We start from the raw sequence: 57,671 nt of genomic DNA, 5'->3' as shown, positions 1-57,671 counted from the left end.
CAAAATCACCTTGAACCACAGCCAACAGCCACTCCACATATCGTGTGAAAAACGGTTTATCGAGTCCTAACTGCTCCCGCATTAATGCAATCGCTTCAGGTGTTGGTACAATTTCATTTACACGAAGTGCAACCTCTGCAGGATCACTAGGACTTAATGTAATAAGTACAAAGGCAAAAAATGAAATTCCTACCAGCATTGGCAAAATCCATAGAATGCGCTTTATCATATAATTTCGCATAAATGCACCTCGCTACATATCATCACAAATTCGGCCAAAACCCATACTTTATTTCTCAAAATACATCTTTTCAAAAGGTATTTCATATTGTGATAGATTAAATCCAACACCTTTTAGTTTAGGCATATAAACTGCCTTGGTACGAGAATACGTCAAAGGTAAATATACACATTCATGATGTATATAGGTTAGTATTTCGTTATATCTCAACTGCCGTTTATCCTTATCAGCTTCCACTAAAGTAAGTCCTATTTCATCATCAAGCCATTTTTTCTTTTCCAATCCCAATTGTGCTTGATAATCACCATGGGCTGGTATGCGCCAGGAAGATAGATACGACTGTGGATCATATGGTGTTCCCCATGATAAAGAATATTGTAAATCAAAATCCCCATTTTTTTGTCTATCCAAAAATGCCTGTTTTTCTTCGCCAATAATTTTAAGTTCAACACCAGCTGCTTTCATATCACTTTGAACATACTCACTAATGGTTCGTTCTTGCGCGTTATTAGAATTAAAATATAAGGTAACAACCATTTTTTTGCCATTTTTATAACGATACCCATCCTCATTCATACTCCAACCTGCTACATTCAATAGTTGTTTTGCCTTATCCAGATCGTAATTTCTAGCTTTTAGAGGTACATTGCAATATGGAACAGTTGGTGACAATAGTGTATCCGCAACGGTTTCTGTTCCATTTAATACACCATTTGCAATCCCTTCTTTATTGACAACATATTGAAAAGCTTCTCTCACTTGACGATCAGAAGTAATCGGCCGATGTGCATTGATTAAAATCGCCCTTGATGCAACTGGTTCACTCAACATAGCAGCATATTTTCCTTCTTTTTGTAATGCTGTAAAAGAATCTAAATCTACCATATCTCCATCTGCGCCAAATAATAAATCGATTTCACCCTTTTTTAAAGCCAATAAAATGGTTTGAGGATCTGGCATAACCTGCCATTTAATCGTTTCAAATTTTGCTTGATCTCCCCAATAATCTTTGTTTTTCGTAAAAATAGCATATTGCTTGTCTTTATGTTCCGTTAATATATAAGGTCCCGTACCAGCATAACCATTAACTCCATTTTTCGTATCACCATCTTTAAAACACTTTGGCGATATCATGCGGAATGGACGAGACAACGCCAATTCTTTTAACGTAGGATAATATGGTTTTTTCAGGACGAGTCGATATGTATATGCATCCATAACTTCTCCATGATCAATTTGATTAACCATATCCAGCCACGCATGGCGCTCTTTGTTTTTGCAAACAGCATCAATGTTCAGTTTAATTGCCTCTGCGTTCACATCTTCTCCGTCCGTGAATTTTACCCCCTGACGAATATGAAATGTATAACTAAGACCATCTGCTGATACTTCCCAGCTTTCAGCTAACCCCGGTTTTATTCCATCTTTTGTATCATATACCAATGGCTCAAACACCATAGCTTGTGCTGCCATTTCACCGCCATATAAATGTGGATTAATATCCCGAATGTCTTTGGTACTAGCATACACTAATTCATTTTTTGACAATCTATCATTTTCACTGCCACACCCACAAACGGCAAAAGTTAAGCACAATAATATAACGCAAAAAACTACACTTCTTATTTTCATAAAATTCCTCCTAAAAAATACTACTGCTGCCTGCTAAAATGGCCTTGCATCATTTTTCGGCAGCAATCATAAACATAGGTGTTGATGCATAATTTATTTTTTCGATCGTATTCCAAACTCTCTCACCAATACCCTTGTCTATGATGATCTTTTTAAAGCCAATTTTTTTAAGTTCTTGTACATCCCACTCTGGTCGTAATTTCTTACTGAGCGGTAATTTTTTTGCAATATTCTCCATGCGTCTGGTATCGGTGTTCGTATAATGATCTGGCAGATTTTTATTACGAGTCATAACACGATCATTCTCATATTCTTTTCTCTTTTCACTATTATGTACGTGCAAATACCAATTTGCATCAAAATTTAATAAACGCCCGTTCTTACCTAACACTCTGTACCATTCTTGATAAGCCTGCTCTGGCTCTTCAAGATTCCATGTCAGATTTCTGGAAACAATTAAATCAAAGCAATTATCAGCAAACAATAATTTATGTGCTTCCATTTTTTCAAAATGAATATTACAATGATATCGCTTTGCATTGGCTTGCGCTTTTTTTAGCATTGCTTCCGTATAATCCACCGCAGTGACATCATGTCCAGCGCCTGCCATAATAATTGCAAAAAAACCAGGACCAGTACCAATATCGAGCACTCTCAATTTTCGATCTTTTACAGATGGAAACTGTTCTTGTATTAATTCAAGCCAAGCTTCTTTTTTAAAAGTTTCTAATTCTTCTAAATTGCTTTCACAATACCCAGAAGATCTTTGATCCCAATAATTTTCTATTTCTTCTAAAAGTTCTTGCATAAAATACCTCTCAATCCCGTAATCTTAAATTTTTCATACGACTTATAAAAGTATTAAAAATACTACTATAATATATAGTATAGACAGTTCTTCTACTCCACAACCCACCCTAGGGGTTATTTAAAGAAGTTTTCTTTTTATACTACAACGCTTTGACAAATAAAAAAAACAGCCCAGCCAACACCATTTTAATAAGTAGATGTTAGTCGCACTGTTTTTCTATTACTATCGATCCAATTTACGCTGCATTTTTTTTATAAAATCTCGTGCCAATGCAAAATCTTGTTCATGGGGGTGCTTTGCCGCCTCCATCCAGCGTTTTCTGTTTTCTTCATTCGGTGCATGCGGATCATTTTCCGCCGTTTCCACTCGCCTAGCTAAAAGAGCTGGATTTATTTTCCCCTGGCAGGTAAATGTACCTAAAATACTACAACCTTCACCCAATAAATAAGCCGCTCTGGCCAAACTTGTCACAGCGTGTTCACTGCCAGGCAAAGCACCATGCGTCGCAAATAAAATAACTTTTTTACCCTTCAGTTTCGGCAAAAACTCCATAGTTTTTGGATCAGGACCACCACGCGTAAGCCAATAGCCAACTATAATTACATCATATGCAGCAAAATCAACTACCGCTCCATTAAGTGGCTGCAATTTTGACCCATCTGGTAAAATTTCAAACATAGCCTCACCAACTTGTTTCGTATTCCCTGTCACCGAAGAATATACCAATAACCATTTTGTCATAAAAATTCGTCCTCACCTTCACTCAAATATAAACGACGATACATATCACTTGCAAGTATAAACCAAAAGGCAAGACAATACTGTGATAAAAAGCACAAAAAGCAGCAAATATTATAATTTGCTGCTTTTTGCATTCAATCCATATTTTTATTTTACAATCAGTTTTGCATCGGTCGATTGAGTTTTAGAAGAACATTGACAGCATGATGAACATCCATCACCACTAGAGCCACAGCACTCACTTTCTCCTTTGAAAAAACTTCTATACATTTTCCATAAACCAAACCCAAAACATCCAGCGACTATTAAGCCAATCACAAATGTAGCCAGTGTACCTGTTGACATAAAACCAACCCCTTTCCATTCGAAACCAAACTTCTTGATAGTGACAATTAAGCAAACCCTAAAAGACTACCAATTTGATATACGAGCAAAGAAACAACCCACGCTGCAGCAAATGTGTAGATTGCTGCAAAGGCAACCCACTTCCACTTACCCGTTTCTTTCTTGATTGTTCCCAAAGCTGTCACACAAGGTGTATATAACTGGGAAAATACCATGAAAGATAATGCGGACAATGCCGTAAAGGATCCCCCCATCGACCCCATGAGCTGTGATGCTGTATCAACTGCATCTTGGGCATCAGACGAGATATCCGCTACACCATAGAGTATTCCCATCGTGGAAATAACAGCTTCTTTGGCCAAAATCCCTGTCACAATGGCTGCTCCTGATTCCCAGGCAGCGAAACCATGAAAAGCAAAGATTGTCGACATCGCCGCACCAATCGAGGCTAAAAAGCTTTCACTCATTTCTTCTGTTGGTCCATCGAAATTATAATTACTCAAGAACCAAATCAAAACCGACATTGCAAAGATAATTGTACCGGCTTTAACCAGATACCCTTTTCCTTTATCCCATGTTTCGAGTAAAACAGTCTTCATATCCGGCATTCTGTATGGCGGAAGTTCCAATAAAAAGGTGCTTTCTTCATCTTTAAAAGTTGTAATATTTAAAACTTTAGCCATAATAATCGCCATAACTACACCCACAAGATACATACAAAAAACAACATTTGTTGCATTGTCAGGAAAAAACATGGCGGCAAACAGAGCCATAATCGGTAATTTTGCTCCGCAAGTCAAAAATGGTGTAATCAGTATAGAAATCATACGATCTTTTTCTGAATCCAGTGCTCTGGCACCCATAATCGCCGGAACACCACAGCCAAACCCCATAATCAGCGGCATAACACCTTTACCGGTCAAACCTGCACGACGCATGATTGGATCCATAATAAAAGCAACCCGCGCCATATAACCCGTCCCATCTAAAAAGCTTAAACAAAAAAATAGGGTAAAGATAAGTGGCACAAATGTGAGGACACTGCCCACCCCGGCAACAACACCATCAACCACCAAAGATTTAAGCCAATCTGCAACGCCTAGTGACACTAAAGAATCTTCAATCCATGGTGAAATATCATCACCAATTAATCCATCAAGACCATCAGCCAAAGGTTGACCAATCCAAGTAAATGTAATTTCAAATACTGCATAAATCAAAAGTAATAAGAGCGGTAACGCTAAAAATCCATTGGCAAAAACACGATCTATTTTTTCTGAAATGCTGGCTCCCACATCCGTAGTTGTAACAGCTTGCGCCATAATTTGATCAATGAGTGCATAACGCAGAGCAATAATTTCTTCTTCTACCTGTTCTTTGTTTTTGTTATTTGCCGTAAGTTCTTGCACTTTAGCAATATGAGCTTCAATTAATGAGCTATTATGATAATTGCTCATGACTGTATCCGTAAATACACCTAATAAATTTTGAATGCTTTTTCTGCTTCTGCCTACTGTTTCAACAACCGGCATACCAAACTGCTGCTCAAGAATTTTGGTATTAATTTTAAAGCCACGTTTTTTCGCTTCATCCATCATATTTAAATCAATAATAACAGGAATACCATATTCAAGAAATTGAATCGTTAAAAATAAATTACGCGATAAATTGGATGCATCCACAACATCAACTACAACATCTGGTTTTTCTTCTAATAAATAATCTATGACGATCTTTTCTTCCGGTGATCTTGCATTAATACTATACGTTCCCGGTAAATCGATAACCGAAATAGCTCGATCATTATGTCTTACATACCCGACTTTTTTATCAACCGTAACCCCCGGCCAATTTCCTATTTTCTGTCTTGCACCTGTTAATTCATTAAAAATTGTTGATTTGCCCGTGTTAGGATTACCTGTTAACGCAACGGATAGTGTTGCCATTCGCACTCACTCCTCATGTTTTGATTTTTTATTACAAAGCACTTACTTGAATTTTTTCTGCATCAGCAAGTCGCAACGATAAATTATAAGACCGAATCGATATAGCCATCGGATCACCCAGTGGAGCAGACGGCAACACTTTAACCATAGTCCCTTTTATTAAGCCCATGCTCATCAATCGTTGTTTTAAAGAGGAGTGTTCTAAACTCTCTATTTTCACCGTCATACCCGGTGTAGCATCTTTTAATGTCATTTCCATAACCTCCATTCAAGTGATAATGATTATGATATCCTTTATCATCTAATTAATATTAAAACGAATCTATATTTTTGTCAAGTCAATTGATAAACATTTTCAATCATTTGCAAAAAAAAGCAAAGATTTACTAAAATACTTCTTTTTAAGTATTCTACCAAACCTTTGCTTTTTTATATTTTTTAAAACATATATAGTGCATTAAAGAAATTACATACATAGCCTATCAGTCTGCTTTTACTAAAGAAATCGGCACTAAAACCTTGTTTCCGTCACGATTGGTAAAAAAATCAGCTGTAACACCAAAAACCTTTTCCAACAAGTTCGCGCTTACTATTTTCTGCGGAGAACCTTGCGCAAAGACGCTTTGGTTTTTGATAACTACAAGATCATTCGCATACTGCAGTGCCTGATTCATATCATGCAGAACCATGATAATGGTAATGTTATATTTTTGAGTCAAACGATCGATAATCTGCATTACTTCAAGTTGATGGGCGATATCCAGATATGTCGTTGGTTCATCTAAAAGTAAAACTTTTGGTTTTTGTGCTAAAGCCATAGCAATCCAGGTCCGCTGCCGTTCTCCCCCCGATAATGTTGTTACGAAACGATTTTTGAAGTCCTCTATTTGAGTCTGCTGCATAGCCCATTTGACACATTGCTGATCTTCTTTGTCATTTCTGGCAAACCACCGTTGATAAGGGAATCGACCATATTGAACAAGCTCCCCCACCGTCAAATCAGCTGGTACTGACGGATCCTGTGGTAAAATCGCCAGATTGCGTGCCAAATTTTTTTTGCTAAAATCTTTAATATCCTTATTTTCAAATAAAACCTGCCCGGTAATATTGTTATTAAGTCCGGCCAATGCCTTTAAAAGTGTCGATTTACCAGAGCCGTTCGGCCCAATAATAGCAGTTGTCTTACCTGTCAAAAAAGAAAGATTGATCTTTGTTAAAATATCTTTATTCTGTATTTTTATTGTTAAATCTCGCGTTTGCATAATATCCATTAGAGTTCCCTCCGCAGTAAAAACAGAAAAAACGGAGCACCAATAAAAGCCATTATAATGCCAACCGGTAACTCAATCGGGGCAAAAACAATACGGGCAAACGTATCACTGATTGTCACAACGCTCATTCCGAGTAGAGCTGTCGCTGGCAATAAAAATCGATAATCTGTGCCAATAATGAGGCGTGCGGCGTGCGGTACAATGAGTCCTACAAAACCTAAAAGGCCAACCACTGCTACAGCGCTTGCTGCCAAAAGTGCCGCAACTGCCGTCATCACAATACGGGTCAGTTCCACATGCAGCCCTAAACCTTTTGCAAGTTCATCGCCTAATTGCAAAACATTAAGCTGCCTGGAACCTAAAAAGGCAAAAATCATACCGGCAATCGCGTAAGGCAAAATGATTTCGACATGCGGCCAGCTGCGGGCGGAAAGTCCGCCGACAAGCCACATTAAAGCACCACTTACGCGATCACTATAAAAAATCATCAAGGCAGAAATACCCGAACCTAAAAAGGCTGACACAGCCACACCAGCCAAAATGACTCGTATGGGACGAATCCCGCCTTTCCAAGCTAAAATATAGATGCAGACTGCCGCTCCCATCGCACCAACAAAAGCGGCTGGTGTAATGAGATATTCCATATGTGGATATAGTATCATGATAAGAACACCCGTAAGCCCTGCACCAGATGATATGCCAATAATATGCGGATCTGCTAAAGGATTTTTCATTACAGCTTGTAATATGGCCCCCGATAATGATAAATTCATCCCGACCAAAGATGCTACAATCGTTCTCGGCAAACGGATATTCCAGATAATCTGATCATGTATCCCCACACTTTGTCCAAATAAGGCCTGTAGAATTTCCTGCCAGGAAATAGCAACGGAGCCCAGCATGAGGCTAAGTACCACGGCACCGACAGCAAAAAGGGCAAATACCACTAAAACGAGTATTCGCCACATATTTATGCTCATGCCAAATTTTCTATTTTTTTCTTTGCCACTTTGCCTATTTTGCATCTTTAAATACCTCTGGGTAAACCAATTTAGCCATAGTCTCAACAGCATTTGGATAATCAACACCTGGGTTCAGCAAAAATAATTTTTGTGGTAAAAAGTAAAGTTGTTTGTTTTTTACCGCTCGCAATGAACTCCACGCTGGATTATTTTCAACATTAGCAGACATGCTTTTTTTGATTTCATCCATTTTCCCCATACTGGTGACAAAAATAATATCTGGATCTTGTTCAACCAGCGTTTCTAAACTATACGGTGTAGCATCCGGGTCTTTTTCCAAGGGCTGTCCCGTTGCTGCTACATTTATAAACCCTAATGATTTTGCAATACTGCCTGCAATACTACCGTCAAGTTCCACGGTGACATTTTGTGCTGTACTATGTAAAATAGCCACTTTTTTATGTTCAGATGGCATTTTCGCCTTAATGCCCTGCACAGAATCATCCATTGATTTTATTAAATCATCACCTTTTTGTACTTCTCCCGTAAGTGAAGCAAAAAGTTTAATTTTCGCTTTAACATCTTCATATGTTTTCATTTGCAGGACAATCACAGGAATATGATTGCTCTCTAAAATCGGCACAAATTTATCATTAACACCTTTAAACGCAATCACTAAATCTGGCTGCAACGCAATCACTTTTTCGATATTGACTTGATAAAAGGCACCAACCTCTTCAATCGGTTCAGCAAATGCCGGAACTCCGGTTTTAGAGCTCACGCGGCCAACGATATTAGCTTGAACAGCACCCAATGGTTCGAGAAAAGAAGCCGATAATGCTACAATACGTTCTGGTTTCTTAGCAAGCACCACTGTCCTATTTGCATCATCTTGTATCGTCAAATATTGCGCTGAAGCTTCTGGCGATGTCTTAGTTGACGTACAAGCCGCTGCCAGTAAACAAACACCCAGGCTCAATAAAACCATCAACCATTTGTATTTTGACATACTTACACCTCACGATAAATTTTTCTATTTGCGTCTTGCCAAAATCGTTGAAAGATAATTAACTTTTTTATCTTTTTCGGCTACAAGATCATTGATTCGAACTTCATCCGGCAGACCGCAGCGACTAAGCATAACAGCATTATCAATCATTTCATTTTCAACTAAAGTATCGACAATCGAAGAAAAATTCTTATATACTTTCATCAAAACTACATTATCGGTTACAGCCATAACTTGTTTAATTTTTTCTGGATCAGCTGTCGCGGGAATTACACTTAATATATCATTTCCCTCAACTAATGGATAGCCAAGTTTACTGCCGATTGCACAAAAAGCTGGAATACCCGGTATCGTCTCAATAGGAAACCCTTCATGCTCAAGCAAACGATATACATAAATATATGTACTATAAAACATCGGATCACCCAATGTTAAAAATGCAATTTTTTTGCCAGCTTTTAAAAGTGCGAGAATTTCGTTTTTATTGGTCTCCCAAGCTTCTGTTGACTCTTCAAACTTCACTACCATCGGAAAAACCTGATAAACGATTTCAATATCTTTTTTTAGATAAGGACGTGCAATCGATAAAGCAACGCTGCCATCTTTCTTCTCCGTTTTCGGGGCAATAATAATATCGACTTCCTTCATAATATTGATTGCCTTGACTGTTAATAGTTCCGGATCTCCCGGACCAACACCTATACCATAAAAAATGCCCGACATAACGTCCTCCTAAAATATAAAGCATATGTAAATATACTTCGTTTTATTATACAAAATCAACTGCATGATTTATAAATTCATGCAAAAAAACGAGCCTTTTTCGCGAAGAAAAAGGCTCACCTAATATAATCAATGAACAAAATCCCCTCCCCATCTCTCGCGGGTACAACGGTGATCGCTAAACAGGCAGTTCTCCTGACTTTGGATCATCACGACTTCAAGCCTTCCCAAAACAATTTGTTTCAGTGACATTTTATGAAGCTATTCCCCATTACAGTGGCGGGACCGCGTTGGCATTAAACCAAACTTCCCTATTAAGCCCTCACGGGCACCTGTTCCAATACAATATAATTGTCTGTAAACATTGAATCATTTACTCGTTTATAGTACACCGATTTGAGAAATGTGTCAATAAAAAAAGAGATTTGTATCTTATATATGAATAATCAAAATTTATGCATAAGCATTAATGAATCGAAAATTTATTAATTTCTTCTCTAAGTTCTACAGCCATTTGTGCTAATGCTCCAGCTGCCGTTTTGATTTCCTGTACGGATGCTCCTTGGGATTCATTCTTTGAAGCAATTTGTTCAATCCCATCAACATTTGTATGAAGGAAGGTCGATATATCCTGTACAGCTTTTTCCATTTTCACACTGCCTGTTTTTTGTTTTATTGCCAGTTGTAAAATATGGTTAACTTGTTCATTCAAGCTTTCCACCGATGCATAAATTTCTTTAAATGCATCACCAGCTTGACGAACCGACAAAACTCCTTTATCAACTTCTGAGCGACTTTTTTCCATGGTAACTACCGCTGTTAATGTTTCCTGTTTCACTTCGTTAATAATGGTCGCAATTTCATTGGCAGCAAGTTCTGATTGCGCCGCCAGTTTACTTACTTCTTCCGCAACGACTGAGAACCCTCTCCCGTGTTCACCAGCTCTGGCTGCTTCAATAGCCGCATTGAGTGCCAACAAATTAGTCTGCCCGGCAATACCGGCAATCGTATCGACAATCTGTCCAATTTTTTTTGATTTTTCCCCAAGTGAATCAATAACTTGTGCCGTTGCATTCACGTCGGTTTGAATATGAGTAATCTTATCAATCGCATCTTCCGACTGACGGGCACCATGGCTCGCGGTCTCTTTGCTGCTGGTCGCTGACCTTACTACTTCTTCAGCTGAAAGCACCGACGCTTCAATGTGCCCGACAATTTCTTGAATGACAGCAACCGATTGTTCAGATATCAGCACTTTTTCTTTTGTATCTGTCACAACACGGTTTACAGTCGTTAATACATCATCACTCAGATGTCCCACTGAATCAATGGAGGCCGACAATTCTTCTGATGAGGCGGATACCGTTTCAGAAGCTTCCGATGTTTTTAGAATCAGTGCCTTAAGATGTTTAACCATTAAATTAAACTGCGCTGTAAGTTCATTGATTTCAGTTGCACCCTGTATTTCAATGGCATGCGATAAATCGCCCTGTGAAATTCGTTTTGCCGCTTCCATTAAAGAATGAATCGGATCAACAATTCCTTTCGCCACCCGAAAAGCAACAAATATACTAATCAGTACAGCTAAAATTAAAATCACCAACATCACTAAAGCATTTTTCAATGCTGCTTCGTATACTTCACGCGTTGGTTCATAGGTAATAACACCCCAATGATAGGATTCAACTGGTGCATATGTAATCAAACTGTCGATCCCAGTTGTAGACTGTCCTTCAGCCGATCCCGCCGTTCCGGCAATAACTTTGCTGACATAATCATATTTAGAAAAATTTTCTTTATTTTCTATTTTATCTTTATCCGGATGTGCCATAACTGTACCTTTATCATCGACGATATCCATATAGCCAGCCGCACCTATTTTGGTATTATCCGTAATATCCCATAAAGATTTAAGCGATACGTCCGATGCCACAACACCAATAACTTTCCCCGTATTATTAAGGATTGGCGCCGCCATCGTTACGCAAAGGCCTTTTGTACTAGCTGAGATGTATGCAGGTGTCGCAAAAGACTTGCCTTGCATCGCTGCCTGAAAATAATCACGATCCGCACGATTGCTATTACTGCCGCTTGTTCTGGCAATTTGCTGCCCAGATGCATCCAAAACGGCAATCAATTCAAACTGAGGATTTTTCTTTTGAATATCCACCAATGCCTGTTTTAATGTCGCAGAATCCATACTCTGTGCCATTGGCATCGCTGCCACCGCGGCGTTTACGCCTTCTGCATTATCCATTGAACGCTTAATGCCCGCAGCAATTTCTCGGTTTAAATTTAAATTTGCTGTCAGTGTGCTTTCACGCAAATTTGTCATACTCACATACCCGTTGATAATCGTTCCAGCCAATACAGGAATACAGGCAAATAAGGCTAAAAGTACAATCAATCTTGTTTTTAAACTACCTTGCAAAGTTTTCTCCTCCTAGTTGAATCTTAAGAATATAATACTATGATGTACAAGCTCAATATACTAATAGGTCTATAGAATCCGACAAGAAACTAAGTAAAAGTTTTCTGACTATTTTAATATAATATCTTATCATTAATACAAAATATGATTAATACATGTAATAAATATAGTATAGGTCACCAAAATCAGCCGCTTGTTTCTTGGCTTTCGTACATATAGATGTATTTCTATTTTGCTGAAATAATGAATTTTCAAGGACAATAAATTCATCAATACACCCTAATAAGTATACCACTAATTCAAAAAAATTTCACATTTCAAGTTGTTTCGTTATACATCGAAAGAATCGACTGGCATTCTACTAATTCTTCAACTCTAAAGCAGCCTGAATATGTTGTATGTAAATGTCTTGAAATGCCTCATTTTCACCCAAACCTTTTGTATAAATACGAACGCTAAAACCAGCATGTTTTAATTTATTCAGCCATGAATCCGGCGATTCACCTGCCATATCCTGCATAATATGCATGCCTCCAGCTAAAAGCAGTGGCATTAAATATATATTTTTTTTATTTTTATTTTTTAACCTGGCAATTACATCCTCAAGTCCAGGATAATCAGTAGGTTCAAGAACTCCAATCGTAATCGGAAGGTTCAGTTCATCTGCTTTTCGCTGCAAAATCTCATAAATAGGATTATGCTGGTGCGGTGAACCATGTCCCATAAGTACGACTTCTTCTGTTTTCGCCAATGATACGATTTGCTGTAAAATACATTTTAGCCCGATCCTATAATCATCTTTGTCAGGTATTTCATCTTCAACCGAAAACACGGGACTGCCTACCTTGAGCTTTGGAAAGACTGTTTTATAGACTTCACTCACGGCGATTATTTTATTTTCATATTCCTCACCAGGCGTCAAATGAGTTGGCTGTATCACGACTTCCTCATATTGTTCCTGCTGCAATTTAGTTAAAACTTCCGGCAGGGAATCAATGTGTATATTTTGTTTTCTAAGTTTCTTTAAAATAAACATAGATGTAAATGCTGTGCAGACTGTGTAATCGGGAAAAAACTGTTTTATTTTTAAAACAATAGAGTCAAGGCATTTTAGGCGAATGTACTCATCCACGACGCCAAAGCTTACCAGTATAATTGCTTTTTTCATTTTGTGACCACCTTTCTTATATAAAAAAAAGAATTAGAAACGAATCGCCTCTAATTCTACTACAATTTCATTTTATTTGCTAAAAAAATTTTTCAGACAAAATACAAGAATAAATGGGGTGACTGGAGGGAATCGAACCCTCGAATACCGGAGCCACAATCCGGCGTGTTAACCACTTCACCACAACCACCATATTTAAAAACCATAACGAAGAAAATTGGTGACCCTGGCAGGAGTCGAACCTGCGACCCTTTGATTCGTAGTCAAATACTCTATCCAGCTGAGCTACAGAGTCACTTTGTCTCGCGTTACTTTTAATATTATATTGATTTATCCTTTACTTGTCAAGCTGTTTTTGTTTTTTATTGATTCGATTTGGCAAAACGCCCCCCGTATGTTTCGCAAATTTGCTCCTGTGCCGCCTCTGGTTTTTCATTAACCATCAAACCTTCTTCAAATAAATGTGCTCCCGCCATGACAACCCGCTTTTCCCAATCGCGCATCCATTCACCGTCACCCCAGCCATAAGAACCAAACAATCCGATCTGTTTTTCTTTAAGATCGCCTTCAATGCCTGTAAAAAAAGGTTCAAATTCAGATTCCTCGAGTACTTCCGCTCCCATTGCTGGACAACCAAACAAAATAGCATCATATTTTTTGATTTGCCCCGCATCGACTGAATCCACACGAAATACATCAACGGATTGCCCCGCACTTTCTATACCACGTTGAATCGCCTGCGCCATAATTTCTGTATTTCCCGATCCACTCCAATAAACCAATACAATTTTTTTCATTGCTATCGCTCCTCATTTTTATTTTTCTAATACTATGTAATGACTTGCTTTACACGGCTCTTGCTAACTCGATAATGGATGTTCCATTATTCAACCGTCGGCAAAAAACATCACTACATTTTGTATAACGTTCAAAAAGTTTTTCAGCTGCATGGATATCCGAATAAACTTTCCAGTAGCCACAAAGTTTAAATTTTTGCCCTTTATTTTCAATAAACCCAATAACATCTGCATATGGATAGCCCAAAAACAAACCAATTTCATGGGGAAATGTTTTTTTCAGCTGCATCCTAATTTTAAGATATATAAGACATTCTTCGACACCATCGGATTGTCGATAACCTAAAGATAAAAGCAAATCTCTATTTGGGGGCTGTGTTAAAATTTGCGCTAAAGCAGTTTTACGATAAACAAGAACAAGAAAATAATGTGGACTTTCTGAAAGAACCTCAAAAAAAATGCCTTTGCAGTTTAAACATTTTTCATATTCCTGTAATAAACTGAAAAAATCATTCATTTTTCGTTTTTGTACGGTAATCAAATTGCCAACTTTAATGCCAGCAAGAGTTGGTGCACAATGCAGGGCCAGTAATTGTTCAAATTTCCTGTTTTCAACCATAAAGTTGCTCCTCATATAATAAAATTTATCAATAACTCGTCTATTTATTGATTTGTCTTTTTCTATTATAGTTTATTTGATAATGATTTTCAATATCAAATTTGAATTATTTATATTTTAGCGAAAAAAAAACTGTTCATCATTATGATGAACAGTTTTCCGCTAAAGAAAAAATTCTTATTCTGATAAAGCTTCGACGCCGTCTTCGGTAATCAAAAGTGTTTTTTCCCATTGTGCTGACAAGGAATGGTCTTTTGTATAAACCGTCCAATTGTCTTTTCTATCAACAATCACTTTGTATTTACCAATATTAATCATCGGTTCAACCGTTAATACCATCCCAGGTACTAACAACATACCTGTGTTTTTTTCACCAGTATGGGGAACAAACGGTTCTTCATGGAATTGTTTTCCAACACCGTGTCCGCCCAGTTCCGTTACAACAGAGTAGCCATGCGCATGCGCATGCGCTTCAACGGCTGCACCAATATCGCCTAAAAATCCCCAAGGTTTAATCGCTGCAATACCAAGTTCCATACATTCTTTGGCTACTCGCACTAAGGTTTCGGCCTCTACAGAAGCCTTTCCAACAATAAACATCCTTGATGCATCGGCATAATAACCATCTAGTATCGTTGTGATATCAACATTAACAATATCACCCTCTTTGAGAATGGTTTTTTTTGATGGAATTCCATGACACACTACATCATTAATCGAAATACAAATACTCTTTGGATATCCTTCAAAATTCAGACACGCTGGAATACCACCCTGTTCAATAATAAAATTATGGGCGAGCTGATTGAGCGTTTCTGTATCAATTCCAACTTTTATATTGGCGCCTACTAAATCCAAAGCCGCATTATTGATCGCCGAACTCTTGCGAATTCCTTCAATGTCTATATCATTTTTAATTATACTTTTAGGTGGTCGAACCTGACCTTTTAATATATCCAAAGGAATATTTTTTATCTTTTCATCAAAACTCAAATGGCATTTCTTATATTTACGACCGCTGCCGCACCAACACAAATCATTTCTTGTCATAATTATAACCTCTCTTTTTTCTTCCTAATAATATTATATGACCTTTTGTCAAGTGATACGATTATAAATTTTTCTAAGAGCAAATTTTTTGCAATCCATATTGTGTTCTGTATTGCAAAAATGTATACTAGAAGTAAATAATTGAATACGGTTTTTCTTCGCTATCCGTTCGTACTTATCTTTCATTTTGTTACATTACATAGCAAAGGAGAAACTCTATGAATATTGCCTTTTTTTTAATTCCAAAAAAAGATGTCGTTTGGCTAAATTCAAATGCCAGTATGCGACAAGCACTCGAAAAAATGGAATATCACCGGTATACAGCGATTCCACTGATTGATGATGATGGAAAATATGCCGGTACTTTGACTGAAGGGGACCTGCTCTGGAAACTAAAAAATGCCTCTGGCTTCTCATTTCATGATACGGAACAAATTAAGATAAAAAAAATTCCGCATCAAATAACGAATCAAGTCGTGCAAATCAGTGCCGAAATGGAAGACTTATTATCACTGGCAATCGCGCAAAATTTTGTTCCGGTAGTGGATGATCAAAATATTTTCATTGGCATGATTCGCCGCCGTGAGATTATCGAATATTACGCGAATTTTTCAAAACGCAAAGTCATCTAAATGTTATCAGTCGGACATCAAATACCTTTCGCTTTAGAACAAAACTAAGGCGAAAGGTATTTATCTATATAACCCTCCTATCGTCTTTTGCTGATAGACAGTCCATGCTGGATTCTTTAATTCATTATATATTTTGAGGTGTACCCTATGAAAAAATTTTTATATCTTATGTCGTTCTTGTTTTGTATATGTGGTACTATATTATTTTTTACAAATGCAAAATTTATCCAAAACACTTTTTCTAGTGAAATAACGCCCGCGACACAAGCTGCAAACGAGAAAGCCACGGTCATGCGAAAGGCCTTGTATCCAACCCTGCCGCCAGAAGCGAACGGTAACATTATAATAAAACCACTTACTTCAAATCCAAATCAATTTATCATATTATGTAAATTTACATTAAATGATACATCCGCTGATGCGAAATTACGAATGCAGACGATCTGCCGTGATTTTATATTTATGACATATAAAACCGCATTGGAAAATCAAATTGATATTGCTGCTTCAACCGTTTTCATTCGCTGCCCGGATGATCGTATCGGTTTAACAGTCGGTTTAGGTCAAAAAATTGCCGCCAAATTTGAAACGGACTACTGGTCTCAGCCAAATGACAGCCCAGCGGATTTTATGTTATGGTTACAGGAAAACAAACATAATGCCGTTGACGCTTTTCATAAATGCACCTATGGCGGGATCTATGCAAAAAAAGAATAAAATGAACCTCTATCCGATCTTACTGCTTCAATTTACGCATTCCCCAGCAAAAATTCACCTGTTTCTTTATCATGAATAAAAATTTCGCCCGTTTCGATAATATAATGCCAGCCACTCAGTTTCAATTTTCCTTGCATTACTCTTTCATAAATATAAGGATATGTCATCAAATGAGTCAACTGTTCAACAACATTGGCCTGCTCCATCATCCATTGCCGCGCTGCTAAATCCGTTTCTGGAATCCGTTTCATAACACGATCTTTCACCGGTTCCATCAGTTCAAGCCACTTTTTGATATGAGGCAGCGTATCATCCAATGGATCTTTCTCAGCCAAAACAGCGCCGCAACCACCACAATTAGAATGCCCGCAAACAATTATATCGCTGACATTTAAATAAAGTACTGCGTATTCAACAGCTGACGTCGTTGCCAAGTATTCAGTTGATTCACGATACGGCGGTGCAATATTGCCAATATTACGAATAATAAACAATTCACCGGGCAAACTGCCCGTAATCATATTCGGATCAATACGAGAATCGGAGCATGTAATAAACAAAGTTTGTGGTTTTTGTTGTGATTTCAATTTTTGAAATAACTCCCGATGCGTTTCAAAATCTCCACGTCTAAATTTCATGATTCCATCTAAAAGTCTCTGCATAATAACGCCCCTTCCTTTGTATGTAAAAATTAAAACAAGCTTTTATTGTATATACTACCATAAATTCTATATTTTTCTACAGAAAAATCAAGAAATTTCGAACATAACTAGGAAAAACAATTTAAAATTTTATCGTAAAATTCAATTTATACACAAATAAAAAGAAGTATAGCTTCCTATACGCCTATACTTCCTTTTATTTTATGTTTTTTAAACTTTTGAATCCAGATCCACAGTTTCAACCATCGTAGGTTCTATTTCATCTTTTGCTCCCCAGTAACCAGCCAGCAATGAACCTGTGAAATTGTGCCAAACGCTAAAAATCACCCCTGGAATTGCTGCGACTGGATCTAAATGCGCAATTGCCAGAGCCACCGCCAGGCCTGAATTTTCCATACCAATTTCAAAGGAAACTGCTTTTGCTTTTTTGTGCGGCATCCCAACCAAACGGGAAATACCATAACCAAGACTAAGGCCAAATCCATTATGCAATGCAACCGCCACGAAAGCAATCGCCGCAATCGTCACCAGTTTAGCAGCGCTTAGTGCCACAACAATCGTAATAATTGCAATAATTGCCACGACCGAAATCAGTGGAATCAACGTCATAATTTGCTTCACAAACGAATAACAAAAAGTTCGCAACAATAAGCCTAAAACTATAGGGAATAAAACTATTTTTAAAATATCAATCAATAATGCATCGGCTTGAATTGGAATCAAAGTACCAGCCAGCCATAAAAAAATAAAAGGCGTAACAATCGGAGCCAGTAAAGTATTAACACTGGAAATCGTAACAGAAAGTGCAGTATCGCCTTTCGCAATAAACGTCATAACATTTGAAGCCGTACCACTTGGACAGGCACCCACCAAAATAAGTCCCGCCGCCAGCAAAGGTGGTAAATCCAAGACCTTTGCCACACCAAAAGCCACCGTCGGCATAACAAGGTAACGTAAAAGCACACCATACGCAACATCTTTAGGGCGCGTAAGAACTAATTTAAAATCGCCCAAGGTCATTGTAAGTCCCATGCCAAGCATAATTAGCCCCAACAGATATGAAATTGATCCGGCAAAAGGTTTAAATGGTTCTGGAAACAAAAAAGCCGCTGCAGCAAAAACGATCACCCATAAAGGAAAAAGTCTTGTAATTATTCCAGCAATATTATTTATCATAATTCAGCACTCCCGTACAAAACGACTTTTGTATATTACCAAAAGTCACTTAATTAAAATTTTAAAATTAATTATATAATACTGTTACAATAAAAACAAGCAGGAATATAAAAACTCAAGAAAATGAAAGTTTAAATGAATCATGAATTAACAATGAAAATCTAATAAACAAAGCGAAAATACGATAAGTAACACAATAAGCAAAACCAAGCCCTCCTGCTAAATCAATTTATTTTATTTTACTACTAAAATATGACAAAATTGTGAAATGTCAACCTGTGCGCAACCGCAAATAAGTATCTGATATACTATTTTTAATAATATATAATGCATGAAAGAAATTTAGCCTATGCCTCATTCCTGACGATTAGCATATAGAATATTTAATACAACTTACTATAGATGATTTAAAATAGTGCGAATATATGGTATAATTTAAAAATAATTCGTACAAATGAGGAGTTTTCCAATGGATATTCGGCAATTATTTGTTTTAGAACAAAAAAAAGAAGAAAAAATTCTCTTATTAGATAAATGGGACCAAAAATTCAATGAACAGATTACCGCTTTCAAAAAAACGATCTTCGCTGAATTCGATGCGTTTTTTGAAAGCAATAATTTCCCATTTACTTTGACTGAAGAATCCCCGACAAAACACATTATGAGCTATAAAGAACATACTATTATTTTAGAAAATACAGCCAACAAATATAATAACCTGCAATTCCACCTTTCCTTGCGATTTGCTTTTGATATCAAGGAAAATATTATCAAAATAAACTACATTCCACAGCACTCACCCTCTTGGCAAAATGAAATCGCCCATACTGAAAATGCATCTGATTTAGAAAAAATAATCGTTTCTGATTTAAATAAAATCAACAAAGAAATTTTTCTTATTGAACACCAACTAAATAATCTTGACACCTTAAGCTGGCGTTTTAATTATCCAAAGCCCTATTATACGAGTATCTCAAACCTATTAAAATATCTCTTATTAGAAAATAACTAAATCATCTACAGGACTTTTACAAATAAAAAACACACCAGCTACCCCATCTGAAAATGGGAACTGATGTGTTTTTTGCTATTTATTGCTAAAGTACTATTTTTTCTATGCGAACTTATAATTTCCCTTTGGTTTAAAAAAGGAACCGGTGCACTGCTTTTTGCATGTTCTGGGCCATTTCCGCTAAGGCATTGCTGGAAGCTGCAATCTCTTGCGCAGAAGCAGATTGTTCTTCTGTAACAGCAGCTACATGCTCCGATTCAGCAGCTACCACTTTACTTTTACGATCAATTTCACCAACTGCCACAACAATCTGCTGGCTTCCTTCGGCCATATGATCGATAACTGTCGACATTTCCTTCATCTGATCGGCTACACGAAAAACAATACTCTTGATATGTTCAAAAGCCGTCCCTGTAACCTCAACCACATCCACTCCTATGGCAACTTCTTTCGTACCATTTTCCATAGCAGTTACTGCATCGACTGTATCGGTTTGGATACCATCGATCAATATTGTAATCTGTTTCGCCGCGCCCTGCGATTGTTCTGCCAATTTACGAACTTCCTCTGCGACGACAGCAAAACCACGGCCTTGTTCACCGGCTCTGGCAGCCTCAATAGCCGCATTGAGTGCCAAAAGATTTGTCTGTGCCGCAATTCCTGAAATCGTTTCTATAATCTGACCAATTTCCTTTGAACTTTCACCAAGTTTACTGACTACCTTTGAAGAAAAAGTTACCGTTTCTTCAATATATTTCATTTGCGTTACGGCTTTTGTAACCGCCTGAGCTCCATCGACTGCCGCTTGCGAAGCTTGTGAAGACTGTTCGGTTACTTCATTGACACTGGCAGCAGCCTCTTCGAGTCCAGCCGAAAGAGTCTGCACAACCGCTGATGTATGGTCGATCGACTTTAGTTGATGGGTCGCACTTTCTGCAACAGCCGTTATCGCCTGTGCCCCCTGTTCAGAAGCACGCGCTGACTGTTCTGCACTTGATGTCAGTTCTTCCGATGAAGCAGCCACCTGCTCAGCTGTATTGGCTACCGTTCGCATTACTTCAGACAAGTTCTTCTTCATTTGATTAAATGAACGCCCAAGCTCACCAATTTCATCATTCGTATCCACTAAAACATCAGGCTGCGATAAGTCACCTGCTGCAATAGCAGATGCGGCCCGGCTGACCGCCTGTGCCGGACGAGAAATCTTCCGACTGATGTATTTCCCAATACCTAATGCGATGACTGCAACAAAAATATTAACAATTAACAGCATTCGCTGAATCGAAACAACCTGCTCATTTGTAAGCTGCTCATCGGTTTTTACAAAATCATCGACATTGCTTATCATTTGTATGGAAGCTTCCATGGCTGCCTTGTAAGGACGTCCCGCCTCTGACATATAACGGCTTACTTCATTGATATTATTTTCTTTTTTAGCAATAAAAGACTTTTCCGCAATACTTTCATATTCTGCTTTGCCTTGATGTATCCTCGCAACGATTATTTTATTTTTTTCCACAGATAAAATACTTTCTAACTGTTTCAATTTATCCTCAGACTGCGTGCGATATGTATTGAATACCGTAATATCATTTGTATCACCCGTGAAATTAAAACGCCGCATCGCAACTGCTTCATTCGCAATATCAGCACTGATCCCTTGCGCTAAAGACATTTTTTCCATATGGCTTCGAGCCGCTTGGATATGCATCTGATTGAGCTGCCCTACCTCATAATAGGTAAATGCACTCATAACCGCTACAATTGCTATGACAGCAGCAAAAGCCATAATGATTTTTTTATTAAGATTCCAATTCATAATACCCCTCCATACCTGAATCACTAAAAATTCCTTGAATTCCATACTATTTATAAAAAGAGACAGCCCATTAATATACCATTATATTAACAAAACTGTCTCTTTACAGACATCCATAAATTGTATCCGTAATCCAGAATTCTCTGAAAAACATATAGTTTCTTCATTATATCATACAAAGATAAATTATAACACACGGATTTTATTGATTTTTATGCTACCAAAAATAATGGAAATTTCTACACACGAAAACACAATATAAAAAAGCTGCCAGCTTGCATCATTTTCATAATGTAACCTGGCAACTATAGATACAGTTTTCCGCAAAATCATTTGCCATTCTATTTCATCTGTAAAACGTTTTGGAACTTCTATCTGCTTTTATAAAACCCTCTGGATATGCATACCAAGCAGACCAATTTCTTCCTGTGCCACATTTCGCCCAAGCTCTTGGGCCAAATCCTCACAAATTACTTGGGCCAGTACATAAGCTTTGGGAAAACTTTGCTTCGCATAATTCTCCATATCAATATTCACACGTTCACCTTTGATGATGCGCACAATCATATAACGGATATGACTTACCAGTCGATTGTAGCCTAAAGAATTTTTAACAAAAGTTTTTTTTAATTCAGCTTCTATTGTCCCAATCGTTTTTTTTACTAAGCGGGCTGTGTTCAAACCTTCGGATACATTTTCATCTGATAACCCCGCATGGATATGCAATGTAATATAACCAGCTTCATCTTCAGAAATTGTTGTCCCCGAGATTTCTTTGATAATTTGTCTGCCTTTTTCTGCTACTTTATATTCATCGGGAAACATAGCCATGATATCCTGATGAAAGGGATTGGGCAGTTCTTTCCCCTCCTTGGCACGTTTTACTGCTAAAGCAATATGATCAGCCATAGGCAGCAGAATATCATGATTTATTTTTTCAAACTGCAATTCAGCTTCATCAATAATCCGTGCCGTAATTTCAATGTAGGCTGGTGCAATTCCATTTACCATCTGCAATGCAGATATATTGGTACGAGAAACCAGCTCATAGATTTTTGCATCTTTAATATGATCGATACGTTCACCATTTTTTTTGCAAAAACCAATTCCTTTACCGAGCAAAATGATTTCTCTATTCGCTTCGTCGAGTGTCAACAATCCATTATTATTCAAAACCTTAACGATCCGATACACAGTAATAAATCCCCCTTACAGAACCCTGACCATCAACTATTTTCTTATAGCTATTATACCTTATAATGAGAAAAACGTCATCCGCAGGGGGATTTCTTCACGCCAAACTCTTATATATGGAAAGTTTATCTTCCTTAATTGCTTTCAATACCAAGCAATTTCATTTAAAGCCTGGACAGATCCCGTCTTTTGCAGATGAATTTCTTGACCTTCCTGCAGCCCCGTAAAAATCACCAGACAAGCATCCGACGTGGCGTTTTCCCTAATATAATCTACATCAAAATGCATGAGTTTATCGCCTTTTTTGATTTTCTGATTATTTTCGACAAATACCTCAAATCCTTTGCCACCAAGATTCACTGTATCTACGCCAACATGAAGGAGATAGTCGGTACCATCAGAAGATTGTAAACCAATTGCGTGTTTTGTTTCAAAAACAAACATAACTTCACCATCAGCTGGTGCAAACACGTCTCCATCGGATGGAGTTACGAAATAGCCATCTCCCATCATTTTACTGGCAAATGCTTCATCTGGAGCTTCCGTAATTGGTTTTATCAGACCCGTAAACGGCGAACAAAGAATATGTTTTTCCATCGCTGCTGTTAGGCCTGTCTGTTTTGCAGCTGCGCCAAGTTCAGAAACTTCATTTTTAATAACAGCTATTTCCAATGGCCCTGCCAATTCATCAGGAGCATTTTCGAGATAATCTTCAAGATTCGCTTTAATGACCGTCACTTTGGGTCCATAAATAATCTGCACGCCCTGCCCCTTGCTGATAACACCAACAGCGCCAGTCTGTTTCAACAGTTTTTCATTGACTAAAGTAGAAGTTTCTACGGAGCAGCGAAGCCTTGTTGCGCAACAATCTACAGATGTGATATTCTTTTTTCCACCCAATCCCTGAACAATAGCAGAACTTAAGGCATCATCACCACGTTCAACATTCGTCCCGCTCGCTTTTTGTGCGTTGACATCCGCTTTTGTATAAAGCTTTGTTTCTTCATCTTCATCCTCACGACCGGGTGTCTTGAGATTGAATTTTTTGATCAAGAACGTAAAAATGAAGTAATAGAGAAAGAAATAGAGAATGCCCACTGGTATAATATAGAGCCAGCTTGTTTTATCATTTCCTTGTAAAATACCGAAGATAAAGAGATCAAGCAAACCACCCGAGAAAGTTAATCCCACTGCGATATTGAGCATATGGGCAATCATATAGGCAGCACCGGCAAGTATAACCTGCACATAAAACAGCATAGGTGCTACAAATAAGAAAGAAAATTCAATTGGTTCAGTAATCCCCGTTAACATACAGGTGAGTGCCGCTGAAAGTAAGAGCCCGCCTGCGATCCTCTTTTTTTCCGGTTTTGCACAACGATACATGGCAAGTGCTGCTCCTGGTAAACCGAAAATCATAAAAATAAATTCACCAGAAAAGTATCTTGTCGCATCCGCATTAAAATGCGTTACATTAGGCGAAGCAAGTTGGGCAAAGAAAATATTCTGACCGCCCTGAATCAAACTCCCATCAACAACCATGCTGCCACCAACGGCGGTTTGCCAAAAAGGAAGATAAAATACATGATGCAGACCGAATGGAATAAGTGCCCGTTTTACAATACCAAAAATCAAGGTACCAATGTAACCAGTTCCTGTCACCAGTCCACCCAACGCAAATATACCATTTTGAACCACTGGCCAAATGAAATACATTACAATACCTACAAAAAGATACACAATGGTAGATATAATTGGTACAAATCTTGAGCCACCAAAGAAGGATAGTGCATCCGGTAATACGATTTTATGATAACGATTATGTAATGAAGCAACACCTAGACCGACAATAATACCACCAAATACGCCCATCTGTAAAGTGGGAATACCACAGACACTAGCAATCGTTCCTTCCAATACGCCAGGAGCCACTGTACCATTCGCTAGAACCTTACCGGTCAAAACGAGTACAGCATTAATCGAAACGTGCATAACAAAAAATGCTATCATCGAAGAAAGCGCTGCCACTTCTTTTTCTGCTTTTGCCATCCCAATAGCAACACCTACGGCAAAAATAATTGGCAAATTATCAAAAATAGCACTCCCCGCCTTACTCATAATAACAAGCAACGCATGAAGGATTGTACCATCACCTAAAAATTCTCCTAATCCATATGTGGAAATTGTTGTTGCGTTCGTAAAAGAACTGCCCACACCAAGTAACAAACCTGCTACTGGCAAAATTGCAATCGGCAGCATGAAGCTTCGACCAACTCTTTGCAGTACACTAAAAATTTTGTCTTTCATTGATTTCTTCCTTTCGTTTTGTTACAAGCAAAAAAGGCACCAACTACCGCGACGCACCAAAAAAGATGCCTCAATGATAGTTAATGCCTGCATAACCAGTAACACACTATATTATTTGTTTATTGCACTAGTATCATATACTATATCATTTCTGTTGTCAATATCGATCAAACTCATGCACAATATAAGTAAATAATATCTGACCTGGTTGAAATCTGTATTATCAAGGAAATTTGCATTACCTAAAAACCGCTTTTATTTTTCTATATATGACTCTTGCAGGATATATCCATCATCAATAGAATATTAATATTATGTAGTAATGTGAATAAAAATAATACACACTACTGCATAGATTACCTCCTCAGTTAAGTTTCAAAAATATACCATAGTAAAATGGGATTGTGTTTTCGCAACATATTTTGAAATTGAGAGGACGTGAACTGAAATGACAACGGATTTAAATTTTGATCTTCCGCAAGAACCCGGTATATATAAAATCTATCGTCGTGACAAAACGACCGGAGAACGAATTTATGTAGGCACGGCTGAAGTTGAATTCACACCCGTAGCGTCTAATAAAAAACCAATAATATAAAATTTACAAAATTATTTTTATGAAAACAAAAACCCCCAGACTTATCAAAGTCTGGGGGTTTTGCTTTCATAAAAAGGGTTCACTCAAGCAAAAATCTTAACACGCTGTTCGATTGGTAATTTTTCAATTGCTTTAACTGCCTGCAAAGGCTGACCAAACGGCATTTGCGCAATTAACTTCCAGCTTGCTGGTATAGCAAATGCTGCTTTTACCTGATCATCAATTAAAGGATTGTAATGCTGCAGATTTGCTCCTAATCCCAAGTCCGTCAAAGCCGTCCAAATAGCAAATTGAAGCATTCCATTGGCTTGTTGTGCCCAAATCGGGAAATTATCCGCATAAGCAGCAAATTGTTTTTGCATACCTTGGACAGTTTCTGTTTCATCAAAAAAGAGTACGGTCCCATAAGCGGCTGCAAATCCCTTTATTTTTTCTTCTGTAGCTGCAAAATTTTCGGCTGGTACAATTGCCTGTAAAGTATCGTGGGTAATATTCCATATTTTATCATGGTTATCCCCAAAAGCAACAACAACTCTTCCCGACTGCATGTTAAAAGAAGATGGAACTTCCTTTACCATATTTTCTACAACCTCAATAATTTGTGCGGGTGAAACTTCAATTTGTTTTCCCAATGCGTAATTTGTCCGACGATTAACCACTGCTTCTTTAAATGATCTCATTATAAAAAATCCCCTCTCTTTTCCTATCCATTTTCATTAAAAATATTTTTAACAACACACATTTTGAATCATAAATAAATGACTGTAATATCATTTTATGTCACACGCAAACAGCTTTCAATAAGTGTGTAACTTACTTTATGTAATTATATTATATCAATTACTTAAGTTTGTCAAGTAATTGATAGTAATTATTATTTTAAAAATTACACAAAGATAAATAAAAACCTCCCACCTGAAATTTCAAGTGAGAGATTTTCCGAAGTGACACGTTCAAACGTGTGTATTATTTATTGCAGTTCATTTAAACGTTGCTGAACTATAAAAAGTCGCTCAGCCTGGACTCCACCGTCTAAAGCCGAGAGTAAACTCAAATAAAAATCATCCGCCTGCCGGGTCATCTGAAGAATTAGTTGACTGCATTCGTTATCCACAGCATTTCCATAAAGATCCTTTAACCTTTTTTGCTCTTTTTGTAAATAAACATCCGCTAATGGCTTCAGCACCATTTCTAGCTCTTCACGCATTAACGTATGGTCATTTTTTTCAAAAAAAGATTTTGGATTTCTAAAATAAGCCAAAGCTTTTACAAACAAACCTGCCTGAATATCCTGAAATGCTGTTTCAAAGTCAATTTTGATTTGACCTTTAAATTCAAATAAAGAAAAAGATAGATCCGTGTTAATCTCAAAAAGACGTTCCATCAATCTATGCTGATATTCTACCGTTATTTTTTCCACAAAACGGTCAAGCCGCACAGTGGTTGCTCGCAGTTCCTGAGCAAAATCAAAACCAATTTGTTCGAGCAATTCCCCTAAAGCATCTTGCAAGGCTTTTTTTAAATTACGTCCATCATCCCGCAGCAACGTAGGATTAAATGAATCCTTAAAAAACTCGCCAAAGCGGAAAAATACTCGTTGCTTAATGTAATAAATTAATTCGTCGCATTCTTGATACAGACGATTTTGTAACGTTTCCACTGTTTGCCCGACCAAAACTTTTGTTATTGCCGCTTTTTCAGTTTGAATATGAGAAGACTTTTGCTGTTTTATCACAGCATCTTCTTGTGTGCTTGCAATGAGTTTCTCGACAACACGCGACACCCGATACAGTTCGTTTTCCGATGCAGCAACCGCCATATTCGCCAAATCACTAGTAATAAAATGATAAAAAGCATCTTCAAAGGCTCTCAGCCCCGATGCATCAATTGTACTTTTTTCTTGTTTTTCCCTAAGTGCCTGAATACTTGATAAAGGATATAAATGGGGATTTCTCACGCCATACTTTATAAGCTGCTGCTGAACATATTCAACTACAGTTTGCTTTTCTTCCTCATTCTCCGCCAAATCAATGGCATTGATCATAAAAAACATTTTATCCAACTGAAACGAATCTTTTACCCGCCCAAGTTGAATTAAAAATTCACGATCCGCTTTAGAAAAAGCATGATTATAGTACGTTACAAATAAAATTGCATCCGAATTTTTAATAAAGTCAAAGGAAACACCCGTATGACGTGCGTTGATTGAATCTGCCCCCGGTGTATCTACGAGTGTAATGCCCTGACGCGTTAATGGACAATCATAATAAAGATCAATCCATTCGACAAAACACGATTTTTCTTCCAGCGCAACATAATCACTAAATTCATGAACTGTCGTTGTAAGGACCGTACCGAGCTGTTCATAAAACAAAGCATAACCCCTGCTAACAGCCTTCAAAAATGTATAATTTGTCTTTTCAGCAGCCCCTTGCTGAGTCAAATCCCCCTGCAGTTCTTCGATTCGCTTACATGCATCAGCTAGGCTCTCTGCCGATAAATTAAATAATTTCAAGGCATGATTTACATCTTCCAGCATAGCATCTGCTGTCTTGACTTGAATGATAACCGTTCCATGCTGATAAGAGCCATGAATTGGCTTAATTTTATTGATCGCCGCTGTCATCGGATTTGGTGAAACAGGTAACACTCTCTCTCCAATTAAAGCATTGGCAAAAGAAGACTTTCCGGCACTAAACGCCCCGAATAATGCAACCGTAAAGCCTTTATGGCCAAGTCTTGCTGCTTTTTCCATCAGTTCACTGGCCATCTTTTTAAACCCTGGCAAGTCTTGAACTAACTGTGCTGTCTGCTTCAACTTTTCCGCAGTAGCTTTCATATGATCCACTGATTTATGCGGTATTTTATTTTCCCCCAACGCGACTGGCATATGCACAATATTTATTGCCTTTTTTTCTGTTACCCCGGTGAGGGTATCTCCAGAAATTACCTCAAACTCAACTTCACGTAAAGCAAATAAATTAAGGCGATCCACCGATAAATCAGGGGCTTCCTCACATAGCAACTTTTCTAGATTGTCTTTTAGTAAGCTGGTAATGGATTCTTGTTTTTTCAACTGTTTTAAAGCAGCAATATAACGCTCTAAGTGCACAGATTTCTCCTGCAGACTCGCCTGAATATCTACGTTTTTTTCCGCAGCAGCCTGCAAAATTTCGTTTTTAAGTGCCTTTAACACAGTTTTCACAAACGACTTAATGGCATGAGCCACATTCGCTGTATAATTTAAAACATATTCACCAGACAGACGTGCGCCCGGCTTCACAGCAGCTTCTAATAATTCATGCGGAAACTCAATATGAAAGTTCTGTATTTTTTCCAATAACTCTTTATTATCCACACGCGTACTGCGTAAAAACTGCAATAAGAAATCACGCAAATGCCATTCAATCTGCGACTTTGTTTTTTCGAGGATAGCCTTGTAGAAAGTTTCCAACCGCAATTGTCTTTCGCTTAATGTCTTTTGTTTTGTAAATAAAAAACCTACTTTAAATCCAGGATCACAAGCTGCAAGATAAGATTCCGCACAAGATCTGGTTTCAAACGGCATCAAGTAAGCATTGTCCATAATTTTATTGATAGAGGCATCAAAGTTGCTTTCCGCCTGCTCAGCCCCAAGTTCCGACTCATGTTTCGCTTTACATAGACTACTATACGTATCTTCTAAGGCAGCCTGATCCTCAGGCGATAATTCATGTAAGATATCCCGAAAATGTTGAAATTTTTGCTCAGCCATTTTCTTCGTGGAGACAAAATAATCCTGGATAATTTTCTGCAAAGAATTCTCTATCGACTGCAGCAATAAACTGTCTTTTGCCTGTAACCGCTCCGCCAAGTAAACTTGAAGTTGGGGAAATTCATTATATTCATGATCGTCTTGTTTTAATGATGTATAAAAAATATGCGCGGGCTTAACACCCCATGATAAAAAGGAATCCGCCACACTCTTTTTAAAGTCAGTAAAAGAAAGTTCTTGTTTAGAATGTTTATCAATTTGGTTAATGACAAGATAAAATTCTTTGCCAGCTGCAGTCAATGCCTTGGTAAACATAAAATTTAGTTCCGATTGCACATGATTATAGTCCATGACATATAAAATCAGATCCGCCAAATGAATTGCCGATTCTGTGGCCAGACGATGTGCATCATCTGCTGAATCAATCCCTGGTGTATCCATAATAACAGTCTTATCAGGAAGGCTCGAACTTATATGACTAATTTCAATTTCCTGAATTTGGTCGCCGTCCTTACAATAATTTTTCACCATTTCATAATCATAAGGAGCAAGATATAACCGCGGCTTTTCATTTTTAAAAAAGACCTTTACAAACTCTTGACCCTCTTTGACTTTTACAAGATTTGCACTGGTCGGAATCGGACTCGATGGCAGAAGATTCCCGCCTACTACACGATTGATCATCTTTGATTTTCCTGCCGAAAAATGACCGCAAAAAGCAATGGTAAATTCTTCATTCATTAATTTATCTGCTAATTGCTTAACTTTTTCCGCATTTTCCTGATCCTTGTGTTCGACTAAATATTCATAAGCCGCTAAAAGTTTTCCTTTTAACGATCGAATCTCCACCTGACGCTCCGTCGTTTGAACCATAAACCATTTCTCCTTATAAACAACTTCATAATACATATATTTTATACTATCAGGATATAAATAAGCAATCTTATATTATTCGTTATATAAAACATAGTATGATGAAATGAAAATGCACTACCGCATTTATCATCACTGTTATGAACTAAATAATCTTATGATTCTTGCATTCTTGTACCTTTACGTAGTAGAATGAATAAATTAATAACAACCAAAATATTATAGATGACCCTATGCTATAAAAAATTTAAAAGGAGAACATAATGATTGAACTACTCATAGAACTAGAAGACAGAATCGCCCATGGAAACTTTGAAACACATTTAATTGTGAGTCTCATCTGTTTGGGAATAGGCATTTTCATAATCCAAAAAACATTCTATAAACTACTCAAAATAATTACACAAAGGACCAATATTTCGTACGTTCTACTGCATCATGCATTTAGAGGAATACCCACGTTATTAGGCATTATTATTGGTCTTTACTTTGCTATGGATATCCTCGACATTCCACCTCGACCATTAGACTTTCTTCAGCATCTATTCCGCTCGCTTATCGTTATGACGCTAACACTCTTTACCGCCCATCTGTGTTCTACCTATTTTAAACAAAAAATAGGTAGAACATCAAATAGCTTCGGCGCTACTTCTATATTGCCTACAGCAATTGATCTGATCGTATACAGTATCGGTTTTTTAATTTTACTTGAAGATTTTGGGGTTTCAATTTCTCCGCTCCTTACAGCCTTAGGTATTGGCGGTTTAGCTACTGCTTTGGCACTGCAGGACACTTTAACAAATCTATTGTCCGGTATTAATATGCTGGTTTCTAAACAAATTAAAATAGGAGACTTCGTTAGATTAGCTACCGGTGAAGAAGGACAGGTCATCGATTTAAACTGGCGCAATACGACTATAAAGACACCTTCTGAAAATATGGTAGTCGTCCCCAATCAAAAAATCGCATCTTCTACACTCACAAATTATGCACAACCATTTGCTGAATGTTCCATCACGATTCCGCTTGGCGTTAGTTACGGAAGTAATTTAGCCTACGTAGAAAAAGTTACAATTGCTGTTGCCCATGAAATTCTCCAAGAAACGGACGGTGGCGTTACTAATTTTGAGCCTTATGTACGCTACATCAGTTTTGGTGAATCCAGTATTAATTTCTATGCAATTTTACGAGTAAAAACTTTCACTGATCAAGCCCTCGTCCGACATGAATTTATTAAAAGGCTTTATACTCGTTACGAAAAAGAAAACATTATTCTTTCGTTTACAAAAGGAAAAGTTTCCGATTCTATACCAAATCCAAACGAAAAATTGGAAACAATAACGCCTCCGGTAGTATCTAAGTCAAAATAAAAGCGGTCTGTAGAATTTGCTAATTCTTAGACAAACATAAAAATTAATATTATTTAATTCAACTAAAAATTTTAAGAGAGTTCTACATTGTTTCAAAATAATACATTTTTCAATACTCCATTTACCCCGTCTGTTTTAAATATTTCTTTATAATAACTTAGTTCGGTCTGGATTAATTCATCAATTACCCGCATTCCCAAAAGTTCCACTGGAGCCTTGTCATCGGTCAAAAGATAGTCACCTTTTTGATAAAGCTTCATATCCCTCTCAATATTATGCATCAAGTTTTTTAACGCACTATCTTTTAGCTGCATCGTATTTTGGGCAAAAGTTTCAGCAATATCCTTATTTTGCGTAGCAAACAATTCCCGATTCGTTCCTCTTGCCACATTCACTGTATAAACCTTGTCAAAAACATTTGCAATGGTATCTGATAAATACTGATTAATATTCCCCTCTTTTTCAGTATGCATATTCATATTTACGACCATAATACCATCTTTGGTTAAGTGCTTCTTGACCAGCGTAAAAAACTCTAATGAAGACATCTGAAAAGGTATCGTTATATCCTGATAGGCATCCACCATAATTACATCATATTTTCCATCCGTTGCATTCAAATAGGCTCGTCCATCATAGGTAGTCACCTTTATAGTATTGGGAAGTTTAAAATATTCACTTGCTAAATTCGTGATTTTCTGATCGATTTCTACGCCTTCAATGGACGTATTACTAAAATATTTTTGACATTGTTTTGCATACGTTCCCGTTCCCATACCAAGCACTAGAATTTTTGCATTTTCTTTGGCATTAAGACCGGACATGACCGGTGCTGCCAGTGCATAATCATAATACATTCCGGTCAAACTATCATCTTTTTTCATGATAGATTGAACACCGAACAGAACATTTGTCGAAAGGATTACACTATCATTGGTTTCTTTGACCTGAAGATAATTGTAAATCGATTCGCCTTCATATAAGAGATTATTTTCCCAAAATGCGAAACGATCAGAAGAACCAAATATGCTGCAAAGAATAAATAAAAAAACACTGATAATGCATTTTACTTTTTGCGTTTTTTTCTGGATAAAGTAGATCAACCCGAGCAATAGTAAAATTCCTGAAAACAATAAGAACGTAATAGATGTCCCAACGGCTGGAATCGTAACGAAGGTCGGTAAAAATGTACCAAGAATACTGCCAATGGTATTTACCGCTACAAGCGTACCCACAATCTTCCCACTATCAGCCAAACTATCTACTGTATATTTCACAAGCGAAGGCGTAACGGTCCCCAATAAAAAAAGTGGAAAGACAAAAATAAGCATACAAGATAAAAAGGCTGCCAAAACTAAAAAATTACTGTTTATAGTCAAAACCAGTGATGCTGATACAACTAAAATAACATATTTACCCAACAAAGGTATTGCGGCAATCCAAAGTGCGGCAATAATCAGCCGCATATATAATACGTCTGGATTAGGATTCTTATCGGCACTTCTGCCACCCCAAATATTCCCCAAAGCCATCGCAATCATAATCGTTCCAATAATAATCGTCCAGACAATCTGTGAAGAACTAAAGTACGGGGCTAAAAGTCTGCTTGCCGCAAGTTCAACCGCCATAACTGACATTCCTGCAAAAAACTCGGTCACATATAGGTAATATTTATTCGTTAAAATACTCCGTGATTCCATTTGTTTGCTCCTTTAATAAAAATTAAAATGTATTTAAGTTTCCTGATTACTTTAATAAGTATATACCAAAGCATAACCAATTACAGCTTCCTTCTATAAGCAAAATTCACTTACTTTCACCCACACACGCAAAAAACCTGTTTTCTATTAGAAATAGGTGCACATCGATAAAAAGCTGAACCTCAAAACACCGAGGTTCAGCTTTTTATGCATTTACAATTAAATCTTAAAGACGGAAATCGCCGCTTGCAATTCCTGCGCCATCTGCGCCAGGCTTTGGCTCGCAGATGAAATTTCGTCCATAGATGCGAGCTGCTCCTCAGCCGCCGCGGACACCATCTGCGATTCATCCGTAGATACTCTGCTGATAGCATCGATATTCTTCACAGAAGAATCAATACGTTGACTGCCATCAACGATTTTCTTGAGTGCCAGCTGAATTCCTTCCATCCCATCACTACTTTGATGCACAAGCTGGACAATTGATTTGAGACTACCACCGACCATATGAACGCTTTCAACGCCAGCCTTCACCTTTTGGTTGCCTTCCGCCATCGCAGAGACAGCTGCTTCGGTATCACTCTGTACTGTGATAATTTCTTCAGAAATCTTTTGCGCTGCTTTTTTAACTTCTTCTGCCAGTTTTCTAACTTCCTCTGCTACTACAGCAAAGCCTCGTCCCTGTTCACCAGCACGGGCTGCCTCAATCGCTGCGTTAAGTGCCAGTAAATTTGTTTGTGAAGCAATGCTGGAAATCGTTTCTGTAATCTGACCAATCTTTTGCGACTGTGCCCCCAGTTTACCGATAACTGCAGCGGATGATTGTACCGACTGTTCTATATCCTGCATATTACTTACCATGATGTCAACATCACTACTGCCACGCTCTGCATGTTCCGCGGCCTGCCTTGCTTCGGCTACAGCTTTACCACTATCCGCTGCAATCACTTCTACATTATTTTTCATCTCAACTGCTACGATAGACGCTTCTTCTACAGATTTCATCTGCTTATGCGCGCCCTCAGCTACATTGGTAATCGACCCGGCAACCTGGGTTGCTGCCTGCGCAGTCTGATGTGCACTTGCGGTTAGCTCTTCACTGGCAGCTGCCATGTGCTCCGATTGATCGGCAACTTTACGAATCAAAGCCCTCAAAGCATCCCGCATTTTATTAAACCCTGCTGCAAGTACTGCAATTTCATCTTCACCTGTAATATCAACTTTCTGCGTAAAATCACCTTCTGCAATTTTCTCTACATACTGTGTCAAAAGTTCCAACGGCTGCGCCATGCGCTTAGCGATGATCCACGTTGCCAATACCACGATAATAAGTGCTAGTAATGTACCGAAAATAAAGATCCAACGCAAAGTAGCCAGTGGCGCATACGCCACAGAAATCGGAATATTGATTCCCAAGAGCCACTGCGTGGATGGTACTTTTTCAAAAACTAATAAATAGTCTTTACCATTCATTTTATAAGACGAAATTCCCTTATCCTGATTTTCCGTTCCCTTTAAGACCTCATAAATTGGTTTGAGAGCCTCGACATCTTTGATATTTTTATTTTGTACCGATTCTTCTGAATAAGCTAGAATCGTGCCTGATTTATTTAATAAAAAAGCAAAACTGTCATCAAAAGGACGAATTTTCGCTATAGTACTAAATACGGTATCCATAAGCACATCGGCTGACAAAACGCCGCGAATCTCTCCCGTCGACGTTTTCATTGGTATCCCCACTGGAAGTGCCATTTTTTTTGTAACACCATCTAAATACGGCTCACCAAAAGTCAACCCATTTCCCGCAATTGCATCTTTATACCAAGAACGCGTACGTGAATCGAAATCTGCTGGTGGTATCCAAAGTTTACCATCGATTATTTTACCGTCTGAATTTTGTCCAAAATATAAATCACTGATTTCTTTATCCGCCTGATCAAATCCCAAAAGCATTGGCAGTGTAACCATGCCGTCACCAGCTAATGACTGAATAGTCATTGCCTTAGTCTTTACAACAGCGGCTTTTCCATAAAGCCATCCATCAAGATCCTTCGTCGAAGCATCTACGATCGCTTTCGCACCTTTCTCTATTTCATTTTTCAACATCTTCTCCGTATAAAAATAGGCTGAGCAGGAAATAAGCACCAGCAACGTTGCCATCAAGAACGAAAAGATAAGCATTAGTTTTTTTTTCAGATTCATATATAGCCCTCCACCCGTAAATAATGCAGTGTAAAAAAAAAGACTATGGAGTACAATTGTATCCCATAGTCATCATTGACCAACAAAATCTTTTACTTCTGCTTGTTCAATATTTTACCGCATCGCGGGACTTTTGTCCATGACAAACTCAAATGCTTGTTAAAGTTTCCAATATCTTAACAAAAATTTAACAAGCTAACAAAGTGGTAATAACAAAAATTTTATGTACTCGAGTCATTTATACTCTGCGCACTTTCCATTCCGTTTTTACTTTTATTCGTTCAATCTTGACCTCGGGTAATTTTTTTTTCGCTGCTACATATTTTTCAAATTCCGAAATATTCATCCACTTCTCTTGCAGCGGATAAGCATAATCAAAAGCATAACCACGAACACATCCAAAATCATCTTTATATGCAACCGTAATATGTTTCAATCTGTAAATCTCAAAATAAGATGCTGCTATTATTACTAGTGGTATTAATACAATCCAAACATTCATTGCATAGCCTCCTTAGATGGATCTTTACGGACTCGTTCCTTTATTTTGCAAATTCCTTATTGCCCCTTAAATGACTCAGCTAAATATTTCAGCATTGCTTTTAAACTGTGCAGTTAAAAGGAACACTAGATGGATGCCTTTGACATTTACTTAAATATATTTTATGTTTTTTCTACTCAAACGTTCCCAAAACAACAGCTTTCCCAGCATTAACCATATGTTGTCCTTTGGCCCAAACATGCTGCAAAACAAATTCATCATCAATAATTGTAAAATCAGCATCACTGCCTACTTGGATACTGCCTTTTTGCGGCCATATTTTTAAAATCTTAGCTACATTTGTGGTAATAATTTGAACTGCATCACTGATTTCAATACCTTCTAGTTGAACCATATCCCTGAATTCTTCTAGCATTGAAAATTGACTAGCAACCCCAACCCCGATTGTATTGCCCTGTTGATCAAATATTGGCATACTGCCATTTCCATCGGAACTCATCGTAATTTGACTTAAGGGAACACCCGCATCCAGTGCTTTTTTCACAGCTTGGCTTGGCTTAATGGCTTTCACTGAACCACTTGCTGGACTCACACCGGATGTGATATCCATCATGCCTCCTTGTTTTGCCCATTCAATGCTTTGTGCAAATAACTCTTTATTCCGATTAACATGAGTCGGTAAAAATTGTGATTTTGGAATTTCACCATTGGCTGTTATTTCAAATAGCAACTTCATGCCATCTTTTCCATCCCCCATATGCATATCAATAATTCCAGCTTTAGCACTTAGCATACCGCCGACTCTAGCTTCTGCAGCAATTTTTTGATACTCATCTTTGGTTGGCTGCGCCGAACGATGATCTGCCATCGCCAGTTCACCTGCACCAATAATCTTATCAATGATGATAATATCTTTTCGCACACTGCCCGTAATGGTTGGTGTGGGAATTTCATATGCACCAGTATAAATATAAGTGGAAAGACCTTCTGCTTCTAAGCCACGAGCTTTTGCCAGTAAGCTCTCTACATGCCGTGTTACTCCATCTGTACCAAGGCACCCTACCAATGTAGTCACACCCGCAGTAGTTACTTTAGACAGTACAATTTCTGGTGTGCGCGTAGCATAACCACCTTCTCCACCTCCACCAATCATGTGAACATGACTATCAATAAAACCTGGCATTAATGTATGACCTGACAAATCAATTTCTTCAACACAATAACCTTGTGGTATTGTTAGATTTCTTCCAATCGCGGCGACCTTATCACCAGCAATTAAAATATTTTGACAGCCTAAATCATTTGGTGCAACTATCTTCACATTCCGCAATAACGTGAAAAAAATTTTAGATTGTATCATATTCTCGCCCCTTTATTTTTTAATAAAAACATTTTCAAAAAAACATTAAAATAAATCTCATAAACCATATAGACAGTAATGCATTAATTACACAAATCCCTAATATAGCCGCATAATGTTTTGTATTCACATTAGCAATTCCTAAGCAGCGTCCAATATTCTGTACAGGATTCCCCATTAAATAAATTGCCGGAACAAGCATTGTAACCTGTGTTGCATCAAGATTCGCTCCTGTATAAAGGCCTACCGCTACACCAATCGCCCCGCCCATACTCATAAGTGACGTTATAATGACAGTTGCAGCTTCGCCCGGAAGTCCCCAAAGTGCCATAATCGGAGCAAAAACAATACCAATTAATTTCAAAAGACCCGTGACGTCCAGCACTCGAATAATGACAAATGCCATCACTACGTTTGGTAAAAGACTCGTAGTTCCAATCGTAAAACCACGCTGAGCTCCTTCAATAAATAAATCAAGAATATTTTTCTTTTCTACTGTCACATCATCATTCGTTGCCATTTTTAGCACCTCCACTCAATCTATTTCTTAAAACAAATTTAAAATATAATCGCAGTAAATTCGCACCAATTACTTTAAACAGTAACATAACCAATATTGGCACAATAATCGGCACTAGCATAAACGAAAATACTGCTGGTCCCGAAGAAAAATAGTTTGTAATAAATGCACTCGCACTAGTCTGATATGCAATAATCACCGAACGTTCTTCATCCGTAATTTCACCTAAATCTACCAATTCTTTAACCATGCCTGCCGCCGCATCGGTACTTTGCATATTTGCAATATTTGCTAAGGCAGCAACCCCTGGAATACCAAGTAATGGACGCAAAATAGGTGACATTATTTTTTGTGCTGCTTTTAATCCACCCAAACCATCTACCACATTAACAAGACCTAATGCTAAAATAACGGCTGGAATTAATTCCAAGGCAAATAAAAAACCATCGCGCGCACCAGTTCCCCCAGCACCACGAAACGTAAAAACTTTTTCGACGCCTTCAATTTTCCCAAAAGATCCATTTAATACATTAAAATCAAAAACACGTAACCATCCGTCATATGATGAAAATATTCCTGAAAACACTAAAACAGCAAAAAAGAATGCCACATATCCAATCCACGGTACCTTTAGTTCTCCTTCATTTTCTTTTTTCATCTGTTAATTGACCTCCCCAGTTTATAAAAAAATAATTTACAGCTACATATACAGCAAATTATGTGCCAAGTTTTAAAATATTTAAAAAACTTTAAACTTATGATAAAATAAAGGCGTTTTAGGCGTATTACCTATATTTACAAATATTCAGCTTACTATACTTTAATACTTATACCCTTTCCATGAATCATAAAAGCAGGATTTCTTTACAATAAGGTAAATGATATATATAACCCCTTTTATTTCCCTTTTAAATCCCTTAAAGTTAATTTGCAGCAGGAGGTATCCACCGTCTACATGAAAAGTTTAGTTGTTATTGCTATTGGAAAAAACACAGCCCTTGCCTGTCGCGAACAATTACACCGACTTTTAGGTAATCAAGTAAATGTTAGTCATTATTATGCCGAAGGAAGCCTGCCTCACAATATAAAAGCCGATCTTATTTTATTTGCGAGTCAGCTTGCTTATCGAAGAACTAAACCGTATGTAAATAAAACATGTCCGATTTTAATTGCTAGAAGATCCATTAACTATCATGAAGTAAATAAACTTTTTCAAATATCGGCTGGAACTGACGTCCTATTAGTTAATGACTCATTAGCAAGTGCCAATCAAACCATTGCACTCCTGCAAACGCTGGGTATTGACCATATTAACTATTACCCGTTTGCACAGGGACTAATAAGTTATCCAAGATTAAAAATCGCAGTAACACCCGGTGAAAAAGAACGAGTTCCTGATTTTGTCGACGAAATCATTGATATAAAAGCCCGTCTAATTGACATCACAACACTAGTTGAATTGCTACTTCAATTGCGTTTATTGGATTTATATGCAGAGTTTCTCTCCGCAAATTACATGCAAGATATACTTCAACTAATAAAAAATGGAAACCAAATGATTTATGAAAGCAATAAAATGAAAACCCAACTCGAAACGATTCTAAATACCGTTCATGATGGTATTATCGCGACAGATGAAATGAGACAAATTTCCGTATTTAATCCAATCGCGGAAAAGCTGCTTCACGTTCAAGCACAGAATGCATTACACTCACCTATCGATAAAATAACCAATCCAAATATTCTACAAATTTTCCAAGAAAAAATGAATTCACAAGAAGCTTTGCTAAAAATAAATGGACATCATCTCCTCGTAAACGTTTCCACACTGTATCCTGAAACAAATGATAATAGCAAAGTTTATACATTTAAAGATGTATCCGAAATAAGAAGATTAGAAGAATCGGTCCGGCGTAAATTGCTCCAAGAGCACAATGTTGCCCGCTATACATTTACGCAAATTGTCGGTCAAAGTAAAAAAATTCGGCAAACACTAGAAATCGCCAAAAAAATGTCACATTCTGACTCAACAATCTTAATTCAAGGTGAAAGCGGTACTGGTAAAGAACTGATTGCTCAAAGCATACACAATGCTTCACCTCGCCATGCCGGCCCATTTATTGCCGTAAATTTTGCTGCACTCACCGAAAATCTACTTGAATCAGAACTGTTCGGTTATACTGAGGGAGCTTTTACAGGTGCTAACAAAGGTGGTTCTTCTGGTTTATTCGAAACTGCTCATAAAGGAACTATTTTTCTCGACGAAATAGGTGATGCACCGCTTCCTTTCCAAGTAAAATTATTGCGCGTTTTACAAGAACAGCAAGTTCGACGCGTTGGCAGTTCAAATCTAATCCCGATTGATGTTAGAGTGATTGTCGCCACCAATCAAGATTTAAAGCCATTAATAAAAAAAGGATTATTTCGTCAGGATCTGTATTATCGACTAAATGTACTGCCCATTAAAATCCCACCCCTTCGAGAGCGTGTGGATGACATTCTTTTATTATGCAAAGTTTTTTATCAAAACTATACCCATAACAAAGATACTAATCAAGCTACTATGTACTTTCAATATATAGCTCCTTATCTTTTGAAATACAACTGGCCGGGAAATATTCGTGAACTACAAAACATCGTAGAATATCTGCTGAATATTTGTCAAAACAAACCACCGCACTTTACTGACTTGCCAGAAGAACTCCAAAACAGTTGCAATTTTAAACCTTCGGCAGCAAAAAATAAAAATCAGCTAAAAACATCTATATGCCAAGAAATAAAACAAGCTAATCAGGAAAACCGTTCAATCGGTCGTCGCTCATTAGCACAAAATTTAATCATTCCAGAAAATCAAGTACGTATTTTATTAGAAGAATTGGCAACAGAAACTTGGATTATTTCACAAAAAGGACGAAGTGGTTTAAAAATAAACCCTCTGTATGAAAATAAACAATATCATGCTCCCGATTCTTTCGATAAAATATGAGTTTCATCAAAACCTCCATAAATTTTCCTTTAAATTAAATTTTTACAATTTGTTAGCAGGTCTTTCTTTACCATCAGCGAAATATTGTACTATAACACGAAACGAGGTGATATTATGGGATCAAAAAGCACTAAACCTGAAGGGCATGATAAAAAGTATGGTACAAAATGCGAATTTCTGCATGACCTGACCCTTCTCAAACTAAAAAATATACCAAATCTGCATGCGTTGCCTGAAAACGAAATATACGACCTTTATTGTAAAACGTATGAAAGCTTCAAAACCGCTGTCAAAGAAAAAGAATCTTGCTGTGAACATGCTCACAAAACAGATAAATAATATTTCTCATCCGCGCCGCATCACGTTGGCGCGGATTTTTTTGCTTATTTTTCTATGTTACTCTTCTCATCAGCAATTATCTGTGTACTATAAAATATTCATACTATATATATGGCATTAAACATTTTATGTGGCAATCGTCAAGAATGGGGTATAGGATTGAGGGGCGTTACGTAGGAAGCAAACGATGCCCTACCCATTCCGGGCAGACTGATAGACTGGATGTAATTTCTTTAATGCGTTCTATATATCATACCGAAATCACTAAAAATAATATTCGCAAAAACAAAAGACTGCCATGCTAACCATTTTCCGTAAATAAAGATGCAATAATTATTTTTGCATCTTTATTTAGATTATGTGTTAGTTTGACAGTCCTTTTAAAGTATTAACTATTCCATCGATGATCGTTTAAAATTAGGGTCTGCAGTTTTATTCACTGACCGCAATCAATTTATCTTCTTTTAAAATATGTTCAACCAGCCACTCACTGACAAAGTCCAAAATTCCTATTAAATATTCATTTTGACCATCATCAATTTGTTCAACATCGATATTGTCCATTTTTTCTAAGAAATCATTATGTGCTACCTTTTGTGATAAAAATTTTTTATAACCAATCTCTTTCATATAGTCTTCTTCGGCTTGAAAATGATAAATTGTGTAATTTTTCAATTCATCAATGATCTCAATGATTTTCCCATATTTATCTGTAATTAATTGATTCCGTAAAAGATCATAACTCCTATTTGCTATTTCGAATAATTTTTTATGCTGCTCATCCACACATTCTACACCAATACTATACTCGTCTTTCCATTTTATCATAATCTAACCATCTCCTTGACTTCTTACTTATCATCATCGACAATAAAACAAAAATGAGGCAGCAAAGTGCCACCCCATCAACATCGATGTTTTTAGCTATCTGTCAAATCAATATTTTAGCTTAACAGATATACTAAATTGTAATTTAGTATACTTGAGTTTAGAAAAAAAATCAATATTATTTTACGCCGCTACTTCCTCACAGGAATCCATATCTCACATTTGTAATCTACTGAAAACATATCGCGAATGGTATCGTGTAATAAAAAAGATGGTATGCTGTTAAATTTGGATTATATACAAAAAAATTGAAAGGCGGTTATAGGTTTAGATATATTTACACAATATCTTTCCAGTTGGTGATATTTTTTTCCCAAATATAACTATAATTTTGGGCAATTTCTCGTACCGTTTTTGGCTTTTGACCCGTAAGAAGTTCAATCGCATTAGACGATACATCCATCAAGCCCTCTGCGATGCTTGCCTCATTTGTAACCATGTCATTTCCACACCATGGAACAGGTGACTGAGAATAGTCGCCGGTAGCAGTCCTTGGAATATGCACAGAATCAAGATATTCAAAGAATTCAGTATGGCTTACAGGACAGTATTCAATATTTTTTCCTGATAATTCGCTAATTAATGTCACGATATCTCTCTGTGAAATAGATTCTCCGCCACAGGCTAGGTAGGTTTTATTGTCTTTGCCTTTTCCAAGTAACAATGCAGTAGCTAATCTGGCAACATCATCTTTGGGAACAAAGGTTGCCTTTCCTTCACCAGCAGTTGTGTACCATTTATTTTCAGACATAAGTGCAAGCATTACTGATGTTGTAAGATAGTTTTCCATATAGAGATTATCCTGCATGAAATTGTAGGAAATACCTGTCTCTTCATGCTTTTCACAGATGTATTTTTCTGTAGCAGTATGGTCTGGAGTAACATATATATGTTCATACGCCGGATTGCTTGCCCCAAGAAAAGAAGTGTATGTTATATGTTTTATGCCGGCTTTGATAGCGGCATCTACTACATTTTTGTGTTGCTGTACTCTAATTTCGCCAATTGTTACAGCAGATACAATATAAAGCCTGTCACCACCTTCAAAAGCTTTTACCATTTCTTCCACGTTGTCATAATTGGCTTGTGCGACAGTGACCCCTAAACTTTCCCAGTTTATTTTCTTTTCAGGATTCAGTCGATTTAAAAAAGGACAGGTGAAAATCAGTTCTTTTGGAGATACATGATCTAACATATTTTCAGCGACTCTGCCACCGAGTTTTCCATCACATCCGGTTACGATATACTTCATTGTAAATCCTCCTCGTAAAAATTACTCTAGTATAAATATAGCAGTTCCTTACTAGAAAATGAAATTGAAAACTGTTATGATTAATAAAAGATACTTATTAAAGACAGAGGTGATTTTTTGTATTTTAAACAAATTGAATGTTTTGTCCAATTGGCAGAAACATTCAATTTTAACACGACTGCTAAATTATTATATATAAGCCAACCCGCAGTTTCACAACAAATTAAAACCCTAGAATCTGAATTTGGATTTAAGTTATTTATTAGAAATAAAAGAAATGTAGAATTGACACCTGCCGGTGTATCTTTTTATACTGATATGAAAGATGTTTTGACCAAAACGAACATTGCCATATCAAAGGCAAAAAATTATGCCATGAATTATAAAACAAATCTATCAATCTGCTATGAGGGAACATTGTTTGAACAAGAGATGATGCCTGAAATATTATCTTATTACAGGATAAACTACCCTGATATTCATTTTTATATAAAACATGCTGATTATAAGGAGTCTAAAAAATCCATTATTGATCAGAAGAGTGATATTATATTCACAGTGCAGGAAAATATCCAGTCATATTCTGAGATATCCTATTGCCAGCTTTTGAAAAGTACTTTTGTATGCGTGATTCCTAAGGATCATATGTTTGCAAAAAAGACATTCATTGGAATTGAAGACTTAAAAAATGAGACATTGATTTTACTTGATCCTATTAAATGCCCACCTGAAATGGCACGTGTGCAAAATAAAATCCAACGATTATGTCCTGATGCACCAATACTTTTTTGTGATTCGGAAATAATTTGTACCACAATGATGAAAGGAAATATGGGGATTGCATTTATGCCAAGTTTTGTAGCACCAACAGATCGATATTATCTTACAATTCCACTGGATATTACGGAAATGGTATCTTACGGGGCAGCATGGAATAAATCAAATAAGAAAAAAGAAATAAGTGATTTTATAAAAGTTGCAACATATATATTTGGAAAACACTTGGTATGAAGCTCGGATAAATTTAAAGAATTATAGAACTCAAACTTCGCAGTAAAAAAACAAGCTCTGGATAGGCTACACTAAACTGTTTGGTTGTACAATACGCTTACCATCAAACAATCTCACACCTTAGAACTGTATGCCCAATCATGATGAGATCATTACCAATGCCATACAAAAATTATATGTTGTTAAATAAAAAATGGGCACGATAACATATTCAAACATGTTATCGTGCCCACTCTCGTAAAGGCTTGATTTCATTGGTGTGACTGCCGCGATTCGAACGCGGAACCACAGCTTAGAAGAATAAATTTATCATTTTATAGGATATTTCCTATTATTATTAAGTCTATTTATTCAGCCGTTCACTTAGAGATTTTAATTCATTAAAATGTGTTGCAATGATCCGATTACATATTTCTATAGATATATCTTCTTTATAAATATGAGAAGTTAAATTCCTATCGTTTAAAATTTGTACCCATATTTCATCATTTTTTATTAAACCATAACTAAAAGCTTCTTTCATTACAGACTTCGGGCTATTAACCTCAACAAACCCTTGATCTAGTAAATATTCACGTGTTGCTTTCCAAGCAAGTTCAGTAGTAAATTCAAACCGCTGAATAACGCCATCACGAACAACACTACTGCTAGAGTTTTCGAGCTCAATTAGTGCTTCACCAAGTCGTTCAACCGCACTTTTAAAATTATGTAATTTATTTAATAATCGTTCCATAATCACAATTCCCTCTTTATTTATATTAGCTAGTAACTTTTCATCTGTATTAGTATTAATAAACACAATATCAAACTTAAGCAAAGTATCTAATTTTTCTATATCATTCATAAAATTGGCTACTTCTAAGCTTGATTCATCCTTACTAAAGATTGCTAAGTCAATATCGCTACTGCTTCTAAAATCGCCTCTTGCTCTTGATCCAAACAAGATGATTTTGTAAATATTAGGGTAATTAAAAGCAATCATTTTTATTTTGTCCATTAATTGCTCCATAATATATCCGCCCTCCACGCTACAATCAATTAGCATTATTATACCACAATTATATCCAAGACTACAGCCAGATTCCAAGCATGATTCTATCAGTCTGGTCGTTAATGCGATTGAATTCAAGCAACGTTTCACCTTGGCACTATGAAACAAATTTGTGCAGTCTAAAAAAAATTGCAATTTACAAAAGTAAATTGCAATCAACGTAACACACAAACAAATATTTATTTCATTTCAAACCCGCGTTTTTCTAAAAACTCCTTCATATGCGGACGCTGTTTTTGTTTAAGAAACGCCGCCATTCCTTCTGTCCAGCTATTGCTGCGTTCATTATTGCTTCGATCCCGATAATACTGCCGAATAACCTCATCATATTCTTGTAGCTTAACATTATCTTCCTGCGTCGAATATTCATCTTCTTTTAAAACAAGCGACAGGGGCAGGCGAGGTTTTGTACTATTTACTTGTTCCGGATACCCAAGGCACATACCAAATACAGGATACACAAGCTTGGGAAATTTAAGCAACTCACAAACTTCCTGTGGGTTATTACGTATTCCTCCGATATAAACTCCGCCTAAACCTGCTGATTCAGCGGCAATCATGACATTTTGCGCAAAGAGAGCCGCATCGACTGTTGCCATAATAAACAACTCCGTCAAACTGCTTTCAATCGTTTCATTATTCATACTGCAAGCTTTTCCCAAACGATTTAAATCTGCACAAAAGACCAGAAAAACCGGGCATGCTTCAACATAACTTTGTTCACCCGTTAAATAAGCCAACTTCGTTTTCTTTGCTTGATCTTTAATATGGATCACTGTATAGGCTTGAATATGATGTGAAGTCGATGCGTATTGGCTCGATTTGATTATATCCTGCAGCAGATTTTCATCGACGTCCTGCTCTTTAAATTTTCTAACTGAAGAATGTTTTTTTAATAATTCCATAACCTGATTCATGTTAATCCCCCTAAAAAATAAAAATAGACTTTTTTATTTTTTGATTCTTATATGCATAGTAACACTGATGCCAATTTTACCAAACAAAACACTTGTTCAACCATAAATCGTTCAATTCAATGATTTTTTTCAGTAATTTTTAAATTCATCTATTGTAACTATAGTTACAATAGCTTTTATATAAGACACCACATTCGTAATATAAGAACGCGGTGTCTATCCTTTATTTACTCTACTTGTTAGCGTATTTTTCCAACAATGTTTCCCCTCCAATACCAATACTGTCAGGATCATACTCTTCAATGAAAACAGTGAAAGAGCTTGCAGGAGAATTTGTAACCTCAACAGCTGCAGCTGTTAATTTTTCAATCAATTCCTTTTTCTTTTCTGACTGAGTTTTTTTCATTTTCATTGTAATTACTGGCACAATAACACTTCCTTTCAATTTAATTAAATAACTAGCACTGTGCTACTAATATAGTAGCATGCTATAAAATAAATATCAATAGTTTTATTATTATTTCTTCTATCCCATCCTAATATTTCATATATGTTAGGTTTTCCCTTGCGAGTCTTTAGATTTCAAAATTTTCCATTATGTATTTGCTATATAAATGGTAGCATGATATTATTTATATAGCGCAATGTCAATGTTTTACTATGAAAGAAAAGAATATTTATGCCAGTGATTACAATTAAAATAAAAAATCGCAAACTAAAAAAGAATTGATTAAAAAATCATCATAGACAAACATAAGGGGGATTAAAAATATGTCAGTTCCACATCCAGGAAAACCAGTTCGTGGCTCAAAATCAGGACTTCCTATTATGGCTCTTTTCGATCTTTTAGGTAGAAATTGGGCAATGGGTATCATCTGGAATTTGCAGAATGATTCCACTACTTTCAGAGAACTTCAGCAACGATGCGAGTCTATTTCTCCTGGAATATTAAACAATCGCATCAAAGAGTTAAGAGAAGCCGATATTGTAGAGCGTACTATTGAGGGCTATCAATTGACCCAACGCGGAAAAAAACTTATGGAATTATTGCGTCCATTTGGTGAGTGGTCACGTAACTGGTCAAAAGAAGTATTCAACTATACCAAGACACTTAGCAAGCAAACTAAGGATGATATGTAGTTAATTTTATCGAAATGTCAGATCATTATCGCAAAACTGGTGAAGATGTGATTTTACGAAATACACCTAACTTTATATTAGCAATTTCTGATAAAAATTTTACACATGGACGTGATAATACTAATTTTACTCTTGCATATGCTGAATTGTTTGCATCATACCTGAAAACTTAACAGTAACGGGCGGAATTATAGTTAGCTATTTCAAATATGGCTTTAGACGGCTGCTAAACTGCTCCCCATTGGTCGTAACTTGGCACTATTCATGCGATTCAAATTAATTCTAAACAGAAAAGTGGCATAACAAAAATCTCAATTTTTTTGCATATATTCTACCAATTTTTTCAACATCTGAAAAACAAAATCAATATGTAAAGAAGGTACTTTCTATGGTTCGTTTGCTTACACCCTTAAAAATTAGTAATCTTGATCTAAAAAACAGGTTAATAATGCCTCCAATGGCAACATCAAGAGCTGGATTACAAGGAGAAATAACTTCGCCTCTTTTACAATATTATGACGAAAAAACACGTGGCGGATACTTTGGTATGGTAATTACAGAACACACTTTTATTTCAGCAGACGGAAAATCGAGCTTCCACCAGATTTCTTCTGCTGACAACAGCATGCTTTCAGGCTTACGACAGCTTTGTGATGTCATTCACAATAATAGCTGTCCTGTTATCTTGCAGTTAAACCATGCTGGAAGCGGTACTAACATAAATGTTATTGGTTCTCAGCCGATTGCTCCATCAGCTGTTATAAATCCTTCAAAGTCAAATTTAGAGCTCCCGTGTGAACTTAAATGCGATGATATCAAAAAAATTATAAGTAATTTTGCGAATGCGGCTTTACTAGGAAAACGAGCCGGTTTCGATGGGGTTGAAATACATTCCTGCCATGGTTATTTATTAAATCAGTTTTTGTCACCACTTACCAATAGAAGAACTGATAAATATGGAGGCAATATTAAAGACAGGATTCTTATTCATCTTCAAGTACTGAGAGCCGTCCGCAATGCGGTTGGTGATGATTTTCCTATTTTATTCCGCCTTGGTGCTACTGATAATATGGATGGCGGACTTAGCTTAAATGATTGTATTGTAGCGGCAAAAGAACTAGAAAATGAAGGCGCGGATATGCTTGACATATCCGGTGGAATGTGTCGTTACACAGTACCGGACTCGGAAAAATCAGGATATTTTATTAAACAGGCAAAAGCAGTCAAAAGTGCTGTTTCAATCCCGGTCATAGTAACTGGAGGTATTAGAACAATAGAAACAGCCGAATTGCTTCTGCAAAATAATGTTGCAGATTTAATTGGCGTCGGAAGACCTGTCTTTAACGATTCAAATTGGGTTAAAAGCGCAATTAGTAAATATGCTTCGATACGGATTTAATTATTCGAAGTTTTTGAATAGTTTATCATTTGTGTTTTATGAACTTCCATGATGTGATAACTTAATGAAATCTATCGTAACATTTCTGTCTTTAATAGTATTCGAAATTGTACCTGCATATGCATCCTGGCTTCCCGCCAACACCTAACTATGCCAGTGGGATGATCTCTGACGATTTGTAAATTTACTATTGCTTTATTAAAACCTCGCCCCCTAAAGTTATAGCCTGAATTCTCAAAACACTCTACGATATCAATTTTATCCATGAGCGTTTAAGTGGTATATTGGGGAAACAAACGACCTTTAATATTGCTGAAAGGCTTTAAATATTAGCAATTCTATGATGTACAAAATTGTTTCAGCTCTATTCATATTAAAATTAGTCCTCCTGCATAATAAACAGACGCTCGGCATTTGCCGAGCTAATTGATATAATGGTTTCCTCGAACCAACTTTATAGCATTCCTCCTACTTTTTTTTGTAAAAGGATATTTATTTTTCACAAGACAAATTGGAAATTTGAGAGCAATACTTTTTCCTAATTCACCCTGGTAATCGTTAAAAACTCTTGACTTTCTCAAAATATCTCCATAATTGTAATGAAAAGAATTTGTTTTCTTTTACTACACAATTGGGGTAATTTACTTGAAACATGTCTTCATTTTGCAACTTCTACCAAGAACTATTTACACTAAGGGTTATTTTTCACACAAAATAAAAGTGTTGCACTAAATTTTTAGTGCAACACCTCAACATTTCAGCCTGTTATGCGCTCTAATTGCAAATCAAAAAAGTCCTAACGCCGCACCAACACTAGAAATAATAGCAATAATGCAGAGCACCGTCGTAGATTTCATCTTACGATTCAACAGATACAATGTAAGTAGCGTAATTGCGAGAGGAAGAAGACCTATAAGCAATTTATCAAGTACATCAGCTTGAAGTTTTAGTGCCTGCTCACCGAGTTGTAATTCTACAGGTGTAGAAAGTGTCACAAACGTTGCTGTAAGACCGCCGAGCACTATTCCACCAGTAGTTTGAGCAATACTCATTACCTTCTGAACCATGTTTCCAGACATGAGTTTTTGCAAGCCTTCACGACCAAGGAAATATCCTTTCATCCAAAGATTATATGCAATTGTAAACATAATGAGTGGCATTGCAACAATATACATGCCAACGCCGATAAGGCTACCGCCAGCAGACAGACTCAATGCGAATGATAATAGAATTGGAGTCAGTGTTCCTTGCCATAGTGTGTCCCCTATACCAGCCAAAGGTCCCATAAGTCCTGTCTTGAGCCCAGTGATCATTTGATCATTGATTGGCTTTCCTTGAGCACGCTGTTCCTCAAGTGCAATCGTCATACCACCGATGATACTGCCAAAATGCGGCTCCGTATTAAAAAACTCTAGATGACGTTTCATCGCAAGCTTAAATTCTTCAATATCTTTGCCGTAAAGTTTTCTAAGAATTGGTATTAATGCATGTACGAAACCATTTGCCATAAGGCGCTCATAGTTATAGTTGGATACATAGAAAAACATCCATAACCAAAATGATTTAACGACATCACTTTTTTTTAAGAGCGGTGTATCTCTTGTTTCATGTTTCATGTCTTCTGTCATTTTAATTCACCCCGGCTTTCACGGAAAGTTCAGTATACAAAACAGCTATAATGAAACCGAGAACAGAAATCGTAATGATTGGCAAATGTAAATATACTTGGAATATAAAGCCAATTAAGAAAAAGAGCAAGATATATTTGTTAAGAATAGCACGTAGATTCATTGCAATTCCTAATGCTGGCAATACGCCGCCAATAACAGTAAGCACATGAAGCGGTGTACCACTAAGCATAGCGATAAAATTCGTCATGAGATCTGCGCCAAAATATACGCCGAGTGCAACTGGTACTATGCAAATAAAAGCTAGGAAAAGTTGTGGTGGGACAACATTAAAGAAAATAACTTTTTTCCAATTTCCCTCTTCAGCCGCCCTATCAGCCATATGAACGAAAGCAATATCAACAGTCATGCGCAACGTAAAAAGGATTGTTCCCAAGAGCCCAATCGGCACAGCTAATGATACCGCAACCTGCGGTGATGCACCGGCTGCCATTGCAAGTGCTGTTCCAACAGTACCAGCAAGACCTGGGTCCATTGGCACTGTCCCACCTGCTGAGATATATGCTAAATATGGCAGATTAATAGCAGCACCAATAATACAACCAGTTACCGGATCTCCAAGAATAAAACCTACCATCGTACCTGCAATTAAAGGTCGATTGGCAATGGTTGCTCCCAGATTAGTCAACCATGGAGTACCATTAAAGCCTAAATAATATACGACACCAATCAGTATAGCCTGAAGTATATCAATGGACATAGAAAAACTCCTCCTTTTAATATAACAGGCTTCCACCTGTCAAATTCAATGCTTGACCCGTCATATAGGCAGAACGATCACTTGCTATAAAAATTGCCATATCAGTAAAGTTTTTATAGCTGCAAGTACGCCCCATCGGAATTGTTTTACAAAAATATGGCATCACTTCTTCCGGCTTCAAGTTGCGCTTGCGGGCATAATCGATCACCTGTTTATCCCACATTGGCGTCTGTACAACACCTGGACATATACAGTTTGCCCGAATCCCTTTTTGGGCAAATTCTAAAGCGATAGATTGTGTGAGACCAATAACTCCGAATTTACTTGCACAATAAGCCTGATATTGCGCACCGGCTTTTTTCCCCGATTGAGACGACATATTGATAATGACACCCTTGCCATTCTTAAGCATATTTTGGACTGCATTCTGGCAACAGAAAAACATACCCTTTAAATTTACGTTCATAGTCAAATCCCATACTTCTTCCGTGCACTCCAAAAACGGCAAAATTTTCGACACGCCTGCACAATTCATCCAAATATCGATTTTCTCATATGTTTCCACCACCGTTTTAGTCGCGGCATCTACAGAGTCTTTACTTTGTACATCAACTTGACATGCAATTGCCTCTCCACCAGTTGCAATAATTTCATCTGCTATTTTCTGTGCAGCCTTGCCATTTAGATCCCAAACGACAATTTTTGCGCCTTCACGCGAGAATTCCTTTGCAGCAGCAGCTCCAAGTCCACTACCAGCACCTGTTATTACAGCAATTTCATCTTTTAAAACCATAATATTCTGTCCTCCTTGTTGCTTTATTTCTATATAAAAAATTACAAGTAACTCTTTACATCAACTTCCGCCTGATCTGGAATAATATGAATTACAACCTCAATTCCTTCATGTATGATACTGCGCAAGCTTTCTTTTTCAGTCTCAGAAGCTGCAATATTTTTATAGAATTTCGTGCGTTTTGGATTTACCCCCATGCCGCCTATAATAACTTTTTTAATCGGCACACCTTCTTTAATAAGAAATAAATATACTTCTGGATCTTTTGCCAACATAAGAATCCTATCTGTATCTGAAATTTCTTTTAATTTTTCTGGTGCATCTTTGCAGAAAAAAATGTCTAAATTCACGGCCTCTGGTACTGCCATACGAATAATAGACTTTAAGAAATCATCCCCTGCTGTTGCATCATCGACAATTACAATATGATTTCCCTTTACGAATTGCATCCAAGCTGTCATGACTTGTCCATGGATTAAACGATCATCGATTCTTGCTAAAACAATATTGGGCATTTTATTTTCCTCCTTATTTGTTTTCTATACCTTTCATTTCTTTAAAGAACTCTTTTATCCCATCTTTACCGATTTGCATTGCAGTTTCTACTAACTTATCCAGTACTATTCCACGCATACGATAACTGAATATTTCGATAAGCATTGGCAAATTCACGCCAGAAATCAAACGATATTTATGTTCTTTAAGTTCTGGTAAAAGCATCGCAGACTGATTATACGGACTCGCCGAAAACAAATCTGTCAGAACCAACACGCCATCACCTGTATCAAGTTTGATAATGGCATCCTTGATTTCATTTCTAAATACACCAATATCATCACCATGTTTCAGGCTCAATGTTTTATATTGTTCTGGTTCTCCCATAATAAGAGTCACACTATCTAACATTCCTTCTGACATTCTCCCATGAGTTGCTATAAGTACACCAACCATAAATTTATCACCTCCTGTTTTATATTATTGCAAGTGTCGTGCCAATCAATCTATATCATGTGTGTCACAATAAAAACATTTCCATGTTCCTTGAATTATAACTATATATTTTTCTAAATAAACACACTTTATTCCAAGTCTGTGTTATAATAAATTCATTAATTTTGCAAATGTGTGTTTTATAATTGCAATCTATGTCACAATTTAAATTTCGTCCTTATAAATATCAACACACATTGTTGAGAGAAGGGATCTTTTTTATGTCAAAACTACCATTTCGAAAAGAGCGCATATTTAAATTTATCCTAGAAAAAAGCCAGCAACTTTTAAGTGGAGAACTACCTGACACAATAATATCCGGTTTCGAAACCACCTGGGTCAGTGAACAGCTGGGAATTAGCCGCGATAATGTAAGCCGCGAACTAAATCAGCTGCATCGAGAAAAACGTTTATTAAAAATCCATGGCAAACCTGTTCTCTTCTTAGCAATCCAACCTGTTGCGAAATATTTTGCAAAACCATTTTCTATTGACACCTTTTCTAATTTAGCAGATTTTCAGTCAATGTTTACACCTCCTGAAAAAGCTCTTCTTACATCAAGACCAACATTATTAGAACCTATTACACAACCTGCTATATCGTCGCCCCTGATTCAATCCCCTGACTCCCCCTTCATGCACCTTATCGGTTATGACCGCAGTCTAAAGACTGCTATCAAACAAGCTAAAGCTGCTATTTTATATCCACCACATGGACTACACAGTCTCATTATTGGACCTACTGGCGGTGGCAAAACTACTCTTGCTCGTGTAATGTACACCTATGCCCAACAAACACAACGTTTACTTCCAAATGCTCCTTATATTATCTTCAATTGTGCCGACTATGCGGGCAATCCACAACTTTTGCTCTCACATCTTTTTGGGCATAAAAAAGGCGCCTTCACAAGTGCGTCTGCTGACCATATGGGGCTTGTCGAAAAAGCCAACCATGGTATACTTTTTTTGGATGAAATCCACCGTCTACCGCCTGAAGGACAAGAAATGCTCTTTTCTCTTATAGATCGCAATCAATACTACCGACTAGGAGATTCTGATAACATACGCGAAGCACAAGTCCTCATTTTTGCAGCTACCACGGAAAGACCAGACACCTCCATATTACAAACCTTTCTGCGCCGCATTCCAAACCTGATTCAACTTCCAGATTTAGAAGATCGGTCTCTCGACGAACGTTATGATCTGATTAAACTTTTTTTTCAAAAAGAAACAAAAAATATGGATAAAGAAATTCATGTTTCCGCAGAAATTTTAAAGCTTTTTCTTATCTATGACTGTCCTGGTAATATCGGTCAATTAGAAAATGATATCAAACTCATCTGTGCTAATGCGTTCGTAAATTTCATCACCGAAAAAAGTTCAAAAATCCATATCAAGCTTTCCCATTTACCCGCTCAGTACTTGAAATCGCTTGACGTACTAGCCACCAAGCGAACGAACTTAAATTCATCTTTTGATTTGAACCGTCTAACAGATGTTTCATTTTCTCCAAATCAACCTATTTATGCACCGCCTGAAGAAGAGCCACAAACTAACTTTTATCAAATTCTACTTAATAACTCGAAAAAATATTTTGCCGAAGACCTTTCCTTACATACGATAAAAGAAATATTTAATAACCAAATCATGAAATACTTTGATTATACCGAAAATAAAGAAACACTTGAGCTCGCTATTTCCGACGAGACGGCGTTCCTAAAAATTATATCACCACAAATTTATCACCTATTGAAAGAATCAGTAATTAGTATCGAAAAAGATTTCGAACTAAAAATCCCCCCACCCGTTTTTCATGGACTAGTTCTACATGTCGAAACTATGCTGGAACGCATCAAAAATCACAAACCTCTTAGTCTACCAAAAAACAATATAGCTATCAATGAAAAAGATATATATTATCAAATTTCCACAAAAATTATAAAATATCTCGCAGAACATCTACAGATTGAAATTCCGAAACAAGAAATCATCTTGATTTCTCTTTGTCTACAAACCTTAGATATTAATAAAAAAGTTGCCCATGTTGGTGTTTTAGTCCTTACTCACGGCTATTATGCAGCTACTGATTTCGCCGAAGTTGCCAATCGGTTACTCGGAGTCCAACATGCCCATGGTATCTGTATGCCACTAGAAGAAAAAGTTAGCCAGACTCTAGAACGTGCCACAAAACTCGTAGAAAAAATTGATGAAGGTAAGGGCGTATTATTACTTGCTGATATGGGATCTCTGACAACATTTGGTGACCTCATATCCAATGCTACCGGTATAAAGACCAATACATTACGGATGGTAACAACCCCAATGGTCATCGAAGCCACACGCAAAGCACTACTACCATTGACTACATTGGATCAATTGACTCATGAAGTTGAAACTCAAAGCAACTATATTGGTCTGAATGTTGCTGTACCCAGTCCAACAAACCTGATCGCTGAAAAATTTCATTTTGATTCAGAAAAGATCACTAAACTTATCGAAAATGTTTTAGTATTTATTGATGCACGTAAAGCAATTCCAGTACTTGAAAATGTTTTTTATGATATTACAACTCAATTAAACTACACGCAAGAAGCCAGTTTATATGTAAAATTTATGTTTCATACCGCATGTATGCTCGAACGTTCAATTCGTAACGAACAACTCGAATATAAAAACTTGCAGCTTTTGCTTACACGCCATTCAAACATATATGCTGTAATCAAAGATAGTTTTTCAATTCTTGAACGGACCTACGGCATAACCATCCAAGACAGTGAACTTGGCTATATTACAGAAATTTTTGCTATAACAAGTATAAACTTTTCTCTTGCTTAATTTCAGTAGGATTCAACCAATCTCTTTTAGCAGTATAAAAGTTTGGTGAATTTCTTTCTATCGGGAAGAAATCTGCTTACAAATTATTGATATTCGACAATATAAATCACTTTCGATGTAAATATTGAAAATATAAAAAGTATATTATTGAATACAGTAAAATGCAAGAGGCTGTCGCACGTTACAAAAACTTGCGACAGCTTTTTTTTTGCAAAAAAACTCCCAGGCTTTTAATCGCCTGAGAGTAGGTGTAAAATTTAAGTATGCAAAAACCAAATATTACACAAAAATATTATACAACTTTTAGGAGTCCTTATCAATTGTATCTTCCACTGAAAACTCTATTCATAAAAAAACGTCCTTGCAACAACAAGAACGATCGAAAGGAATTGATCCTATGGATTTTACAAAAATAAATGAACTTCGTGCAAAACTAAAAACAATGCGCCCATTAAACACTGATGAACTGAAACGGTTACGCGATGAATTCATTATTGATAATACTTACAACTCAAATGCAATCGAAGGAAATGTTTTAACTCTGGAAGAAACAGCACTTATTCTTCAACTAGGTATTACTATTGCGGAAAAGCCAATCAAGGATCATTTGGAAGCAATCGGCCATAAAGATGCTTTTGAATACATCATTCAACTGGCTGATGATGAAACCAACCTCACTGAACACGTCATCAAAACTGTTCATTCCCTTGTACTTATAAATGATGCAAACAACCGTGGAATCTACCGTAGCCTACCAGTGAAAATCATTGGTTCTGAGCATATACCACCTCAACCCTATTTAGTGGCGGTACAAATGGAAGAACTTGTCCAAGATTACACAAAAATGCAACAAGAAAAGCATATCATTGAAGCAATTGCTGAATTTCACCTGCGCTTTGAAAGTATCCATCCGTTCATTGATGGCAATGGTCGTACTGGGCGTCTTCTTATGAATCTGGAACTTATCAAAGCCGGTATGATGCCAGCAGTCAATATTAAATTTACAGATCGTCTTAAGTATTATAATACCTTTGATGCGTATCGCAACGGCAATGATATCGAAGCAATGACGACTCTTATTGCCAATTATGAAGTTGAGGAATTAGAAAAAAACATTCAAATTTTGGCTCAATAATACAAAAAGACCATCCAAAGATGGTTATGAGCAGTGGCTCCAATCAGTCATAGCCAGCATGTTGAGAATTCCAAATGCTTTTTTAAAATAACAAAAGGCTGTCTCATTTTTTTATTGAGACAGCCTTAATTTTTTATCATCGTTGCACACTTTTATAAAATAAAAAACGCTCCCGAACCTCGGAAGCGGTGTATTCATTGGTGCGACTGCCGCGATTCGAACGCGGGACCCACGGCTTAGAAGTGCGAAAAATGGGCATCACCAGCCCTAACAATCCAGTAAAATCAGCACTTTGTTTCTCGTAAACTCTCAAAAAGCACATATTAAAACCTATTTTTTATAGACTATTGCACACCTATTGCACACCTCAAAAGTTTAACAAAAGCTTTGACTAATACACAATT

General features: G+C 37.0%; 52 protein-coding genes, 2 tRNA genes and 1 riboswitch (1 of these 55 running past the window's edge). Of the genes, 13 read left to right on the top strand and 41 right to left on the bottom strand.

Going from position 1 to position 57,671, the window contains the following annotated elements; genetic code table 11:
- The 18 genes from opp1B to map all read right to left on the bottom strand — a co-directional run.
- Window positions 1–241, bottom strand: the start of a protein-coding gene (gene opp1B / locus F606_RS0111695; RefSeq protein ID WP_019554078.1) for a nickel/cobalt ABC transporter permease. Its footprint begins 689 nt before the window's first position; only the first 241 of its 930 coding nucleotides appear in the window; its start codon is at window positions 239–241; its stop codon lies beyond the left edge, outside the window.
- A gap of 48 nt (window positions 242–289) precedes the next feature.
- Entirely contained in the window at window positions 290–1,873 is a 1,584-nt protein-coding gene (nikA, locus tag F606_RS0111690; protein WP_019554077.1) for a nickel ABC transporter substrate-binding protein, read from the bottom strand.
- Between the two features lie 49 nt (window positions 1,874–1,922).
- Window positions 1,923–2,681 carry a class I SAM-dependent methyltransferase gene (locus tag F606_RS0111685; protein WP_019554076.1) on the bottom strand — a complete coding sequence of 253 codons (759 nt, stop codon included), beginning with the start codon at window positions 2,679–2,681 and terminating at the stop codon, window positions 1,923–1,925.
- A gap of 225 nt (window positions 2,682–2,906) precedes the next feature.
- A complete protein-coding gene (locus F606_RS0111680; RefSeq protein WP_019554075.1) occupies window positions 2,907–3,425 on the bottom strand; it encodes a flavodoxin family protein in 519 nt (172 codons plus the stop codon).
- A 147-nt stretch (window positions 3,426–3,572) separates the two neighbouring features.
- A complete protein-coding gene (locus F606_RS21050; RefSeq protein WP_019554074.1) occupies window positions 3,573–3,770 on the bottom strand; it encodes a hypothetical protein in 198 nt (65 codons plus the stop codon).
- Between the two features lie 47 nt (window positions 3,771–3,817).
- A complete protein-coding gene (feoB, locus tag F606_RS0111670; protein ID WP_019554073.1) occupies window positions 3,818–5,716 on the bottom strand; it encodes a ferrous iron transport protein B in 1,899 nt (632 codons plus the stop codon).
- A gap of 31 nt (window positions 5,717–5,747) precedes the next feature.
- Complete coding sequence (locus F606_RS0111665; RefSeq protein ID WP_019554072.1) at window positions 5,748–5,969, bottom strand: FeoA family protein; 222 nt, start codon at window positions 5,967–5,969, stop codon at window positions 5,748–5,750.
- Window positions 5,970–6,198: 229 nt separating this feature from the next.
- Window positions 6,199–6,987 (bottom strand): ABC transporter ATP-binding protein, encoded by a 789-nt coding sequence (locus F606_RS0111660; RefSeq protein ID WP_019554071.1) that lies wholly within the window; start codon window positions 6,985–6,987, stop codon window positions 6,199–6,201.
- Window positions 6,987–7,967: a FecCD family ABC transporter permease gene (locus F606_RS0111655; protein WP_033368346.1), complete on the bottom strand. Its 981-nt coding sequence runs from the start codon at window positions 7,965–7,967 to the stop codon at window positions 6,987–6,989. Before F606_RS0111655 ends, F606_RS0111660 begins: the two co-directional genes overlap by 1 nt.
- Window positions 7,968–8,001: 34 nt before the next feature.
- The gene (locus F606_RS0111650; protein WP_019554069.1) at window positions 8,002–8,958 is read right to left on the bottom strand and encodes an ABC transporter substrate-binding protein; all 957 of its coding nucleotides are present in this window, start codon (window positions 8,956–8,958) and stop codon (window positions 8,002–8,004) included.
- Window positions 8,959–8,982: 24 nt separating this feature from the next.
- The gene (cobI, locus tag F606_RS0111645; RefSeq protein ID WP_019554068.1) at window positions 8,983–9,681 is read right to left on the bottom strand and encodes a precorrin-2 C(20)-methyltransferase; all 699 of its coding nucleotides are present in this window, start codon (window positions 9,679–9,681) and stop codon (window positions 8,983–8,985) included.
- A gap of 168 nt (window positions 9,682–9,849) precedes the next feature.
- Window positions 9,850–10,032, bottom strand: a riboswitch (cobalamin riboswitch).
- A 115-nt stretch (window positions 10,033–10,147) separates the two neighbouring features.
- Window positions 10,148–12,112 carry a methyl-accepting chemotaxis protein gene (locus tag F606_RS0111640; RefSeq protein ID WP_019554067.1) on the bottom strand — a complete coding sequence of 655 codons (1,965 nt, stop codon included), beginning with the start codon at window positions 12,110–12,112 and terminating at the stop codon, window positions 10,148–10,150.
- Window positions 12,113–12,473: 361 nt separating this feature from the next.
- On the bottom strand, window positions 12,474–13,280 hold the full coding sequence (locus F606_RS0111635) for a sirohydrochlorin cobaltochelatase (RefSeq protein WP_019554066.1): 807 nt from the start codon (window positions 13,278–13,280) through the stop codon (window positions 12,474–12,476).
- A 114-nt stretch (window positions 13,281–13,394) separates the two neighbouring features.
- Window positions 13,395–13,470 (bottom strand) — tRNA-His (locus F606_RS0111630).
- 28 nt (window positions 13,471–13,498) lie between these two features.
- Window positions 13,499–13,575, bottom strand: a tRNA-Arg gene (locus tag F606_RS0111625).
- 67 nt (window positions 13,576–13,642) lie between these two features.
- The gene (locus tag F606_RS0111620; RefSeq protein WP_019554065.1) at window positions 13,643–14,077 is read right to left on the bottom strand and encodes a flavodoxin; all 435 of its coding nucleotides are present in this window, start codon (window positions 14,075–14,077) and stop codon (window positions 13,643–13,645) included.
- Between the two features lie 49 nt (window positions 14,078–14,126).
- Complete coding sequence (locus tag F606_RS0111615) at window positions 14,127–14,696, bottom strand: DUF3793 family protein (protein WP_019554064.1); 570 nt, start codon at window positions 14,694–14,696, stop codon at window positions 14,127–14,129.
- 177 nt (window positions 14,697–14,873) lie between these two features.
- Window positions 14,874–15,746 carry a type I methionyl aminopeptidase gene (gene map / locus F606_RS0111610; protein ID WP_019554063.1) on the bottom strand — a complete coding sequence of 291 codons (873 nt, stop codon included), beginning with the start codon at window positions 15,744–15,746 and terminating at the stop codon, window positions 14,874–14,876.
- Between the two features lie 218 nt (window positions 15,747–15,964).
- Between map and F606_RS0111605 the strand changes: the two genes are divergently transcribed.
- Together F606_RS0111605 and F606_RS0111600 are read left to right on the top strand one after the other, a co-directional pair.
- The gene (locus F606_RS0111605; RefSeq protein WP_019554062.1) at window positions 15,965–16,378 is read left to right on the top strand and encodes a CBS domain-containing protein; all 414 of its coding nucleotides are present in this window, start codon (window positions 15,965–15,967) and stop codon (window positions 16,376–16,378) included.
- A 147-nt stretch (window positions 16,379–16,525) separates the two neighbouring features.
- A complete protein-coding gene (locus F606_RS0111600; RefSeq protein ID WP_019554061.1) occupies window positions 16,526–17,095 on the top strand; it encodes a hypothetical protein in 570 nt (189 codons plus the stop codon).
- Window positions 17,096–17,127: 32 nt separating this feature from the next.
- Here F606_RS0111600 and F606_RS0111595 read toward each other — a convergent pair whose 3' ends face one another.
- The gene (locus F606_RS0111595; RefSeq protein WP_019554060.1) at window positions 17,128–17,757 is read right to left on the bottom strand and encodes a carbonic anhydrase; all 630 of its coding nucleotides are present in this window, start codon (window positions 17,755–17,757) and stop codon (window positions 17,128–17,130) included.
- 210 nt (window positions 17,758–17,967) lie between these two features.
- Entirely contained in the window at window positions 17,968–18,933 is a 966-nt protein-coding gene (locus tag F606_RS0111590; protein WP_019554059.1) for a bile acid:sodium symporter family protein, read from the bottom strand.
- 469 nt (window positions 18,934–19,402) lie between these two features.
- On the opposite strand from F606_RS0111590, the gene F606_RS0111585 reads away from it, so the two are divergent.
- Window positions 19,403–19,945: a hypothetical protein gene (locus F606_RS0111585; RefSeq protein WP_019554058.1), complete on the top strand. Its 543-nt coding sequence runs from the start codon at window positions 19,403–19,405 to the stop codon at window positions 19,943–19,945.
- A 130-nt stretch (window positions 19,946–20,075) separates the two neighbouring features.
- On the opposite strand, the gene F606_RS0111580 is transcribed toward F606_RS0111585, so the two are convergent.
- From F606_RS0111580 to F606_RS0111570, 3 genes are all read right to left on the bottom strand, one after another.
- Entirely contained in the window at window positions 20,076–21,764 is a 1,689-nt protein-coding gene (locus F606_RS0111580; RefSeq protein WP_019554057.1) for a methyl-accepting chemotaxis protein, read from the bottom strand.
- A 381-nt stretch (window positions 21,765–22,145) separates the two neighbouring features.
- Complete coding sequence (locus F606_RS0111575) at window positions 22,146–22,958, bottom strand: PRD domain-containing protein (RefSeq protein WP_019554056.1); 813 nt, start codon at window positions 22,956–22,958, stop codon at window positions 22,146–22,148.
- A 144-nt stretch (window positions 22,959–23,102) separates the two neighbouring features.
- Entirely contained in the window at window positions 23,103–25,265 is a 2,163-nt protein-coding gene (locus tag F606_RS0111570) for a PTS sugar transporter subunit IIABC (protein ID WP_019554055.1), read from the bottom strand.
- A 448-nt stretch (window positions 25,266–25,713) separates the two neighbouring features.
- On the opposite strand from F606_RS0111570, the gene F606_RS23220 reads away from it, so the two are divergent.
- Entirely contained in the window at window positions 25,714–25,863 is a 150-nt protein-coding gene (locus F606_RS23220) for a hypothetical protein (RefSeq protein ID WP_019554054.1), read from the top strand.
- Between the two features lie 83 nt (window positions 25,864–25,946).
- Here the strand turns inward: F606_RS23220 and F606_RS0111560 are convergent, their stop codons facing one another.
- Window positions 25,947–26,543, bottom strand: a complete 597-nt coding sequence (locus tag F606_RS0111560; protein WP_019554053.1) for a nitroreductase family protein — start codon at window positions 26,541–26,543, stop codon at window positions 25,947–25,949.
- A gap of 290 nt (window positions 26,544–26,833) precedes the next feature.
- The gene (locus tag F606_RS0111555; RefSeq protein ID WP_019554052.1) at window positions 26,834–30,490 is read right to left on the bottom strand and encodes a dynamin family protein; all 3,657 of its coding nucleotides are present in this window, start codon (window positions 30,488–30,490) and stop codon (window positions 26,834–26,836) included.
- Window positions 30,491–30,753: 263 nt separating this feature from the next.
- Here F606_RS0111555 and F606_RS22725 point away from each other — a divergent pair, with 263 nt between their 5' ends.
- The gene (locus tag F606_RS22725) at window positions 30,754–31,860 is read left to right on the top strand and encodes a mechanosensitive ion channel family protein (protein ID WP_019554051.1); all 1,107 of its coding nucleotides are present in this window, start codon (window positions 30,754–30,756) and stop codon (window positions 31,858–31,860) included.
- Window positions 31,861–31,952: 92 nt separating this feature from the next.
- Here F606_RS22725 and F606_RS0111545 read toward each other — a convergent pair whose 3' ends face one another.
- From F606_RS0111545 to F606_RS0111520, 6 genes are all read right to left on the bottom strand, one after another.
- A complete protein-coding gene (locus F606_RS0111545; protein ID WP_019554050.1) occupies window positions 31,953–33,560 on the bottom strand; it encodes a spermidine synthase in 1,608 nt (535 codons plus the stop codon).
- A gap of 219 nt (window positions 33,561–33,779) precedes the next feature.
- A complete protein-coding gene (locus tag F606_RS0111540) occupies window positions 33,780–35,762 on the bottom strand; it encodes a methyl-accepting chemotaxis protein (protein ID WP_019554049.1) in 1,983 nt (660 codons plus the stop codon).
- A gap of 238 nt (window positions 35,763–36,000) precedes the next feature.
- A complete protein-coding gene (locus tag F606_RS0111535) occupies window positions 36,001–36,264 on the bottom strand; it encodes a hypothetical protein (protein WP_019554048.1) in 264 nt (87 codons plus the stop codon).
- 172 nt (window positions 36,265–36,436) lie between these two features.
- Window positions 36,437–37,624 (bottom strand): beta-aspartyl-peptidase, encoded by a 1,188-nt coding sequence (gene iadA / locus F606_RS0111530; protein WP_019554047.1) that lies wholly within the window; start codon window positions 37,622–37,624, stop codon window positions 36,437–36,439.
- Window positions 37,625–37,658: 34 nt separating this feature from the next.
- Window positions 37,659–38,144, bottom strand: a complete 486-nt coding sequence (locus F606_RS0111525) for a YjiG family protein (protein ID WP_019554046.1) — start codon at window positions 38,142–38,144, stop codon at window positions 37,659–37,661.
- Window positions 38,131–38,802: a nucleoside recognition domain-containing protein gene (locus F606_RS0111520; protein WP_019554045.1), complete on the bottom strand. Its 672-nt coding sequence runs from the start codon at window positions 38,800–38,802 to the stop codon at window positions 38,131–38,133. Before F606_RS0111520 ends, F606_RS0111525 begins: the two co-directional genes overlap by 14 nt.
- A 297-nt stretch (window positions 38,803–39,099) precedes the next feature.
- Between F606_RS0111520 and F606_RS0111515 the strand changes: the two genes are divergently transcribed.
- Both F606_RS0111515 and F606_RS0111510 read left to right on the top strand, forming a co-directional pair.
- Entirely contained in the window at window positions 39,100–41,130 is a 2,031-nt protein-coding gene (locus F606_RS0111515; RefSeq protein ID WP_019554044.1) for a sigma-54 interaction domain-containing protein, read from the top strand.
- A 114-nt stretch (window positions 41,131–41,244) separates the two neighbouring features.
- Complete coding sequence (locus F606_RS0111510; RefSeq protein WP_019554043.1) at window positions 41,245–41,469, top strand: hypothetical protein; 225 nt, start codon at window positions 41,245–41,247, stop codon at window positions 41,467–41,469.
- 432 nt (window positions 41,470–41,901) lie between these two features.
- Here F606_RS0111510 and F606_RS0111505 read toward each other — a convergent pair whose 3' ends face one another.
- On the bottom strand, window positions 41,902–42,297 hold the full coding sequence (locus F606_RS0111505) for a bacteriohemerythrin (protein ID WP_019554042.1): 396 nt from the start codon (window positions 42,295–42,297) through the stop codon (window positions 41,902–41,904).
- Window positions 42,298–42,634: 337 nt separating this feature from the next.
- Entirely contained in the window at window positions 42,635–43,609 is a 975-nt protein-coding gene (locus F606_RS0111500) for an NmrA family NAD(P)-binding protein (RefSeq protein WP_019554041.1), read from the bottom strand.
- 117 nt (window positions 43,610–43,726) lie between these two features.
- Here F606_RS0111500 and F606_RS0111495 point away from each other — a divergent pair, with 117 nt between their 5' ends.
- Window positions 43,727–44,620 carry a LysR family transcriptional regulator gene (locus tag F606_RS0111495; protein WP_019554040.1) on the top strand — a complete coding sequence of 298 codons (894 nt, stop codon included), beginning with the start codon at window positions 43,727–43,729 and terminating at the stop codon, window positions 44,618–44,620.
- A gap of 343 nt (window positions 44,621–44,963) precedes the next feature.
- Here the strand turns inward: F606_RS0111495 and F606_RS22720 are convergent, their stop codons facing one another.
- From F606_RS22720 to dmpI, 3 genes are all read right to left on the bottom strand, one after another.
- The gene (locus tag F606_RS22720; RefSeq protein WP_019554039.1) at window positions 44,964–45,629 is read right to left on the bottom strand and encodes an HI0074 family nucleotidyltransferase substrate-binding subunit; all 666 of its coding nucleotides are present in this window, start codon (window positions 45,627–45,629) and stop codon (window positions 44,964–44,966) included.
- 221 nt (window positions 45,630–45,850) lie between these two features.
- Window positions 45,851–46,588, bottom strand: a complete 738-nt coding sequence (nfsA, locus tag F606_RS0111485) for an oxygen-insensitive NADPH nitroreductase (protein ID WP_019554038.1) — start codon at window positions 46,586–46,588, stop codon at window positions 45,851–45,853.
- Window positions 46,589–46,820: 232 nt separating this feature from the next.
- Complete coding sequence (gene dmpI / locus F606_RS0111480; RefSeq protein WP_019554037.1) at window positions 46,821–47,015, bottom strand: 4-oxalocrotonate tautomerase DmpI; 195 nt, start codon at window positions 47,013–47,015, stop codon at window positions 46,821–46,823.
- A gap of 344 nt (window positions 47,016–47,359) precedes the next feature.
- Here dmpI and F606_RS0111475 point away from each other — a divergent pair, with 344 nt between their 5' ends.
- From F606_RS0111475 to F606_RS0111465, 3 genes are all read left to right on the top strand, one after another.
- Window positions 47,360–47,728, top strand: coding sequence for a winged helix-turn-helix transcriptional regulator (locus F606_RS0111475; RefSeq protein WP_019554036.1), 369 nt, complete (start codon window positions 47,360–47,362; stop codon window positions 47,726–47,728).
- Window positions 47,729–47,742: 14 nt separating this feature from the next.
- Window positions 47,743–47,901, top strand: a complete 159-nt coding sequence (locus F606_RS23480; protein ID WP_019554035.1) for a nitroreductase family protein — start codon at window positions 47,743–47,745, stop codon at window positions 47,899–47,901.
- Between the two features lie 215 nt (window positions 47,902–48,116).
- The gene (locus tag F606_RS0111465; protein WP_019554034.1) at window positions 48,117–49,127 is read left to right on the top strand and encodes an NADH:flavin oxidoreductase; all 1,011 of its coding nucleotides are present in this window, start codon (window positions 48,117–48,119) and stop codon (window positions 49,125–49,127) included.
- A gap of 785 nt (window positions 49,128–49,912) precedes the next feature.
- Here the strand turns inward: F606_RS0111465 and F606_RS0111460 are convergent.
- Genes F606_RS0111460 through F606_RS0111440 form a run of 5 tightly spaced genes read right to left on the bottom strand, consistent with a single transcriptional unit; the run spans window position 49,913 to window position 53,259 of the window.
- Window positions 49,913–50,755, bottom strand: coding sequence for a PTS system mannose/fructose/sorbose family transporter subunit IID (locus F606_RS0111460; protein ID WP_019554033.1), 843 nt, complete (start codon window positions 50,753–50,755; stop codon window positions 49,913–49,915).
- A 1-nt stretch (window position 50,756) separates the two neighbouring features.
- A complete protein-coding gene (locus tag F606_RS0111455) occupies window positions 50,757–51,515 on the bottom strand; it encodes a PTS mannose/fructose/sorbose/N-acetylgalactosamine transporter subunit IIC (protein ID WP_019554032.1) in 759 nt (252 codons plus the stop codon).
- Window positions 51,516–51,531: 16 nt separating this feature from the next.
- Window positions 51,532–52,308 carry an SDR family NAD(P)-dependent oxidoreductase gene (locus F606_RS0111450; RefSeq protein ID WP_019554031.1) on the bottom strand — a complete coding sequence of 259 codons (777 nt, stop codon included), beginning with the start codon at window positions 52,306–52,308 and terminating at the stop codon, window positions 51,532–51,534.
- A gap of 41 nt (window positions 52,309–52,349) precedes the next feature.
- Entirely contained in the window at window positions 52,350–52,823 is a 474-nt protein-coding gene (locus F606_RS0111445; protein ID WP_019554030.1) for a PTS sugar transporter subunit IIB, read from the bottom strand.
- 13 nt (window positions 52,824–52,836) lie between these two features.
- The gene (locus F606_RS0111440; protein ID WP_019554029.1) at window positions 52,837–53,259 is read right to left on the bottom strand and encodes a PTS sugar transporter subunit IIA; all 423 of its coding nucleotides are present in this window, start codon (window positions 53,257–53,259) and stop codon (window positions 52,837–52,839) included.
- Window positions 53,260–53,519: 260 nt separating this feature from the next.
- Between F606_RS0111440 and F606_RS0111435 the strand changes: the two genes are divergently transcribed.
- Both F606_RS0111435 and F606_RS0111430 read left to right on the top strand, forming a co-directional pair.
- A complete protein-coding gene (locus F606_RS0111435; protein WP_019554028.1) occupies window positions 53,520–56,132 on the top strand; it encodes a sigma-54-dependent transcriptional regulator in 2,613 nt (870 codons plus the stop codon).
- Between the two features lie 397 nt (window positions 56,133–56,529).
- Window positions 56,530–57,267: a Fic family protein gene (locus F606_RS0111430; RefSeq protein ID WP_019554026.1), complete on the top strand. Its 738-nt coding sequence runs from the start codon at window positions 56,530–56,532 to the stop codon at window positions 57,265–57,267.
- The last annotated feature ends 404 nt before the right edge of the window (window positions 57,268–57,671 follow it).

Source organism: Propionispira raffinosivorans DSM 20765 (assembly GCF_000381065.1).
GTDB lineage: Bacteria > Bacillota > Negativicutes > Selenomonadales > Selenomonadaceae > Propionispira > Propionispira raffinosivorans.
This window is presented reverse-complemented; position numbering and strand designations above follow the sequence as displayed.

Coding starts and splice junctions, on each gene's coding strand:
- nikA (WP_019554077.1), bottom strand. CDS start 1,873: ATGAAAATAAGAAGTGTAGTTTTTTGCGTTATATTATTGTGCTTAACT.
- F606_RS0111685 (WP_019554076.1), bottom strand. CDS start 2,681: ATGCAAGAACTTTTAGAAGAAATAGAAAATTATTGGGATCAAAGATCT.
- F606_RS0111680 (WP_019554075.1), bottom strand. CDS start 3,425: ATGACAAAATGGTTATTGGTATATTCTTCGGTGACAGGGAATACGAAA.
- F606_RS21050 (WP_019554074.1), bottom strand. CDS start 3,770: ATGTCAACAGGTACACTGGCTACATTTGTGATTGGCTTAATAGTCGCT.
- feoB (WP_019554073.1), bottom strand. CDS start 5,716: ATGGCAACACTATCCGTTGCGTTAACAGGTAATCCTAACACGGGCAAA.
- F606_RS0111665 (WP_019554072.1), bottom strand. CDS start 5,969: ATGACATTAAAAGATGCTACACCGGGTATGACGGTGAAAATAGAGAGT.
- F606_RS0111660 (WP_019554071.1), bottom strand. CDS start 6,987: ATGGATATTATGCAAACGCGAGATTTAACAATAAAAATACAGAATAAA.
- F606_RS0111655 (WP_033368346.1), bottom strand. CDS start 7,967: ATGAGCATAAATATGTGGCGAATACTCGTTTTAGTGGTATTTGCCCTT.
- F606_RS0111650 (WP_019554069.1), bottom strand. CDS start 8,958: ATGTCAAAATACAAATGGTTGATGGTTTTATTGAGCCTGGGTGTTTGT.
- cobI (WP_019554068.1), bottom strand. CDS start 9,681: ATGTCGGGCATTTTTTATGGTATAGGTGTTGGTCCGGGAGATCCGGAA.
- F606_RS0111635 (WP_019554066.1), bottom strand. CDS start 13,280: ATGAAAAAAGCAATTATACTGGTAAGCTTTGGCGTCGTGGATGAGTAC.
- F606_RS0111620 (WP_019554065.1), bottom strand. CDS start 14,077: ATGAAAAAAATTGTATTGGTTTATTGGAGTGGATCGGGAAATACAGAA.
- F606_RS0111615 (WP_019554064.1), bottom strand. CDS start 14,696: ATGGTTGAAAACAGGAAATTTGAACAATTACTGGCCCTGCATTGTGCA.
- map (WP_019554063.1), bottom strand. CDS start 15,746: ATGACAAGAAATGATTTGTGTTGGTGCGGCAGCGGTCGTAAATATAAG.
- F606_RS0111605 (WP_019554062.1), top strand. CDS start 15,965: ATGAATATTGCCTTTTTTTTAATTCCAAAAAAAGATGTCGTTTGGCTA.
- F606_RS0111600 (WP_019554061.1), top strand. CDS start 16,526: ATGAAAAAATTTTTATATCTTATGTCGTTCTTGTTTTGTATATGTGGT.
- F606_RS0111595 (WP_019554060.1), bottom strand. CDS start 17,757: ATGCAGAGACTTTTAGATGGAATCATGAAATTTAGACGTGGAGATTTT.
- F606_RS0111590 (WP_019554059.1), bottom strand. CDS start 18,933: ATGATAAATAATATTGCTGGAATAATTACAAGACTTTTTCCTTTATGG.
- F606_RS0111585 (WP_019554058.1), top strand. CDS start 19,403: ATGGATATTCGGCAATTATTTGTTTTAGAACAAAAAAAAGAAGAAAAA.
- F606_RS0111580 (WP_019554057.1), bottom strand. CDS start 21,764: ATGAATTGGAATCTTAATAAAAAAATCATTATGGCTTTTGCTGCTGTC.
- F606_RS0111570 (WP_019554055.1), bottom strand. CDS start 25,265: ATGAAAGACAAAATTTTTAGTGTACTGCAAAGAGTTGGTCGAAGCTTC.
- F606_RS23220 (WP_019554054.1), top strand. CDS start 25,714: ATGACAACGGATTTAAATTTTGATCTTCCGCAAGAACCCGGTATATAT.
- F606_RS0111560 (WP_019554053.1), bottom strand. CDS start 26,543: ATGAGATCATTTAAAGAAGCAGTGGTTAATCGTCGGACAAATTACGCA.
- F606_RS0111555 (WP_019554052.1), bottom strand. CDS start 30,490: ATGGTTCAAACGACGGAGCGTCAGGTGGAGATTCGATCGTTAAAAGGA.
- F606_RS22725 (WP_019554051.1), top strand. CDS start 30,754: ATGATTGAACTACTCATAGAACTAGAAGACAGAATCGCCCATGGAAAC.
- F606_RS0111545 (WP_019554050.1), bottom strand. CDS start 33,560: ATGGAATCACGGAGTATTTTAACGAATAAATATTACCTATATGTGACC.
- F606_RS0111540 (WP_019554049.1), bottom strand. CDS start 35,762: ATGAATCTGAAAAAAAAACTAATGCTTATCTTTTCGTTCTTGATGGCA.
- F606_RS0111535 (WP_019554048.1), bottom strand. CDS start 36,264: ATGAATGTTTGGATTGTATTAATACCACTAGTAATAATAGCAGCATCT.
- iadA (WP_019554047.1), bottom strand. CDS start 37,624: ATGATACAATCTAAAATTTTTTTCACGTTATTGCGGAATGTGAAGATA.
- F606_RS0111525 (WP_019554046.1), bottom strand. CDS start 38,144: ATGGCAACGAATGATGATGTGACAGTAGAAAAGAAAAATATTCTTGAT.
- F606_RS0111520 (WP_019554045.1), bottom strand. CDS start 38,802: ATGAAAAAAGAAAATGAAGGAGAACTAAAGGTACCGTGGATTGGATAT.
- F606_RS0111515 (WP_019554044.1), top strand. CDS start 39,100: ATGAAAAGTTTAGTTGTTATTGCTATTGGAAAAAACACAGCCCTTGCC.
- F606_RS0111510 (WP_019554043.1), top strand. CDS start 41,245: ATGGGATCAAAAAGCACTAAACCTGAAGGGCATGATAAAAAGTATGGT.
- F606_RS0111505 (WP_019554042.1), bottom strand. CDS start 42,297: ATGATAAAATGGAAAGACGAGTATAGTATTGGTGTAGAATGTGTGGAT.
- F606_RS0111500 (WP_019554041.1), bottom strand. CDS start 43,609: ATGAAGTATATCGTAACCGGATGTGATGGAAAACTCGGTGGCAGAGTC.
- F606_RS22720 (WP_019554039.1), bottom strand. CDS start 45,629: ATGGAGCAATTAATGGACAAAATAAAAATGATTGCTTTTAATTACCCT.
- nfsA (WP_019554038.1), bottom strand. CDS start 46,588: ATGAATCAGGTTATGGAATTATTAAAAAAACATTCTTCAGTTAGAAAA.
- F606_RS0111475 (WP_019554036.1), top strand. CDS start 47,360: ATGTCAGTTCCACATCCAGGAAAACCAGTTCGTGGCTCAAAATCAGGA.
- F606_RS23480 (WP_019554035.1), top strand. CDS start 47,743: ATGTCAGATCATTATCGCAAAACTGGTGAAGATGTGATTTTACGAAAT.
- F606_RS0111465 (WP_019554034.1), top strand. CDS start 48,117: ATGGTTCGTTTGCTTACACCCTTAAAAATTAGTAATCTTGATCTAAAA.
- F606_RS0111460 (WP_019554033.1), bottom strand. CDS start 50,755: ATGACAGAAGACATGAAACATGAAACAAGAGATACACCGCTCTTAAAA.
- F606_RS0111455 (WP_019554032.1), bottom strand. CDS start 51,515: ATGTCCATTGATATACTTCAGGCTATACTGATTGGTGTCGTATATTAT.
- F606_RS0111450 (WP_019554031.1), bottom strand. CDS start 52,308: ATGGTTTTAAAAGATGAAATTGCTGTAATAACAGGTGCTGGTAGTGGA.
- F606_RS0111445 (WP_019554030.1), bottom strand. CDS start 52,823: ATGCCCAATATTGTTTTAGCAAGAATCGATGATCGTTTAATCCATGGA.
- F606_RS0111440 (WP_019554029.1), bottom strand. CDS start 53,259: ATGGTTGGTGTACTTATAGCAACTCATGGGAGAATGTCAGAAGGAATG.
- F606_RS0111435 (WP_019554028.1), top strand. CDS start 53,520: ATGTCAAAACTACCATTTCGAAAAGAGCGCATATTTAAATTTATCCTA.
- F606_RS0111430 (WP_019554026.1), top strand. CDS start 56,530: ATGGATTTTACAAAAATAAATGAACTTCGTGCAAAACTAAAAACAATG.